The 56,321-nt window shown below is 72.9% G+C and carries 49 protein-coding genes and 1 tRNA gene (2 of these 50 only partly in view); 37 read left to right on the forward strand and 13 right to left on the reverse strand.

Annotation, left to right across the window (positions count from 1 at the left end; translation table 11 throughout):
- On the reverse strand, positions 1-262 hold the 5' end (the start) of the coding sequence (locus ACFY8U_RS16945; protein ID WP_389570671.1) for a SulP family inorganic anion transporter. It extends 2,348 nt beyond the left edge of the window; the window shows 262 of its 2,610 coding nt (coding positions 1-262); its start codon is at positions 260-262; its stop codon lies off the left edge, out of view.
- Between the two features lie 295 nt (positions 263-557).
- Between ACFY8U_RS16945 and ACFY8U_RS16950 the strand changes: the two genes are divergently transcribed.
- Positions 558-1,847, forward strand: a complete 1,290-nt coding sequence (locus ACFY8U_RS16950; protein ID WP_389570674.1) for a hypothetical protein — start codon at positions 558-560, stop codon at positions 1,845-1,847.
- Positions 1,848-2,023: 176 nt separating this feature from the next.
- Here ACFY8U_RS16950 and ACFY8U_RS16955 read toward each other — a convergent pair whose 3' ends face one another.
- Positions 2,024-3,010 (reverse strand): ATP-binding protein, encoded by a 987-nt coding sequence (locus ACFY8U_RS16955; protein WP_389570676.1) that lies wholly within the window; start codon positions 3,008-3,010, stop codon positions 2,024-2,026.
- Between the two features lie 102 nt (positions 3,011-3,112).
- Here ACFY8U_RS16955 and ACFY8U_RS16960 point away from each other — a divergent pair, with 102 nt between their 5' ends.
- Positions 3,113-3,940, forward strand: coding sequence for an oxidoreductase (locus tag ACFY8U_RS16960; protein WP_389570678.1), 828 nt, complete (start codon positions 3,113-3,115; stop codon positions 3,938-3,940).
- Positions 3,941-4,346: 406 nt separating this feature from the next.
- On the opposite strand, the gene ACFY8U_RS16965 is transcribed toward ACFY8U_RS16960, so the two are convergent.
- Entirely contained in the window at positions 4,347-5,213 is an 867-nt protein-coding gene (locus ACFY8U_RS16965; RefSeq protein ID WP_361442113.1) for an HAD-IB family hydrolase, read from the reverse strand.
- Between the two features lie 479 nt (positions 5,214-5,692).
- Between ACFY8U_RS16965 and ssd the strand changes: the two genes are divergently transcribed.
- From ssd to ACFY8U_RS17000, 7 genes are all read left to right on the forward strand, one after another.
- Positions 5,693-6,892, forward strand: coding sequence for a septum site-determining protein Ssd (gene ssd / locus ACFY8U_RS16970; RefSeq protein WP_389570680.1), 1,200 nt, complete (start codon positions 5,693-5,695; stop codon positions 6,890-6,892).
- Positions 6,889-8,061 carry a TadA family conjugal transfer-associated ATPase gene (locus tag ACFY8U_RS16975; protein ID WP_389570683.1) on the forward strand — a complete coding sequence of 391 codons (1,173 nt, stop codon included), beginning with the start codon at positions 6,889-6,891 and terminating at the stop codon, positions 8,059-8,061. The genes ssd and ACFY8U_RS16975 overlap by 4 nt, the downstream gene beginning before the upstream one ends.
- Entirely contained in the window at positions 8,058-8,948 is an 891-nt protein-coding gene (locus ACFY8U_RS16980; protein ID WP_389570686.1) for a type II secretion system F family protein, read from the forward strand. The genes ACFY8U_RS16975 and ACFY8U_RS16980 overlap by 4 nt, the downstream gene beginning before the upstream one ends.
- 8 nt (positions 8,949-8,956) lie before the next feature.
- On the forward strand, positions 8,957-9,730 hold the full coding sequence (locus ACFY8U_RS16985) for a type II secretion system F family protein (RefSeq protein WP_389570954.1): 774 nt from the start codon (positions 8,957-8,959) through the stop codon (positions 9,728-9,730).
- A gap of 129 nt (positions 9,731-9,859) precedes the next feature.
- Complete coding sequence (locus tag ACFY8U_RS16990; protein ID WP_361442128.1) at positions 9,860-10,066, forward strand: DUF4244 domain-containing protein; 207 nt, start codon at positions 9,860-9,862, stop codon at positions 10,064-10,066.
- A complete protein-coding gene (locus ACFY8U_RS16995) occupies positions 10,053-10,412 on the forward strand; it encodes a TadE family type IV pilus minor pilin (protein WP_389570689.1) in 360 nt (119 codons plus the stop codon). Before ACFY8U_RS16990 ends, ACFY8U_RS16995 begins: the two co-directional genes overlap by 14 nt.
- The gene (locus ACFY8U_RS17000; protein ID WP_389570692.1) at positions 10,409-10,804 is read left to right on the forward strand and encodes an Rv3654c family TadE-like protein; all 396 of its coding nucleotides are present in this window, start codon (positions 10,409-10,411) and stop codon (positions 10,802-10,804) included. The genes ACFY8U_RS16995 and ACFY8U_RS17000 overlap by 4 nt, the downstream gene beginning before the upstream one ends.
- On the opposite strand, the gene ACFY8U_RS17005 is transcribed toward ACFY8U_RS17000, so the two are convergent.
- A complete protein-coding gene (locus ACFY8U_RS17005) occupies positions 10,746-13,223 on the reverse strand; it encodes a DEAD/DEAH box helicase (RefSeq protein WP_389570694.1) in 2,478 nt (825 codons plus the stop codon). The two genes, ACFY8U_RS17000 and ACFY8U_RS17005, sit on opposite strands and share 59 nt — an antisense overlap.
- Before the next feature lie 79 nt (positions 13,224-13,302).
- Here ACFY8U_RS17005 and ACFY8U_RS17010 point away from each other — a divergent pair, with 79 nt between their 5' ends.
- The 14 genes from ACFY8U_RS17010 (at position 13,303) to ACFY8U_RS17075 (ending at position 31,933) form a co-directional block, all read left to right on the forward strand.
- Positions 13,303-13,656, forward strand: coding sequence for an STAS domain-containing protein (locus ACFY8U_RS17010; RefSeq protein WP_137988538.1), 354 nt, complete (start codon positions 13,303-13,305; stop codon positions 13,654-13,656).
- A 92-nt stretch (positions 13,657-13,748) separates the two neighbouring features.
- On the forward strand, positions 13,749-14,207 hold the full coding sequence (locus ACFY8U_RS17015) for an ATP-binding protein (protein ID WP_361677057.1): 459 nt from the start codon (positions 13,749-13,751) through the stop codon (positions 14,205-14,207).
- Between the two features lie 277 nt (positions 14,208-14,484).
- Entirely contained in the window at positions 14,485-16,905 is a 2,421-nt protein-coding gene (locus ACFY8U_RS17020; RefSeq protein ID WP_389570698.1) for a sodium-translocating pyrophosphatase, read from the forward strand.
- 188 nt (positions 16,906-17,093) lie between these two features.
- Positions 17,094-17,729, forward strand: coding sequence for a small secreted protein (locus tag ACFY8U_RS17025; protein WP_361442147.1), 636 nt, complete (start codon positions 17,094-17,096; stop codon positions 17,727-17,729).
- A gap of 249 nt (positions 17,730-17,978) precedes the next feature.
- The gene (locus ACFY8U_RS17030) at positions 17,979-19,544 is read left to right on the forward strand and encodes a methyltransferase (RefSeq protein WP_389570701.1); all 1,566 of its coding nucleotides are present in this window, start codon (positions 17,979-17,981) and stop codon (positions 19,542-19,544) included.
- On the forward strand, positions 19,541-19,705 hold the full coding sequence (locus ACFY8U_RS17035; protein WP_389570704.1) for a hypothetical protein: 165 nt from the start codon (positions 19,541-19,543) through the stop codon (positions 19,703-19,705). Before ACFY8U_RS17030 ends, ACFY8U_RS17035 begins: the two co-directional genes overlap by 4 nt.
- Before the next feature lie 185 nt (positions 19,706-19,890).
- Entirely contained in the window at positions 19,891-20,088 is a 198-nt protein-coding gene (locus ACFY8U_RS17040; RefSeq protein ID WP_352187703.1) for a hypothetical protein, read from the forward strand.
- 238 nt (positions 20,089-20,326) lie between these two features.
- Positions 20,327-23,170: a type I DNA topoisomerase gene (gene topA, locus ACFY8U_RS17045; protein ID WP_389570707.1), complete on the forward strand. Its 2,844-nt coding sequence runs from the start codon at positions 20,327-20,329 to the stop codon at positions 23,168-23,170.
- Positions 23,171-23,339: 169 nt separating this feature from the next.
- Positions 23,340-26,627 carry a dTMP kinase gene (tmk, locus tag ACFY8U_RS17050; protein ID WP_389570710.1) on the forward strand — a complete coding sequence of 1,096 codons (3,288 nt, stop codon included), beginning with the start codon at positions 23,340-23,342 and terminating at the stop codon, positions 26,625-26,627.
- Positions 26,628-26,753: 126 nt separating this feature from the next.
- Positions 26,754-27,956: a DNA polymerase III subunit delta' gene (locus tag ACFY8U_RS17055; RefSeq protein ID WP_361604758.1), complete on the forward strand. Its 1,203-nt coding sequence runs from the start codon at positions 26,754-26,756 to the stop codon at positions 27,954-27,956.
- A 38-nt stretch (positions 27,957-27,994) separates the two neighbouring features.
- A complete protein-coding gene (locus tag ACFY8U_RS17060; protein ID WP_389570714.1) occupies positions 27,995-29,545 on the forward strand; it encodes an alpha/beta hydrolase in 1,551 nt (516 codons plus the stop codon).
- A gap of 97 nt (positions 29,546-29,642) precedes the next feature.
- A tRNA-Thr gene (locus tag ACFY8U_RS17065) sits at positions 29,643-29,716 on the forward strand.
- A 156-nt stretch (positions 29,717-29,872) separates the two neighbouring features.
- Entirely contained in the window at positions 29,873-30,577 is a 705-nt protein-coding gene (locus tag ACFY8U_RS17070) for a pyridoxamine 5'-phosphate oxidase family protein (protein WP_389570717.1), read from the forward strand.
- 69 nt (positions 30,578-30,646) lie between these two features.
- Positions 30,647-31,933 carry an MFS transporter gene (locus tag ACFY8U_RS17075; RefSeq protein WP_389570719.1) on the forward strand — a complete coding sequence of 429 codons (1,287 nt, stop codon included), beginning with the start codon at positions 30,647-30,649 and terminating at the stop codon, positions 31,931-31,933.
- A 64-nt stretch (positions 31,934-31,997) separates the two neighbouring features.
- Here ACFY8U_RS17075 and ACFY8U_RS17080 read toward each other — a convergent pair whose 3' ends face one another.
- Together ACFY8U_RS17080 and ACFY8U_RS17085 are read right to left on the reverse strand one after the other, a co-directional pair.
- The gene (locus tag ACFY8U_RS17080; RefSeq protein WP_389570722.1) at positions 31,998-32,786 is read right to left on the reverse strand and encodes a sigma factor-like helix-turn-helix DNA-binding protein; all 789 of its coding nucleotides are present in this window, start codon (positions 32,784-32,786) and stop codon (positions 31,998-32,000) included.
- Between the two features lie 3 nt (positions 32,787-32,789).
- Positions 32,790-33,176: a DUF6479 family protein gene (locus tag ACFY8U_RS17085; protein WP_361442174.1), complete on the reverse strand. Its 387-nt coding sequence runs from the start codon at positions 33,174-33,176 to the stop codon at positions 32,790-32,792.
- A 154-nt stretch (positions 33,177-33,330) separates the two neighbouring features.
- Between ACFY8U_RS17085 and ACFY8U_RS17090 the strand changes: the two genes are divergently transcribed.
- The gene (locus ACFY8U_RS17090; protein ID WP_389570725.1) at positions 33,331-33,840 is read left to right on the forward strand and encodes a SigE family RNA polymerase sigma factor; all 510 of its coding nucleotides are present in this window, start codon (positions 33,331-33,333) and stop codon (positions 33,838-33,840) included.
- Between the two features lie 63 nt (positions 33,841-33,903).
- Positions 33,904-35,181 (forward strand): hypothetical protein, encoded by a 1,278-nt coding sequence (locus tag ACFY8U_RS17095; RefSeq protein ID WP_389570728.1) that lies wholly within the window; start codon positions 33,904-33,906, stop codon positions 35,179-35,181.
- 121 nt (positions 35,182-35,302) lie between these two features.
- On the opposite strand, the gene ACFY8U_RS17100 is transcribed toward ACFY8U_RS17095, so the two are convergent.
- Complete coding sequence (locus tag ACFY8U_RS17100) at positions 35,303-37,000, reverse strand: bifunctional 3'-5' exonuclease/DNA polymerase (protein ID WP_389570731.1); 1,698 nt, start codon at positions 36,998-37,000, stop codon at positions 35,303-35,305.
- 237 nt (positions 37,001-37,237) lie between these two features.
- Positions 37,238-38,482: a LuxR C-terminal-related transcriptional regulator gene (locus tag ACFY8U_RS17105; protein ID WP_389570735.1), complete on the reverse strand. Its 1,245-nt coding sequence runs from the start codon at positions 38,480-38,482 to the stop codon at positions 37,238-37,240.
- 126 nt (positions 38,483-38,608) lie between these two features.
- Here ACFY8U_RS17105 and ACFY8U_RS17110 point away from each other — a divergent pair, with 126 nt between their 5' ends.
- Complete coding sequence (locus tag ACFY8U_RS17110; RefSeq protein ID WP_389570738.1) at positions 38,609-39,526, forward strand: NADP-dependent oxidoreductase; 918 nt, start codon at positions 38,609-38,611, stop codon at positions 39,524-39,526.
- Positions 39,527-39,617: 91 nt separating this feature from the next.
- Here ACFY8U_RS17110 and ACFY8U_RS17115 read toward each other — a convergent pair whose 3' ends face one another.
- From ACFY8U_RS17115 to ACFY8U_RS17125, 3 genes are all read right to left on the reverse strand, one after another.
- A complete protein-coding gene (locus tag ACFY8U_RS17115; protein WP_389570740.1) occupies positions 39,618-41,708 on the reverse strand; it encodes an ABC transporter permease in 2,091 nt (696 codons plus the stop codon).
- Positions 41,702-42,478, reverse strand: a complete 777-nt coding sequence (locus ACFY8U_RS17120; protein ID WP_389570747.1) for an ABC transporter ATP-binding protein — start codon at positions 42,476-42,478, stop codon at positions 41,702-41,704. Before ACFY8U_RS17120 ends, ACFY8U_RS17115 begins: the two co-directional genes overlap by 7 nt.
- Before the next feature lie 143 nt (positions 42,479-42,621).
- Positions 42,622-43,434, reverse strand: a complete 813-nt coding sequence (locus ACFY8U_RS17125) for an NAD(P)H-binding protein (protein ID WP_389570750.1) — start codon at positions 43,432-43,434, stop codon at positions 42,622-42,624.
- A gap of 79 nt (positions 43,435-43,513) precedes the next feature.
- On the opposite strand from ACFY8U_RS17125, the gene ACFY8U_RS17130 reads away from it, so the two are divergent.
- On the forward strand, positions 43,514-43,915 hold the full coding sequence (locus tag ACFY8U_RS17130) for a helix-turn-helix domain-containing protein (protein ID WP_361604243.1): 402 nt from the start codon (positions 43,514-43,516) through the stop codon (positions 43,913-43,915).
- The gene (locus tag ACFY8U_RS17135) at positions 43,894-45,042 is read left to right on the forward strand and encodes a DUF2786 domain-containing protein (protein WP_389570752.1); all 1,149 of its coding nucleotides are present in this window, start codon (positions 43,894-43,896) and stop codon (positions 45,040-45,042) included. The genes ACFY8U_RS17130 and ACFY8U_RS17135 overlap by 22 nt, the downstream gene beginning before the upstream one ends.
- A 125-nt stretch (positions 45,043-45,167) precedes the next feature.
- Here the strand turns inward: ACFY8U_RS17135 and ACFY8U_RS17140 are convergent, their stop codons facing one another.
- Positions 45,168-46,082: an NAD-dependent epimerase/dehydratase family protein gene (locus ACFY8U_RS17140; RefSeq protein WP_389570755.1), complete on the reverse strand. Its 915-nt coding sequence runs from the start codon at positions 46,080-46,082 to the stop codon at positions 45,168-45,170.
- A gap of 108 nt (positions 46,083-46,190) precedes the next feature.
- Between ACFY8U_RS17140 and ACFY8U_RS17145 the strand changes: the two genes are divergently transcribed.
- Positions 46,191-48,254, forward strand: coding sequence for an FUSC family protein (locus ACFY8U_RS17145; RefSeq protein ID WP_389570758.1), 2,064 nt, complete (start codon positions 46,191-46,193; stop codon positions 48,252-48,254).
- 190 nt (positions 48,255-48,444) lie between these two features.
- Positions 48,445-48,657: a DUF397 domain-containing protein gene (locus ACFY8U_RS17150; protein WP_030219358.1), complete on the forward strand. Its 213-nt coding sequence runs from the start codon at positions 48,445-48,447 to the stop codon at positions 48,655-48,657.
- A gap of 74 nt (positions 48,658-48,731) precedes the next feature.
- Here ACFY8U_RS17150 and ACFY8U_RS17155 read toward each other — a convergent pair whose 3' ends face one another.
- Positions 48,732-49,259 (reverse strand): ATP-binding protein, encoded by a 528-nt coding sequence (locus ACFY8U_RS17155; protein WP_361604255.1) that lies wholly within the window; start codon positions 49,257-49,259, stop codon positions 48,732-48,734.
- A 279-nt stretch (positions 49,260-49,538) separates the two neighbouring features.
- On the opposite strand from ACFY8U_RS17155, the gene ACFY8U_RS17160 reads away from it, so the two are divergent.
- The 7 genes from ACFY8U_RS17160 to ACFY8U_RS17190 all read left to right on the forward strand — a co-directional run.
- Positions 49,539-50,411 carry a helix-turn-helix transcriptional regulator gene (locus ACFY8U_RS17160; protein WP_361442209.1) on the forward strand — a complete coding sequence of 291 codons (873 nt, stop codon included), beginning with the start codon at positions 49,539-49,541 and terminating at the stop codon, positions 50,409-50,411.
- An 84-nt stretch (positions 50,412-50,495) separates the two neighbouring features.
- A complete protein-coding gene (locus ACFY8U_RS17165; RefSeq protein WP_361604258.1) occupies positions 50,496-51,953 on the forward strand; it encodes an aldehyde dehydrogenase family protein in 1,458 nt (485 codons plus the stop codon).
- Between the two features lie 130 nt (positions 51,954-52,083).
- Positions 52,084-52,629, forward strand: a complete 546-nt coding sequence (locus ACFY8U_RS17170; RefSeq protein WP_389570761.1) for a DinB family protein — start codon at positions 52,084-52,086, stop codon at positions 52,627-52,629.
- Between the two features lie 25 nt (positions 52,630-52,654).
- Entirely contained in the window at positions 52,655-53,296 is a 642-nt protein-coding gene (locus tag ACFY8U_RS17175) for a PadR family transcriptional regulator (RefSeq protein ID WP_389570763.1), read from the forward strand.
- A gap of 77 nt (positions 53,297-53,373) precedes the next feature.
- Positions 53,374-54,336 (forward strand): ATP-binding cassette domain-containing protein, encoded by a 963-nt coding sequence (locus tag ACFY8U_RS17180; RefSeq protein WP_389570766.1) that lies wholly within the window; start codon positions 53,374-53,376, stop codon positions 54,334-54,336.
- Positions 54,333-55,097: an ABC transporter permease gene (locus ACFY8U_RS17185; RefSeq protein WP_389570768.1), complete on the forward strand. Its 765-nt coding sequence runs from the start codon at positions 54,333-54,335 to the stop codon at positions 55,095-55,097. The genes ACFY8U_RS17180 and ACFY8U_RS17185 overlap by 4 nt, the downstream gene beginning before the upstream one ends.
- Positions 55,098-55,616: 519 nt before the next feature.
- Positions 55,617-56,321: the 5' portion of a WD40/YVTN/BNR-like repeat-containing protein gene (locus ACFY8U_RS17190; protein ID WP_389570771.1), read on the forward strand. 273 nt of this gene lie beyond the right edge of the window; 705 of the gene's 978 nt are visible here — the first part of the coding sequence; its start codon is at positions 55,617-55,619; its stop codon lies off the right edge, out of view.

The raw sequence follows: 56,321 nt of genomic DNA on the forward strand, positions 1-56,321 counted from the left end.
CTGCGGCGGGGCCGCTGACCTGGAGCGGCGACCCGCCGAAGCGGCCGGCGACGATGCCGCCGACGGCGGCGGCCACCAGACCGGCCTGGAGCGGCGCTCCGGTGGCGAGCGCGATTCCGAGGGAGAGCGGCAGCGCGATCAGGAAGACGGCGATCGAGGCGGAGACGTCGGCGCCCGCGATGCGGAAGCGGCGCGCCGGCCCGCCGGGCGGGCTGTGCGGGCGCTGGTCGGGGGTGCGGCGGATGGGTGGGCAGAGAGTCATGTGTTCCCGTCTTCTCCGGGGCGGCGCGGTCGCGGCTCGTGCGGGACGAGCTGGGGGTCGCGACCGTGGGGCACGGCGTGCAGTGGCGGGATGGCCGAGCGAGTATCAACGCTCGGTAAATGGATCGTAATGGAGAGTAAAGTCTCCGGCATTATTTTCGGGGCAAACAGGGCAATGATTCACCGGTTGGGGTGACAGGTGCCGCCCATTCCGCTTGTCGTTTCATCATTCCGGTCTCCGTGGTGCGACGTTGACGCCGCTCGCAGCCGTACGGAATCCGAGGAGAGGTGGGCGGATGTCAGCCGCCGGGAGAAGGACCACTGTCCGCAGAAGGGCACTCGCCGCTGGTGCCCTCGCCGTCGCCCTGATCACCGGGCTCGCCGGGTGCTCCGAGTCCAGGACGCCGGGCAAACCACACGACGCCGCCGGGGCGAAGAAGCCCGTCGCGGCCCCGCCGAACGCGGTGCGCCTGATCGGCGACGGCTCCACCGCGTTCACCGGCGCCCAGCCCCGCCAGCCGGTCTGGCAGAAGCTGAAGCCGGGTGAGAAGCCACCGCAGTTCGTGGTCTTCTCCTGGGACGGTGCGGGGGAGGACAGCCAGAAGCTCTTCTCCCACTTCCGCAAGGTCGGCGAGAAGTACGACGCGACGATGACGTACTTCCTCAGCGGCGTGTACCTGCTGCCCGAGGAGAAGCGAAAGCTCTACGACCCGCCGCAGCACAACGCCGGCAGCTCGGAGATCGGCTTCAACGACACCGAGGGCATCCGTGCCACCGTCCGGGAGCTGCGCGGCGCCTGGCAGGAGGGCAACGAGGTCGGCACGCACTTCAACGGCCACTTCTGCGGGCCGGAGAGCGGCGTCGGCAACTGGTCGGTCGAGGACTGGAAGAGCGAGATCAGCCAGGCCAAGTCCTTCGTGAAGAACTGGAAGACGAACTCCGGTCTCACCGCCGAGCAGCCGCTCCCCTTCGACTACGACAAGGAGCTGGTCGGCGCGCGCACGCCCTGCCTGGAGGGCCGCGAGAACTTCGTGAAGGCCGCGTCCCAGCTGGGCTTCCGCTACGACACCAGCGGCGTCAACGACCAGATCTGGCCCAAGAAGGACCACGGGCTCTGGGATCTGTCGATGCATCTGGTCCCGGTGCCCGGGCGCCAGTTCCAGACGCTTGCCATGGACTACAACTTCATGGTCAACCAGTCGGGCACCAGGACCCAGGGCGACCCGGCCATGCACGAGTACTGGGGCAACCAGATGCGTGACGGCCTGGTGCAGGCCTTCAACCGCTCGTACCACGGCAACCGGGCGCCGGTCATCATCGGCAACCACTTCGAGTCCTGGAACGGCGGCACGTACATGCGCGCCATCGAGGAGACCATCGCCACGGTGTGCGTGCAGAAGGACGTGAAGTGCGTGTCCTTCCGGCAGCTCGCGGACTGGCTGGACGCCCAGGACCCGGCGGTGATCGCGAAGATGCGGACCCTGAAGGTCGGAGAGGCCCCGAAGGGCGGCTGGACGACCTTCCTTTCCGCCCCGCAGCCCCTCACATCGCCCCAGTCGGCCCTGAAGCAGCCGGCGAAGGACTGACGGCGCGGGGCTGACGGCGCGGGGCTGACGGCGCGGGAGCGGCGGCGCGGCCCCTGCGGTTCGCGGTCCCTGCGGCTCGCGGTCCCGGCGGCGCGGGAGCGACGTTTCGGCGGCGGCCGCCCGCCTCGCCGGGAGTGCGGGGGCGGGCGGCCGCCGTGGGGGCCGTGGAGTGGCCGTCAGCTGGGCTGGGGCACGGGGAGTGCCTCGCCGAGGACGAAGCCGGGGTCCACCTGGGCAGCCAGGTCGACCCCGGTCTTGGCATTGCCCCAGCTCTCCGCGTTCCTGAGGTGGAAGTGGACCATCTGGCGCGTGTACCGCTCCCAGTCGCGGTGCGCGTACGAGTCCTCCGCGGCGTTCTGGAGCGCCTGCAGCGCCATCCGGTTGTCCACCTCGAGCAGTTCGAAGCGCGAGGGGCGGCCCTTCTCCATGCCGCGGACCCAGTCCGAGTGGCCCACCGTCACCAGCAGGTCGTCACCCACCTCCTCGCGCAGGAAGTCCAGGTCGTCCGGGCCCTGCACCTTGTTGCCGACGACCTTGAGGGCGACGCCGAAGTCCCGCGCGTACTCCTTGTACTGGCGGTAGACCGACACCCCCTTACGGGTCGGCTCGGCGACCAGGAACGTCATGTCGAAGCGGGTGAACATCCCGGAGGCGAAGGAGTCCGAGCCCGCCGTCATGTCGACGACCACGTACTCGTCCGCCCCGTCGACCAGGTGGTTCAGACACAGCTCCACCGCACCCACCTTGGAGTGGTAGCAGGCCACCCCGAGGTCCGACTCCGTGAACGGGCCCGTCGCCATCAGCCGGACGTCTCCGTCGTCCAGATGGACGGTCCGCGCGCACGCCTCGTACACCGGGTTGTCCTCGCGGACCCGGAGCAGCCGCGAACCCTCCCCGGGCGGAGTCGTCTTGATCATCGAGTCCGCGGAGGCGATCCGCGGGTTCGAGCCGCGCAGGTACTCCTTGATCAGCGGCAGATGCGCGCCCAGCGCGGGCATCCGGGCCGCCTCGATCTCGTCGAGCCCGAGCGCGGTCCCGAGATGCTGGTTGATGTCGGCGTCCACCGCGACGACGGGGGCTTCATTGGCGGCGAGGTGGCGGATGAAGAGCGAGGACAGCGTGGTCTTCCCGCTGCCGCCCTTCCCTACGAAAGCGATCTTCATGTTCACGAAGCGTAGCGCTATGATCGCGCCGAGTGGTCGTGGTCCGTGAAGAAGACCACTCCAACGTGGGGCGGGCGCCCCGGGCGCGTAGCCTCCCTACTTATGAGTACGCACGCCTCTGACCCCCTGGCCGCCCTCGGCTCCCTGCCGGGCGTCGCCGACTCGGTGGACTCCGTACGCAAGGCCGTCGACCGGGTCTACGGCCACCGCGTGATGCGGCGCCGCAGCAACGAGATCACCTCCGAGGCCGCCTTGCGCGGGGCGCGCGGTTCGGCCGCGCTGTCCGGCGCCGACTGGGCCCTGGAGGAGGTCCGCCGGCGTACCGACTTCGGCGGCGACGCCGAGGCGCGGACGGTGGGCGCCGCCCTGCGGCTGGGCGCCGAGGCGGGCCAGCTGCTCTCGATCTGGCGCCAGTCGCCGCTGCGGGTGCTCGCCCGGCTGCATCTGGTCGCGGTCGGCGACGCCGCCGACTTCGGAGACTCGGTCGGCAGGCCCCGGCAGGCCGGCGAAGCGGTCGACGAGCCGCTGATCGAGGCGCCGCTGCCGGACCCGGCGGAGGTCGCGGGACGGCTCGACGGCCTCTCGGAGCTGATCATCGCGGGCGGTACGGCTCCGGCGCTGGTGACGGCGGCCGTGGTGCACGGCGAACTGCTCGCGCTGCGCCCGTTCACTTCGTACAACGGGCTGATCGCCCGGGCCGCCGAGCGGATCGTGCTGATCGGCAGCGGGCTCGATCCCAAGGCGATCTGTCCGGCCGAGGTCGGCCACGCGGAGCAGGGTGGGGCGGCGTACATCGCCGCCTTCGAGGGCTATCTGTCAGGGACGCCGGAGGGCATGGCCGTCTGGATCGCGCACTGCGGGCGTGCCGTGGAGCTGGGTGTGCGGGAGTCGACGGCCGTCTGCGAGGCGCTCCAGCGCGGCGCGGCCTGAGTGAGTCCGGCCTGAGTGAGCCCGGCCGGCGGGGCCGAGTGAGCGGTCCGACCGAGCGGTCCGACCGAGCGGTCCGACTGAGCGGGCTTGCCGAACGGCCTGTGCACGTCGCCCGGACAGGGTTGCGGCGGTACCAGTCCTGGTACCGCCGCTGGCACGTCCGCCGAGTTACCAAGCGTCCTCGATATGTGCCCATCAAGCGGGGAACTTTGCCCATCGCCTGGTGCGGCTGGCCCGTAATCGACGGGTCGACGTCGCGTGGGTGCTCAGTTTCTGTGCGTGGTCCGTGGGGCCTTCTTGCTCAACAGGTGATCCTCTCGGATGTCCTAGGTCTCGCGGGCCTGCTTCCTTTCTACTCCTGTCGGATGGGAAGCGAAAGTGCTGGATCCACTTCTTTACTTTCGTCTCAAATCCGGGCAAAGCGATCGGCAAGAGCGGAGTGGCGCCGACGGTTGGCGTACCAGACCAGTCCGGCGGTCGCGGCGGCGGCGCCCACGGCCGCGACTGCCAGGAGCGCGGGTCGCGGCGGCATCCGGAAGCCCGGCAGCCGCTGCTTGAGGCGCACCGGCTTCTCGAAGAGCAGGATCGGCCAGTCCCGGGCGGTGGCCTCCCGGCGGAGCGCCCGGTCGGGATTGACCGCGTAGGGGTGGCCGACGGATTCCAGCATCGGTACGTCCGTCGCCGAGTCGCTGTACGCGTAACAGCGTGAGAGGTCGTAGCCCTCGGACTCCGCAAGCTCCCGGACCGCCTCCGCCTTGGTGGGCCCATAGGCGTAGTACTCCACCTCTCCGGTGAAGCAGCCGTCGTCGCCGACGACCATCCGCGTGGCGACGACCCGGTCGGCGCCGAGCATCTCGCCGATCGGCTCCACGACCTCTGCGCCCGAGGTCGAGACGATCACGACGTCCCGGCCGGCGGCGTGGTGCTCCTCGATGAGGGAGGCCGCCTCGTCGTAGATGATCGGGTCGATCAGCTCGTGCAGGGTCTCGGCGACCAACTCCTTGACCTGCGAGACGTTCCATCCTTTGCAGAGCGCGGAAAGATATTCGCGCATCCGCTCCATCTGATCGTGGTCGGCGCCGCCCACGAGGAAGACGAACTGGATGTAGGCCGTCCGCAGGACGGCGCGGCGGTTGATCAGTCCGCCTTGGTAGAAGGACTTGCTGAAGGTCAGCGTCGAGGACTTCGCAATGACCGTCTTGTCCAGGTCAAAGAAGGCGGCTGTGCGCGGCATCGAGTGGTTTTCCACGAGCCGAGCATAGGTGCCCGCCATTCGGCGTACGCTGGGGCGTGTGGGTTTGCCTGAGAAGGCTCTCGGGTACACCATGGAAGTCACGGATCGTTCGCGACCGTGCTAACCCGGTCCGGCTCCTCCCCCCCCGAGTCGGCCGGAGAGACGACCCCCGCTCTCCCCCCCGGCGGGGGTCGTCGCATGTCCGGACGCGTTTTCGTCCGTCGGATCCCCATGTCTCCCCCTCTCGTCGGCCATGCGGCCGCGACGGCGTGATGCCCTCGTTTCGTCACTCAGCGTAGCGGTCGGGATGCTCTCCGGGTATCGCTGGTATGGGGCATGGGGATATTCACAGCGGCTGAGTTATCCACAGTTTTTGAGCAAGATCCACACGATTTCCGGGATGGCGCCACGGTGATTCCCACCGCGAACTCCGCGGGTGGAAGGAATCGGCGATCTCGGCCGCGCGACCGGCGTGGGCGGGATCGCACGGACAGGGGGCGTGTGCTGTGGCGGGAACCATGACATTCAGAACGGCGGGGGCTTCCAGGACGGCGCGGTCCGCCCGCTCCTCCCCGGCCGGTGACGGGCGGGCGGTCGGCGGTGCGGGAGGCGGGACCGCCGGGCCGCTGATCGTGACCGAGGACCTCGCGCTGCTCGACGACCTGCTGCGGCTCTGTGCCGCGGCGGGGGCCGAGCCCGAGGTGCACCACACGGTGCCGGAACACCGTGCGAGCTGGACCGAGGCCCCGCTCGTCCTGGTCGGCGACGATGCCGCGGCCCGCTGCCGTGGGGCGACGCGCAGGCCGGGGGTGATCCTCGTCGGCCGGGACCGCGGCGGGCTCGCCGATCCCGCCGCCGGCCCGGGCGGCGGCCCCGCCGGCGGCGACCCGGAGGTGTGGCGGCGAGCCGTCGAGATCGGCGCCGACTGCGTGCTGCGGCTCCCCGACGCCGAGAGCTGGCTCGTCGACCGCATCGCCGACGCCGCCGAGGGCGCGGGACAGCAGGCGCTGACCGTCGGCGTCATCGGCGGACGCGGCGGCGCCGGGGCCTCGACCCTGGCCTGCGCGCTCGCGCTGGCGGGCGCCAGGACCGGGCGGCGCACCCTGCTCGTGGACGGGGACCCGCTCGGCGGCGGGCTCGACGTCCTGCTCGGCGGGGAACGGGCCGAGGGCAGGCGATGGCCCGACTTCGTCGCCTCCAAGGGGCGGGTCGGCGGAGGCGCCCTGGAGGAGTCGCTGCCGTCTGTGCGGGGGCTGCGGGTGCTGAGCTGGGACCGGGGAGACTCGGTCCTCGTGTCGGCCGACGCCATGCGTGCGGTGCTCGCGGCGGCGCGCAGGCGGGGCGGCATCGTCGTCGTGGACCTGCCCCGTCGGATCGACGCTGCCGTGAGCGAGGCCCTGGCCCAGCTGGATCTCGGACTCCTCGTCGTCCCCGGCGAATTGCGCGCCGTCGCCGCCGCCCACCGGGTCGCCACGCACGCGGGCGCCGTGCTGCGCGACCTGCGTGCCGTGGTGCGCGGACCGTACGCGTCGGGGCTCGACGACCAGTGGGTCGCGGACACCCTCGGGCTCCCGCTCGCGGGGGAACTCCCCCACGACCCCGACCTCTTGGCCGTGCTCGACAGCGGAGCACCGCCGGGCGGCGAGGCGAACGGACCGCTCGGCCGGTTCTGCGCGGCCTTCTGGGAGCGCGCCCTGGCCGCGGAGGGCTCCTCATGACCGCCGCCGAGACGTCCGCGGGCGGCGCGGGCCTCCTGGAGGCCGTGCGGCAGCGGCTCGCCGAGAGCGGCGCCGAGCCCACACCGGCGCGGGTCGCGGCGGCACTCCGGGCCCAAGGACGGCTTCTGGGGGACACGGAAGTCCTGGGCGCGGCCGAGGCGTTACGGTCCGAGCTGGTCGGAACCGGCCCGCTGGAGCCGCTGCTGGCCGATCCCGCCGTCACCGATGTGCTGGTCTCGGCTCCCGACCGGGTGTGGGTCGACCGAGGCGCCGGTCTCGAACTCACCGCGGTCCGCTTCGCGGACGCTCCGGCCGTGCGCCGGCTGGCGCAGCGGCTCGCGGCGGTCGCCGGGCGCCGCCTGGACGATGCCCGGCCCTGGGTGGACGCCCGGCTCCCGGACGGGACCCGGATGCACGCCGTCCTGCCGCCGGTGGCGGTCGGGTCGACATGCCTGTCGCTGCGGGTCGTGCGACCGCGGGCCTTCTCCGTGGGGGAGTTGACCGAGGCGGGCACCGTCCCGCCCGGAGGGGAGCGGATCCTGCGCGCCCTGATCGAGGCCCGGGTCTCGTATCTGATCTCCGGTGGCACGGGTTCCGGGAAGACGACGCTCCTGTCGACGTTGCTCGGTCTGGTCGGCGAGCGGGAGCGGATCGTCCTCGCCGAGGACTCGGCCGAGCTGAGGCCCGACCATCCGCATGTGGTGCGCCTGGAGGCGCGGCCGGCCAACCAGGAGGGCGCGGGGCTCGTGACCCTGCGGGACCTGGTCCGCCAGGCCCTGCGGATGCGCCCCGACCGGCTGGTCGTCGGAGAGGTGCGGGGCGGGGAGGCCGTCGACCTCCTGGCGGCCCTCAATACGGGCCACGAAGGAGGCTCGGGCACGGTTCATGCCAACACCGCGGCGGACGTACCGGCCCGTCTCGAAGCCCTCGGTACGGCCGCCGGGCTCGACCGGGCGGCGCTGCACAGCCAGTTGGGGGCCGGGCTCTCGGTCGTACTGCACCTTGCCCGGGACCGGACGGGCCGCAGGCGGATCGCCGAGATCCATGTCCTGGAGCGGAACCGGGAGGGGCTGGTGGTGACCGTGCCCGCGCTGCGCTGGGGCGCCGCAGGGTTCGAGCGCGAGCGAGGCTGGGAACGGCTGCGGGCGCTGATCGGGGGCGCGGCATGACGGGCGAGCCCGGGTCGCTGGCCCAGGGTGCAGCCGTGCTGTGCGCGGGGGCCGCGCTCTGGCGGGTGGCCGAGCGGGAGCGGGGCCTGCGCCGGGCGCGGGTGGTGCTCGCCGGTGTCGGGGCGCTGGGGCCTCCCGGCGATTCGGGGCGGGTGGGTTCGTCGTGGCGGTCGGCCGCCGAGCGCTGGTGGGGCGTCGTGCGGGGGCGGCGTGCCTGGCTCTGCCTGCCGGTGGCGGCTGTGCTCGCGGTCCTGGGGGAGTCGCCGCTGCCCCTGGTGGCCGGGGCGCTGGCGGTGTCGCTGACGGGCCGGCGCCTGCGGGCGAGGGCCCTTCGCAGGGAGCGGGAGGCACGGTCGGACGCGGTCGTCGCCCTGTGTGGCGCGGTCGCGGCCGAGTTGAGAGCCGGCCGGCAGCCCGCGCGGGCGCTGCTCTTCGGGGTCGGGGCGACAGAAGCGCTCGGGCCGCGGGAGGAGGCAGAGGTGGTCGCCGCGGCCCGGTTCGGCGGCGACGTGGCGCAGGCGCTGCGGAGTGCGGCGCGACAGGACGGGGCGGACGGGCTGGCCGGCCTCGCGGCCTGCTGGCAGGTCGCGGTGGACGGTGGCGCGGGGCTGGCCGCGGGCCTCGACCGGCTGGAGGCCGCGTTGCGCGAGCACCGGGACCAACGGGAGCGGCTGCGGGCCCAACTGGCCGGGGCGTGGGCGACGGTGGCCGTGCTCGCGGTGCTCCCGGCCGTGGGGCTCGTGCTCGGTACGGCTCTGGGCGCCCGCCCGCTGTACGTGCTGTTCCACACGCCCGTGGGCCTCGGGTGCCTGGCCGTCGGTACGGCCCTGGAGGCGGCAGGGCTGTGGTGGGCCGCGCGGATCGTCCGAGGAGGGGAGCGGCTGTGACCGGAGCGATGGGTTTCCCGGGGGAATTCGTCCACAGACTGGGGGTGGTGGTCGCGGTGGCCGTCTCCGCCGCCTGGGCGGCCCGGACCGTGGCCGACCGGCGGCGTGAGCGGAGGACCCGGAAACGCCTCGCGGCCCTGGTGGAGGCCGGGGCGGTACGCGACGTACGGCGTGGGTGCGGGCTTCCGCCCTGGCTCCGGACGTGGGCGATGCCCCTTGCGGCGGCCGTCGGCGCCTGGGCGCTGATCGGCGGGCCGGCCGGAAGCCTGGCGGCCATCGCGGCGGGATGGGGTGCGTGGCGGTGGAGCAAGCGCCGTGCTCCGGTGGCCGGGGACGACGAGGAGGCAGCACGTCAGCTTCCGCTCGCGGCCGACTTGTTGGCCGCCTGCGCGTCCGCCGGAGCCGGGCCGGGGGAGGCTGCCGAAGCGGTCGGGCGGTCGCTGGGCGGACCGGTGGGTGAGCGACTCACCCGGACGGCGGCGGAGCTGCGACTGGGCGGCGAACCGGCCGATGTGTGGCGGAGGTTCGGCGCGATACCGGGCGCCGAGAGCCTGGCTCGCTGTCTGGAACGGGCCGGCTCCTCCGGCGCACCCGCTGCCGAGGCCGTCTCCAGACACGCGGCCGACCTGCGGGCGGACCGCGCCCGGAAGGCGGCGGCCCGCGCACAGCGGGCCCAGGTGCTGATCACCGCCCCCGTGGGGCTCTGCTTCCTGCCCGCCTTCCTGGCGGTGGGAGTGGCCCCGGTGGTGATCGGCCTGGCGACCGGACTGCTCCGGGCCTGACCGACGACGAACGGCCGAAGACGAACGGCCGAAGACGAACAGCCAAAACGAACAGCCGAAACCAACAGCCGAAGACGAACAGCAAGCCGGACGCGAACGCGAACGGCGGGACGAACACGACGACGACACATGGGGGTTGGCATGAAGAGGATGAGCGCGTGGTGGCGGGCACGGCGGACGGCCCGGAGCGATGCGGGAATGACCACGTCGGAGTACGCCATGGGCACCATCGCGGCGGCGGGTTTCGCGACCGTGCTGTACAAGATCGTGACCAGCGGTTCGGTCTCCGGCGCTCTGGAGTCCGTGATCGGCAAGGCCCTCGATGCGCCGTTCTGACGACCGCGGCGCCGTGACCGTGGAGGCCGCGATGGCCCTCCCGGCCCTGGTGGTCTTCACCATGGCCCTGGTCTGGGCGCTCGGCGCGGCGGCGGCGCAGATCCAGTGCGTGGACGCGGCGCGGGCCGGCGCACGGGCGGTGGCCAGGTCGGAGCCGGTGTCCGGCGCCGAGGCGGCCGCCCGGGCGGCCGCGCCCGAAGGGGCCAGGGTCTTTGTCACCCGGTCGGGCGAGCTGTGGCGGGTGACCGTGGAGGCACCGGCTCCCGGGCCCGGCGGGATGGGGCTCACGCTGCGGGCCGGGGCGGCGGCGCTCGCCGAGGACACGGTGGGGGTGACGCCGCCATGAGCCGGCCCGCGACGGACAGACCGGCGCCCTCGGCGCGGGACGACCGGGGGATGGCGACCGTGTGGACGGCCTTCGCGGCCTGTGTCCTGTGCGTGGTGTTCGGCGCGGTCCTCGCGCTGGGCCAGGCGGTGGCGGCCCGCCACCGGGCGGGAGGGGCCGCGGACCTGGCGGCGCTCGCCGCCGCCGACCGGGCGCTGTGGGGCGAGGAGGCCGCGTGCGCGGCGGCGGCCCGGGTGGCGGGCGCGCAGGGTGCCTCCCTGGTGCGCTGCTCGGTGCGGGGCGACGTCGCGGACGTGACGGCGGCGGTGCGCCTCGGGCCGTACGCACCGGCGGTCAGGGCGCGGGCGGGGCCTCCTCAGGCTCTGCCGGGGCTTCCCGGAGCAGTTCCGTGAGCAGGCGTACGGCGCCGCGCTTGTGGAGCGGATCGTTGCCGTTGCCGCACTTGGGGGACTGGATGCAGGACGGGCAGCCCGCCTCGCACTCGCAGGAGGCGATCGCCTCGCGGGTGGCCGTCAGCCAGGCGCGGGCGGTGTGGAACGCCCGCTCGGCGAAGCCCGCGCCGCCCGGATGCCCGTCGTAGACGAAGACGGTGGGCAGCAGGGTGTCGGGGTGGAGCGGCACGGACACGCCGCCGATGTCCCAGCGGTCGCAGGTGGCGAAGAGCGGCAGCATGCCGATGGAGGCGTGTTCGGCGGCGTGCAGGGCCCCGCCGAGGATCTCCGGGTTGATCCGGGCGGCGTCCAGCTGGTCCTCGGTGACCGTCCACCACACGGCCCGGGTGCGCAGGGTGCGGGGCGGCAGGTCGAGCTTGGTCTCACCGAGCACCTCGCCGGTGATCAGACGGCGGCGCAGGAAGGAGACGACCTGGTTGGTGACCTCGACGGAGCCGTAGCAGAGACGGCCGGCTCCCCAGGGGATCTCGGTGTCCGTCTCGAGCACGGAGATGGCGGTGGTGTCCCGGGCGGTGGTGGAGTACGGCGGAGCGGCCTCCTCGACGAGGGCCACGGAGTCCTTCAGGTCGAGGCTCTTCACCAGATACGTACGGCCCTGGTGCAGGTGGACGGCGCCCTCGTGGACGGCGGTGTGCGAGGCGGCCTCGTCGACCGTGCCGAGGAGCCGTCCGGTGCCGGCCTCCACGATCTGGACGGGGCTGCCGCCTCCGCCCCGGATGTCGGTCAGGTCGGCGGCCCGCTCGCGCCGGGTCCAGTACCAGCCGCTGGAGCGCTTCCGGAGCAGTCCGGCGGCCTCGAGCTGGGGCAGCAGCTCGGGGACGGCCGGGCCGAACAGGGCCAGGTCGGCGTCGGTCAGCGGCAGCTCCGCGGCGGCGGCGCACAGATGGGGGGCGAGGACGTAGGGGTTGTCGGGGTCCAGGACGGTCGACTCGACCGGCTGCTGGAACAGCGCCTCGGGGTGGTGGACGAGGAACGTGTCCAGCGGGTCGTCGCGGGCGACCAGGATCGCCAGGGCGCCCTCGCCCGAGCGGCCGGCGCGGCCCGCCTGCTGCCACAGGGAGGCCCGGGTGCCCGGATACCCGGCGATCACCACGGCGTCCAGGCCGGAGACGTCGACGCCCAGCTCCAGGGCCGTCGTGGCGGCAAGGCCGAGGAGTTCGCCCGAGTGCAGGGCGCGCTCCAGGGCCCGGCGCTCCTCCGGCAGATAGCCACCCCGGTAGGCGGCGACCCGGCGGGCAAGGGAGCGGTCGACCTCGGCCAGCCGCTCCTGGGCGATGACCGAGATCAGCTCGGCGCCACGCCGGGAGCGGACGAAGGCGACCGAGCGGACGCCCTGGACGGTCAGGTCGGTCAGCAGGTCGGCGGTCTCGGCCGTGGCCGTGCGGCGCACCGGAGCGCCCTGCTCGCCCTGGAGCTCGGTCAGCGGCGGCTCCCAGAGGGCGAAGATCAGCTCGCCGCGCGGGGAGGCGTCGTCGGAGACCTCCGTGACCGGCAGGCCGGTCAGCCGGCCTGCGGCGAGGGCGGGCTCGGCGGAGGTGGCGGAGGCGAGCAGGAAGACGGGGTCCGCGCCGTACCGGGCGCAGACGCGCCGAAGCCGGCGCAGCACCTGGGCGACGTGGGAGCCGAAGACGCCCCGGTAGGTGTGGCACTCGTCGATCACGACGTAGCGCAGGGAGCGCAGGAAGGAGGACCACCTGGGGTGGGAGGGGAGGATCCCGCGGTGCAGCATGTCGGGGTTGGTCAGCACGTAGTTCGCGTACTGGCGGACCCACTCGCGCTCCTCGACGGGCGTGTCGCCGTCGTAGACGGCGGGCCGGATCCGGTTGCCGAGCGGGGCTGCCAGCTCACGGACGGCACGGCGCTGGTCGGCCGCGAGGGCCTTGGTGGGCGCCAGGTACAGCGCGGTGGCCCCGCGGCCGTTGGCGGCCTCGGAGCCGTCCAGGAGGGTGGTCAGGACCGGGGCGAGGTAGGCCAGCGACTTGCCCGAGGCGGTGCCGGTGGCGATCACCACGGATTCGCCGTCCAGGGCGTGCTCCGCGGCCTTCGCCTGGTGGGCCCAGGGGTGCTCGATCCCCGCCGCCTGGATCGCGCTGATCACTTCCGTCCGGATGCGATGCGGCCAGACGGCATGCCGACCCTCCCGGGCGGGCAAGTGCTCCGTATGAGTGATGCGCGCGGCCCGGCTCTCGCCCGACGAGAGTCGGTCGAGGACCATGCCGGGAGAGGGGCGGTTGCCCGTGTCCCCGGCTGGACGACTGGGGCGGTGATTCTTGGCCATCGGCACCGAGTGTGTCACTGGCGTGACGGACAATGCTCCCAAGGCGTCGTGCATGGCTGCTGGTAAGTGATTGAATGCCATCGCGGCTGGCGATCCGTCCCCCGACTCCGCCGGGGAGACTTGAGGGGCGACCGCTCGATAGCAAGGTGCTGGAGGATCCGTGGACCTGTCCCTGTCGACTCGCAATGTGTCCGGCCCGAGTGGCGACCGTACGGTCGTCGAGGTCGGTGGCGAGATTGATGTGTATACCGCGCCCAAGCTGCGCGAGCAGTTGGTCGAGTTGGTGAACGACGGCAGCTACCACCTGGTTGTCGACATGGAGGGCGTGGACTTCCTCGACTCGACCGGCCTCGGCGTGCTGGTGGGCGGCCTGAAGCGCGTGCGCGCGCACGAGGGCTCGTTGCGCCTGGTCTGCAACCAGGAGCGCATTCTCAAGATCTTCCGGATCACTGGTCTGACCAAGGTGTTCCCCATTCACACCACGGTCGACGAGGCCGTCAACGCCACCGACTGACACCCGGCCGGCGTCGGAAGATGCAGTGGAGAACCGGGCCGACACGCCCGGTCCTCCGAGTTTGCCCGCCCAGACGTTCCTAGGGGGACCGTATGGCCACCGTTGAACTCCGCTTCAGCGCCCAGCCCGAGCACGTCCGCACGGCCCGCCTCGTGGCGGCCGCGGTGGCGCGCCGGGCCGGGGTCGACGAGGCGGTTCTCGACGAGGTCAGACTCGCTGTCGGCGAGGCGTGTTCCCGGGCCGTCGGGCTCCACCGGAGCAACGGGGTCACCACCCCCGTCAAGGTCGTGCTGACCGAGGAGGAGAAGACGTTCTCCATCGAGGTCGGCGACGAGGTCCCGGGCGCGGGCGTGGCGGCGGCCGATGCCGTCGGTGTGCCCGGTGCCCGGGGTGAGGCTCCCGTCGAGGAGTTCGACGACGCCGACGGCGAGGACGAGATGGGTCTCGCGGTGATCCGTGGGCTCGTCGACGACGTCGAGGTGAGAGCCGGCGAGGAAGGCGGGGTCATCAGGATGAGCTGGCCGACGACACCGGCGATCGTGCTCCCCTGACCGATTCCGACCGTCCCCGATCGAGTCATCACTCCTCGAACCCCCGAGCGAGCCATGCGCGGCGGGAAAAATCCGAGAGCATGAGAGAGGCCCTGCCGAGCAGGGCCTCTTTTCATTTCTCTAGATCATCGATCATGCGCAAATGCTTTGGGCCCATTACCGCTTTCGGTGGGAAGATCAAGGCAATGGGGAATTCCGATTGCGGCGCCCTGTTTTGATCGTGTTCCGCTCCCTACAATCCGTCCACATCTTGAGCTCGCAACGTCAAGGAGGACGAATGGCGGGGCTCTTCAACCCAGAACTGACCGGACACCCCACTTCTCTCGCCGCAGCGGTACTCACGGACGAGAACCGTACGATCGTGATCGTCATCGCGGCCGTCGCGCTCGCGGCCCTGGTCGTCGCCCAGGTGCTGACCCGCCAGGTCCTCGCCGCCGGTGAGGGCACCGACTCGATGAAGAAGATCGCGGCCGCCGTGCAGGAAGGCGCCAACGCCTATCTCGCACGGCAGCTGCGCACACTCGGGATCTTCGCCGTCGTCGTGTTCTTCCTGCTGATGCTGCTGCCCGCGGACACCTGGTCGCAGCGAGCCGGACGTTCTCTGTTCTTCCTGGTGGGTGCGCTTTTCTCGGCGGCCACCGGATACATCGGCATGCGGCTCGCCGTTCGGGCGAATGTGCGAGTGGCCGCGGCCGCGCGAGAGGCGACCCCGGCGCCGGGCGAACCGGAAAAGGATCTGACGGCCGTCTCGCACAAGGCCATGAAGATCGCTTTCCGTACGGGCGGTGTGGTCGGCATGTTCACCGTGGGCCTCGGCCTGCTCGGTGCCTCGTGCGTCGTCCTCGTCTACGCGGCCGACGCGCCCAAGGTTCTGGAGGGCTTCGGCCTGGGAGCCGCGCTCATCGCCATGTTCATGCGGGTCGGCGGCGGCATCTTCACCAAGGCGGCCGACGTCGGCGCCGACCTCGTCGGCAAGGTCGAGCAGGGCATCCCCGAGGACGACCCGCGCAACGCCGCGACCATCGCCGACAACGTGGGCGACAACGTCGGCGACTGCGCCGGCATGGCCGCCGACCTCTTCGAGTCGTACGCCGTCACGCTCGTCGCCGCGCTCATCCTGGGCAAGGCGGCCTTCGGCGACCTCGGGCTCGCCTTTCCTCTGATCGTCCCGGCGATCGGCGTGGTCACCGCGATGATCGGCATCTTCGCGGTCGCCCCGCGGCGCACCGACCGCAGCGGAATGACCGCCATCAACCGCGGCTTCTTCATCTCCGCGGTGATCTCGCTCGCCCTGGTCGCCATCGCCGTCTTCGTCTACCTGCCGTCCTCCTACGCCGACCTCAAGGGCGTCACCGAGGCCGGGATCCACGACCACCCCGGCGACCCGCGGATCCTCGCCCTGGTCGCCGTCGCCATCGGTATCGTCCTGGCCGCGCTGATCCAGCAGCTCACCGGCTACTTCACCGAGACGACCCGGCGCCCGGTCAAGGACATCGGCAAGTCCTCGCTCACCGGCGCCGCCACCGTGGTCCTCGCCGGCGTCTCCATCGGCCTGGAGTCCGCCGTCTACACCGCGATGCTCATCGGCCTCGGCGTGTACGGCGCGTTCCTGCTCGGCGGTACGTCGATCATGCTGGCGCTGTTCGCGGTCGCCCTCGCCGGCACCGGCCTGCTCACCACCGTCGGTGTGATCGTCGCCATGGACACCTTCGGCCCGGTCTCGGACAACGCCCAGGGCATCGCCGAGATGTCCGGCGACGTCACGGGCGCGGGCGCGCAGGTCCTCACCGACCTCGACGCCGTCGGCAACACCACCAAGGCCATCACCAAGGGCATCGCCATCGCGACCGCCGTCCTGGCGGCGGCGGCGCTCTTCGGTTCGTACCGCGACGCGATCGCCACGGCGGTCGCCGACGTGGGGGCCAAGGCGGGCGAGATGAACCTCTCGTTGGACATCTCACAGCCCAACAACCTCTTCGGGCTGATCCTGGGCGCCGCGGTGGTCTTCCTCTTCTCGGGCCTCGCGATCAACGCGGTGTCGCGCTCGGCCGGCGCGGTGGTCTACGAGGTGCGGCGGCAGTTCCGCGAGCACCCGGGGATCATGAACTACACCGAGAAGCCCGAGTACGGGCGCGTGGTCGACATCTGCACCAAGGACGCGCTGCGCGAACTCGCCACGCCCGGGCTGCTCGCCGTGATGGCGCCGATCGCGGTCGGCTTCACGCTGGGAGTCGGCGCGCTCGGCGCGTACCTCGCCGGAGCGATCGGCACGGGCGCGCTGATGGCGGTCTTCCTCGCCAATTCCGGCGGCGCCTGGGACAACGCCAAGAAGCTCGTCGAGGACGGCCACCACGGTGGCAAGGGCAGCGAGGCGCATGCCGCGACCGTGATCGGCGACACCGTCGGCGACCCGTTCAAGGACACCGCCGGACCGGCCATCAACCCGCTGCTGAAGGTGATGAACCTGGTCGCCCTGCTGATCGCGCCCGCCGTCGTGCAGTTCAGCTACGGCGACGACGCGAGCGGCGGGATGCGGGCGCTGATCGCGATCCTCGCGATCGTCGTCATCATCGGCGCGGTCTACGTCTCCAAGCGGCGCTCCGTGGTGGTCGGCGACGACGCGGACGGCGACGTGGGTGACGAAGGCAACGCCGCGCGGCGGACGGCCGCCTCGCCGGACGCGCCGGTGATTTCGTAACACCAGATCAGAGGGCGGGCGGGCGGCACGTGTTGACGTGCCGCCCGCCCGCTGTTCATGACGGCGTGAGGCGTGTCTCCCTTGGTGCAATCGACTGCAATAGGGGATGAATCCGTCGTACGAAAGGTGGATGTCGCCCGTTCGGCGTGTATGTTCCGGGGCCGAGAGTCTTGGAAGGGACCGATCCGGTGAACAAGAAGCTTGCTGTCGCGCTGTCCGGCGCCGCTGTCCTGGTGCTCACGCTGTCCGGCTGCAGCGACGACGGCGACAAGGTGAACGACTGGGCCAAGACGGTCTGCGACCAGGCGAAGCCCCAGATCCAGAAGCGGGCCAACGCCCAGCAGCTCATCATCTCGACGGCTGCGGACGGCAAGCCGGCCGACATCCAGGCCGCCGACTCGAAGGCCTTCCAGGACATTGCCGATGCGGACCGGGCGCTCGCCAAGTCCATCCAGGAGGCCGGGGCGCCGCCCGTCGACAACGGCGAGACGCTCCAGCAGGACGCGGTCAAGGAGCTCAACGCCACGGCCGTGGCCTACGAGGGGCTGAAGAAGCAGGTCGACGGGCTCGACCCGAGCAACCAGCAGAAGTTCGCCGACGGTCTCCAGGACGTCGCCGACGGCCTGAAGAAGATCGAGAAGATGGACCAGGACGCGCTGGCCAAGCTGCAGTCCGGCGAACTGGGCACGGCGATGGCGAAGCAGCCGGGCTGCCAGCGCGCGACCCCCTCGGCCCCGGCCCCGGCTTCCCCGCCGGCGGGCTCCACGCCGTCGGGCAAGGCGTCGGCCACGCCGTCGAGTTCGCCGAGCAAGAGCGGCGAGTAACGCGCGCCAGGCATGAGCCGTACGTAGGGCCCCGGGCGAGCACGGCCCGCCCGGGGCCCTTCGCGTACCCACGGCCCTTCCCAGGCGCCGCACACGGCCTCCCGCGCCGTCGCACACGGCCCTTCCCGAGCGCCGCGCACGGCCTTCCCGCGCCGTCGCGCCCTTGTGGGGTCAGGGACTTCGGTACTGCGGCTCCGGTACGGGCGGGGCTGACGAGGCAATGTCGGTGGCGGCCGCCACAATGGTGGGGTGAGTACGACCAGCCTGACCTCCCGCCTCCCCGTGCCCGCGCACGCCGCCCGGCTCCGCGAAGCCCTGCTCGCCGCCGACTTCACCGCCGACGGCCTGCTCGAACTGCTCGGCGCCCCCGCCTACGCCGCGCTCGCCCGCAGCGAGACCGTGCCCGCGCTGCGGGCCACCCGGGGCGACTCCCCGCTGGAGACCCTCGTCCGGCTCTTCCTGCTCCAGCGCCCCGTCTCCCGTGCCCGCGCCGCCGCCGCGCTGCCGCTGGAGGAGTGCCTGACGGACGGCTGGCTGGTGCAGGTCGGCGAGAGCGGCGGCCAAGGGGCCGACCAGGAGGCCGACCCGGAGGTCGGAGCCTGCGTCGACATCAGGCCGTACGGCGGGCCCGACGGGCAGGACTGGTTCATCGTCTCCGACCTGGGCTGCGCGGTCGGCGGGGCCGGCGGCATCGGCAACAAGGACGAAGGCGTCGTCCTCGGCGTCGGCGGCGCCTCCACCACGCTGGCCGGCATCACCGTCCGTACGCCGGTGTCCTCCGCGCTCGACCTCGGCACGGGCTCCGGCATCCAGGCCCTCCACGCCGCGCAGCACGCCACGCTCGTCACCGCCACCGACCTGAACCCGCGCGCCCTGGACTTCACCCGGCTCACGCTCGCGCTCTCCGGGGCCCGCGAGGCCGAGCTGCTCCAGGGCTCGCTCTTCGAGCCGGTCGACGGCGATACGTACGACCTGATCGTCTCCAATCCGCCGTTCGTCATCTCCCCCGGCGCCCGCCTCACCTACCGCGACGGCGGGATGGGCGGCGACGACCTGTGCCGCACGCTCGTACGGGAGGCCGGGGAGCGGCTCAACGACGGCGGATACGCCCAGTTCCTCGCCAACTGGCAGCACGTCGAGGGCGAGGAGTGGCAGGACCGGCTGCGCTCGTGGGTGCCGCGCGGCTGCGACGCCTGGATCGTGCAGCGCGAGGTCCAGGACGTCACCCAGTACGCCGAGCTGTGGCTCCGGGACAGCGGCGACCACCGCGCGGACCCGGAGGCGTACGCGCTGCGGTACGAGGCGTGGCTGGACGAGTTCGAGGCCCGTAAGACCAAGGCGGTCGGCTTCGGCTGGATCACCCTGCGCAGGAACGCCGCCGTGGCCTCCGGCGCGGTCGAGCCGTCGATCGTGATCGAGGAGTGGCCGCACCCGGTCGAGCAGCCGCTCGGCGACACCGTGCGCGCCCACTTCGAGCGGCAGGACTATCTGCGGACCCGCGACGACGCGGCCCTGCTCGCCGACCGCTTCACGCTCGCCTCCGAGGTCGTGCAGGAGCAGGTCGGGCTGCCGGGCGCCGAGGACCCGGAGCACGTGGTGCTGCGTCAGAACCGCGGCATGCGGCGCGCGACCAAGGTGGACCACGTCGGGGCCGGCTTCGCGGGCGTCTGCGACGGGACGCTCAGCGCGGGACGGATCCTGGACGCGATCGGTCAGCTGATGGGCGAGGACCCCGTGCTGCTGCGGGACCGCACCCCGCAGGCCATCCGGCTGCTGGTGGAGGAGGGCTTCCTGGTCCCGACGCCCTCGACGTGACCCGGGCCTCTGACGTGACCGGGGCCCTCGGTGCCTCCCACGTCCTCGGCGTCACCGGCACTCTCGGTGCCACCGGCACTCTCGGTGCCACCGGGACCCTCGGCGGCACCGGGACCCTCGGTGGCACCGGCCTCCTCGATGTGACCGATGTCCCCGTGTGACCGACATCCCGGATGTGACGTGGCGAACGTGCCGCGTCACCGGGAGGGCACCTACCGGCCATATTCGTGAACCCGTGCGGGACCGTCCGCGTCGTTCACCGGGAATTCGTACCCGCGACGCCGGAAGGTGCCAGCCTCGGCTTCCAGGGACCACGGGGGCCCCGGGAAGGGAACGGGGTACGGGCATGGAGAGCGGGCCTGCGATCTTCGCCGGAACGGCGTTCGCGCTGTTCGGAGCCGCACTGCTGCTGTGGACGGGGGTGCGCGTGGCCCACGGCGAACCGGTCGCGCAGGGGGTCGGCACCCGGACCGCCGCCACGCTGACGACGATCTTCGGACTGGTCTTCCTGCTGCTCGGCGTGTGGTGCTTCGGACGGGTGTGACGACGAGGTTCCGCTTGCACCCGGCCCACCGGACCGGGAGTCCGGGCGGCAGGAATGCCAGGAGTCGGGTTACCGTTCGAGTGGCCGTTGCGGGCTTTTGCCGTTTGACACGGGGGCGGGTTGTACCGTCACACTCCGCAGCGACGGCAGCGTCACCGAGCGTGCCGCCGCCGTGCGTGCCATGCGGAGTGCCAGCGCCGTACGTGCCACCGAGCGTCGACCGGAGAGAAGAGCGAAGTTGTCCCCGACCAGCGAGACCGCACAGGGCGGCCGCCGACTCGTCATCGTCGAGTCGCCTGCCAAGGCGAAGACGATCAAGGGCTACCTCGGCCCCGGCTACGTCGTCGAGGCGAGCGTCGGGCACATCCGAGACCTCCCCAGCGGCGCCGCCGAGGTGCCGGAGAAGTACACCGGCGAGGTGCGCCGCCTCGGTGTCGACGTCGAGCACGACTTCCAGCCCATCTACGTCGTCAATGCCGACAAGAAGGCGCAGGTCAGGAAGCTCAAGGAGCAGCTGGCCGGGGTCGACGAACTCTTCCTCGCCACCGATGAGGACCGCGAGGGCGAAGCCATCGCGTGGCACCTCCTCGAGGTCCTGAAGCCCAAGGTCCCGGTCCACCGGATGGTCTTCCACGAGATCACCAAGGACGCGATCCAGGAGGCCGTCCGCAACCCGCGCGAGCTGAACAAGCGCATGGTGGACGCCCAGGAGACCCGCCGTATCCTCGACCGGCTCTACGGCTACGAGGTCTCGCCGGTCCTGTGGAAGAAGGTCATGCGCGGCCTGTCCGCGGGCCGCGTCCAGTCGGTCGCCACCCGTCTCGTCGTCGAGCGCGAGCGTGAGCGCATCGCCTTCCGCTCCGCCGAGTACTGGGACCTGACCGGCACCTTCTCCACCGGCCGCGCCGGCGACCCGTCCGACCCGTCGTCGCTGGTCGCCCGACTGAACACGGTCGACGGCAAGCGGGTCGCGCAGGGCCGTGACTTCGGCGCCGACGGGCAGCTGAAGACCGCGAACATCCTCCACCTCGACGAGGAGAAGGCGCGGGCGCTCGCCGCCTCGCTCGCCGACACCTCGTTCAGCGTGCGGTCGGTCGAGTCGAAGCCGTACCGCCGCTCCCCGTACGCCCCGTTCCGTACGACCACCCTCCAGCAGGAGGCGAGCCGGAAGCTGGGCTTCGGCGCGAAGGCGACCATGCAGGTCGCCCAGAAGCTGTACGAGAACGGCTTCATCACGTACATGCGTACGGACTCGACGACCCTGTCCGACACCGCCGTCTCGGCGGCCCGGGCGCAGGTCACGCAGCTGTACGGCGCCGACTACCTGCCGGAGAAGCCGCGCGTCTACGCGGGCAAGGTCAAGAACGCGCAGGAGGCGCACGAGGCGATTCGCCCTTCGGGTGATCGTTTCCGCACCCCGGCGGAGACCGGCCTGACCGGCGACCAGTTCCGGCTGTACGAGCTGATCTGGAAGCGGACCGTCGCCTCCCAGATGAAGGACGCGACCGGAAACTCGGTCACCGTGAAGATCGGCGGCCGCTCCGCGGACGGCCGGGACGCCGAGTTCAGCGCCTCCGGCAAGACGATCACCTTCCACGGCTTCATGAAGGCGTACGTGGAGGGGGCCGACGACCCGAACGCGGAGCTCGACGACCGTGAGCGCCGGCTGCCGCAGGTCGCCGAGGGCGACGCGCTGTCCGCCGAGGAGATCACCGCCGACGGCCACGCGACCAAGCCGCCGGCCCGCTACACCGAGGCCTCGCTGGTCAAGGAGCTGGAAGAGCGCGAGATCGGCCGTCCGTCGACCTACGCGTCGATCATCGGCACGATCCTGGACCGTGGCTACGTCTTCAAGAAGGGGACGGCGCTCGTGCCGTCGTTCCTGAGCTTCGCCGTGGTCAACCTGCTGGAGAAGCACTTCGGCCGGCTCGTCGACTACTCCTTCACCGCCAAGATGGAGGACGACCTCGACCGCATCGCGCGGGGCGAGGCACAGGCCGTGCCGTGGCTGAAGCGTTTCTACTTCGGCGAGGGCGGTGACGCCGGTCAGGGCGCCGCGGCCGACGCCGGCAACGGCGACGGCGACCACCTCGGCGGGCTGAAGGAGCTGGTGACCGACCTGGGCGCGATCGACGCCCGGGAGATCTCCTCCTTCCCGGTCGGCGACGGCATCATGCTGCGCGTCGGGCGCTACGGCCCGTACGTCGAGCGCGGTGAGAAGGACGCCGAGGGGCACCAGCGGGCGGACGTGCCCGAGGACCTCGCGCCCGACGAGCTGACGGTCGCGTACGCCGAGGAGCTGCTCGCCAAGCCGAGCGGCGACTTCGAGCTGGGCGTGGACCCGGTCAGCGGGAACCAGATCGTCGCGAAGGACGGCCGGTACGGCCCGTACGTCACCGAGATCCTGCCCGAGGACACCCCGAAGACCGGCAAGAACGCGGTGAAGCCGCGGACCGCCTCGCTCTTCAAGTCGATGGCGCTGGACACCGTGACGCTGGAGGACGCGCTCAAGCTGATGTCCCTGCCGCGCGTGGTGGGCGCGGACGCCGAGGGCGTCGAGATCACGGCGCAGAACGGCCGCTACGGCCCGTACCTGAAGAAGGGCACGGACTCGCGGTCGCTGACGGACGAGGAGCAGCTCTTCACGATCACGCTGGAGGAGGCGCTCGCGATCTACGCGCAGCCCAAGCAGCGTGGCCGGGCGGCCGCCAAGCCGCCGCTGAAGGAGCTGGGTGTCGACCCGGTCAGCGAGAAGCCGGTCGTCGTGAAGGACGGCCGCTTCGGCCCGTACGTGACCGACGGCGAGACCAACGCGACCCTGCGGACCGGCGACAGCGTCGAGGAGATCACGCCGGAGCGCGGCTTCGAGCTGCTCGCCGAGAAGCGGGCCAAGGGGCCGGCGAAGAAGACGGCCAAGAAGGCGCCCGCGAAGAAGACGGCCGCCAAGAAGGCCACGCCGGCGAAGAAGACGGCGGCCAAGAAGACGGCCGCGAAGAAGACGACGGCGAAGACCACCGCGGCGAAGAAGACGACCGCCGCGAAGACGGCGGCGTCCAAGTCGGCCGCGTCGAAGCCGGAGTAGTCGAGGCCGGAGCAGTCGAGACCGGAGCAGTCGCAGCCGGAGCAGCAGAGCGCCCGTACGTGTAAGGGGCGGGGGCCAGGGGCTCCCGCCCCTTACGTATGCGCGCTCTGCCCGACGTTTGTTCGGGTGCGGGCCACGGGGAGTCAGAGGGTCCGGATAGGGTGGACGGATGACGCGAGCAGAGCAGCCAGACTCCGACGTCGCGCTTGTCGCAGACTCCCGGGAGCGTGCCGTACGGGCGCTTTTGCGCCATCAGCCCTTGCGGAGACTGTGGAGCGCTCAGCTCGTCGGTGGGACCGGTGACGCGCTCGCCGTGCTCGTCCTGGTGCTCCTCGGGCTCCAGGCCGCCGTCTCCGAGGGCGCCTTCGGCGGCGGGTACCGGGGCGCGGCGCTCGCCGTAGCCGCCGTGATCGGTGCCCGGCTGCTGGCCTCGGTGCTGTTCGGCGCCGTTCTGCTCGGGCCGCTCACCACACTGACCGGGCCCTCGGGCGTGCTCGACCGCCGCTGGACGATGATCGGCGCGGACGGTCTGCGCGTCGCGCTGCTCGTGATCGCCCCCCTGTGGATCGACTGGGTGCCGGACAAGGCGCTCGGCTTCCTGCTCGGCACCGTCTTCGTCATGGGTGCCGCCGAGCGGCTGTGGACCGTGGCCCGCGAGGGCGCGGCGCCCGCGCTGCTGCCCGCGCCCCCGCTGGAGGGCGCCGCCGTACGCCCGCTGCCGGACCATCTCGACGCGCTGCGCCGGTTGTCGCTGCGCACCGGCTTCCTGGCCGTGCCGGCCGCGGCCGCCGTGCTCCTCGTCGCCACACTGCTGAGCAACCTGCTCGGTACGGGCATCGAGTGGTTCACGCTGCACCAGGCCGCCCTCGGCTCGTACGTCGCCGCCGGCCTCTTCGCCGCCTCGGTCTCCGTCCTGTACTTCATCGAGCTGCCCGGCGGTCAGACGCCGCGGCCGCGCTCGCCGTTGGAGGGCCTGCGCCGTCCCACGGCCGAGAAGGGCCGCACGGGCGCGGTCGGACTGCTCGTCCTCGCCTGCGCCATGGTCGCCGGAGCCGTCGCCGCCGCGGCGGCGGTCTCCGTCCTGCACGCGTACGACCTCGGGGGCGGCCCGGTCACCTTCGCTCTGCTGATCCTGGCGCTGAGCGGTGCCACGGCCGTCGGCATCCGGACGGCCGGGTCCGTGCTCACCGCGCTCTCCCGCCGCCGGCTCCTCGCCCTCGCGATCGCCCTCACCGGCGTCGCGCTGCTCGCGATGGGCCTCGTGCCGGACACGGCCACGGTGCTGCTCCTCGCCGTACTCGCCGGGTACGCGGCCGGCGTCGCCGCCAACACCGGCCACACCCTCCTCGACCAGGAGACCGAGGACGCCCGGCGTCCCCGGGTCACCGAGCACCTGCAGGCCGTCGCCCGTGTCGCCATGGCCGTCGGCGCGCTCGGCGCGCCGCTGCTCGCCGCCGCCATCGGGCCGCACCGGATCGCCTCCGGCAGCTTCGTCTTCGCCCACGGTGGTGCCGCGTTCACGCTGATGCTCGTCGGCGCGCTGCTGCTGCCCGTCGCGGCCCTCGTCCTGGCCAAGACCGACGACCGGGCCGGCGTACCGCTGCGCCGCGACCTGCGCGACGCGCTCCGCGGCGCCGACCCCGTCCAGGCGCCCGCCCCGACCGGCTTCTTCATCGCCCTGGAGGGCGGCGACGGCGCCGGCAAGTCCACCCAGGCCGAGGCGCTCGCCGAGTGGATCCGCGCCAAGGGCCACGAGGTCGTCGTCACCCGCGAACCGGGCGCCACCCCCATCGGCAAGCGGCTCCGCTCGATCCTGCTCGACGTGTCCAGCGCCGGGCTCTCGAACCGCGCCGAGGCGCTGCTGTACGCCGCCGACCGCGCCGAGCACGTCGACTCGCTGGTCAAGCCCGCCCTGGAGCGGGGTGCGGTGGTGATCTCCGACCGGTACATCGACTCGTCCGTGGCCTACCAGGGCGCCGGGCGCGATCTGTCGCCGACCGAGATCGCCCGGATCAACCGCTGGGCGACCGGCGGACTGGTCCCGCACCTGACCGTGCTGCTCGACGTCTCGCCGGAGACCGCGCGGGAACGGTTCACCGAGGCGCCGGACCGGCTGGAGTCCGAGCCGCCGGAGTTCCACGCGCGCGTGCGGGCCGGCTTCCTCGCGCTGGCCGCCGGTGACCCCGGCCGCTACCTCGTCGTCGACGCCGGCCAGGAGCCGGAGGCCGTCACCACCGTCGTACGTCACCGGCTCGACCGGATGCTGCCGCTGTCCGAGGCCGAGGTGAAGGCCCAGGAGGAGGCGCGGCGGAAGGCCGAGGAGGAGGCCAGGCGCCGGGCCGAGGAAGAGGCCGCGCGCAAGGCGGAGGAGGAGCGTCTGGAGCGCGAGCGCCAGGAGCAGCTCGCCAGGCTCCGTGCCGAGGAGGAGGAGCGCAAGCGCCAGGAGGAGGAAGAGGCGCGGCGCCGCGAGGCGGAGCGTCAGGCCGAGGAGGCGCGCCGGCGCGCCGAGGAGGCCCGGCTGGCCGCCGAGGAGGAGCGCAAGCGGCGCGAGGCCGAGGAGAAGACCCGCCGCGAGGAGGAGGAACACCGCCGCAAGCAGGCCGAGGAAGAGGCCCGGCTGCGCGCGGAGGCGGAGGAGCGCCGCCTGGAGAAGCAGCGCAAGGCCGAGGAGGCCCTGCTGCGCGCGGAAGAGGCCCGGCGCCTGGCCGAGGCGGCGGCGGCGAAGGCCGCGGAGGAGGCCGCGCGGAAGGCTGCGGCGGAGGCCGCGGAGAAGGCCGCCGCGGAGGCCGCCCGTGCGGAAGAGGCGCGGAAGGCCGCGGAGGCCGCCCGTGCGGAGGAGGCGCGGAAGGCCGCCGAGGCGCAGCGGGTCGTGGAGGCCGAGCGGGCCGCCGAGGCCGCCGAGGCCCGGAAGGCTGCCGAGGCCGCTGCCGCCAAGGCCGCCAAGGCCGCGGAGGCCGCCCGCGCGGCGCAGGCGTCGGCCAACGAGGTGACCGTCGAGACCCCCGTGGTGACGCCCGACGACGTGACGCAGGCGGTGCCCAAGGTCTCGCCGAACGAGATCACCGTCCCGACCCCGATCGTGGACCCGGACGCCGTCAGGCCCGAGGCGGAGACCTCGGTCCTGCCGCAGGTGCGCGACACGGACGAGAGGCCGGCGCGGGCGGCCGACGAGACGACGGTTCTGCGTCCCGTACGGCCCGCCGACGAGACGGCCGTGCTGCCTCCCGTCCGGGACACGGACCCGGTCGACCGGGTTCCGCCGGGCATCTTCCGCGACGCGCAGCCCACCGGATCCAACGAGCAGACGCGCGAGCTGCCCCAGGTCGACGACCAGGGCCGTCCGCGCCGCCGCTCCGACTGGGCGGAGGAGACCCCGCTCGACGACCTCCCGACCCTGGCGGACGAACTGCTCGGCCCGCACGACGACGAGGACGACGGCCGCCGCCGACGCCGCTGACGAAGCGGGTACGGACGGGGGCGCGGCTCTGCCGCGCCCCCGTCCGGCGTTTCGGGCCGCCTCCCCGGGCCGTCCGGGGGTGTCAGAGGGGTGCCCCACAATGGAGGGCGTACCGGAGGAGGGCACATGGCCGTATGGGACGACCTGGTCGGACAGGCGCGGGTCGAGGAGCAGCTGGCCGCCGCGGCGCGGGACGCCGACACGCTCGTCACCGCCCATGCCGCCCGGGAGCCCGAGCCCGAGGGCTCCAAGATGACCCATGCCTGGCTCTTCACCGGCCCTCCGGGCTCCGGGCGGGCGACCGCGGCGCGCGCCTTCGCCGCCGCGCTGCAGTGCGTGAGCCCGGACCGGGCGCTGGGCGGCGCGCCGGGGTGCGGGTTCTGCGACGGCTGCCACACCGCGCTCGTCGGGACCCACGCCGACGTGGAGGTCGTCCGCACGGACCTGCTCTCCATCGGCGTGAAGGAGACCCGCGACCTCGTCCGCCGCGCCCAGCTCTCGCCGGCCAACGGCCGCTGGCAGGTGATCGTCCTGGAGGACGCCGACCGGCTCACCGAGGGCGCGGGCAACGTGCTCCTGAAGGCCGTCGAGGAGCCCGCGCCGCGCACGGTCTGGCTCCTCTGCGCGCCCTCCCTGGAGGACGTGCTGCCCACCATCCGCTCCCGCTGCCGCCACCTGACCCTGCGCACGCCCCCCGTCGACGCGGTCGCCGACGTGCTCGTACGGCGGGACGGCATCGACCCCCAGATCGCCGCGGCCGCCGCCCGCGCCACCCAGGGCCACATCGACCGCGCCCGCCGGCTGGCCACCGACGAGCGCGCCCGGGCCCGCCGGGCCGTCGTCCTCAAGCTGCCGCAGCGCGTCGCGGACATCGGCGGCTGCCTCAAGGCGGCGCAGGAGCTGATCGACGCGGCCGGCGAGGACGCCAAGCAGGTCGCCGAGGAGATCGACGTCAAGGAGACCGAGGAGCTGAAGGCCGCCCTCGGCGGAGGCCAGGGCAGCCGGATGCCGCGCGGCACCGCGGGCGCGATGAAGGAGCTGGAGGAGCGGCAGAAGCGGCGCAAGACCCGTACGCAGCGCGACAGCCTGGACCTGGCGCTCACCGACCTCACGGGCTTCTACCGCGACGTGCTCACCCTGCAGCTCCGCACGCGGACACCGATCGCCAACGAGGACGTACGGGACGCGGTGGAGCGGATCGCCCAGGACACCGCACCCGAGCGGACCCTGCGCCGGATCGAGGCCGTGCTCGCCTGCCGGGAGGCGCTGGACCGGAACGTCGCGCCGCTGCTGGCGGTGGAAGCGATGACCATGGCTCTGCGCGACTGATTGGACACGGTCCGTACGTGTGCGGATACCCTCCGGAGATGGACTCCAGGCGTTTGCTCCGTACGTCCGCCACGGCCCTCGCGGCCGCCGGGCCGATCCTCTCCGGCTGCGCGGGCGGAAGCGACGCCGCGCCTTCGGGCCCGTCGGCGGCCGCGCCGCCGGCCGTGCCCAGCACACCGGATCCGGCTCTCGCGAGCTTCTACGGGCAGAAGCTCGCCTGGCGCGACTGCGGTGTGCCGAAGTTCCAGTGCGCGACGCTCCGTGCGCCGCTCGACTACGCGAAGCCCAGCTCCGGCGAGGTCAAGCTGGCCGTCTCCCGGGTCGCGGCGAGCGGCCCCGGGAAGCGGCTCGGCTCGCTCCTGGTCAACCCCGGCGGCCCCGGCGGCTCCGCCGTCGGCTACCTCCAGGGGTACGCGGGCATCGGCTACCCCGCCCCCGTCCGCGCGCGGTACGACATGGTCGCCGTCGACCCCCGCGGAGTGGCCCGCAGCGAGCCCGTCGAATGTCTGACGGGACCGCAGATGGACACGTACACGCAGATCGACCAGACCCCGGACGAGGCCGCCGAGACCACGGCCCTGACCACGTCGTTCAAGGGCTTCGCGGCCGGCTGCGGGAAGCGGGCGGGCGCGGTCCTGCCGCATGTCTCCACGGTCGAGACGGCCCGGGACATGGACATCCTGCGGGCGGTGCTCGGCGACGAGAAGCTGACGTACGTCGGCGCCTCGTACGGCACGTTCCTCGGCGCCACCTATGCCGAACTGTTCCCTGGCCGCGTGGGCCGCCTGGTCCTGGACGGGGCGATGGACCCCTCACTGCCCGCGATCGACCTCAACCGCGACCAGACCGCCGGCTTCGAGACCGCCTTCCGGGCCTTCGCGGCCGACTGCGTCCAGCGGCCGGAGTGCCCCCTCGGCACGGACTCCGTCGACGGGGCCTCGGGCAACCTGAAGGGCTTCTTCCGCGCCCTCGACACCAGCCCGGTGCCGACCGGCGAGAGCCGGCAGCTCGGCGAATCGCTGGCCACGACCGGGGTGATCGCGGCGATGTACGACGAGGGGGCCTGGCCGCAGCTGCGCGAGGCGCTGACGAGCGCGATGGGCGGCGAGGGCGCGAGCCTGCTCGCCCTGGCCGACAGCTACTACGAGCGCGAGCCGGACGGTACGTACGCGAACCTGATGTACGCCAACGCCGCCGTGAACTGCCTCGACCTCCCGGCGGCCTTCGCCGGCCCCGCGGACGTCGAGAAGGCGGTCCCGTCCTTCGAGAAGGCGTCCCCCGTCTTCGGCAAGGGCCTCGCCTGGGCCGCCCTGAACTGCGCCTACTGGCCCGTGCCCCCGACCGGCCGCCCCCACCGCATCACCGCCGACGGCGCGGCCCCGATCGTCGTCGTCGGCACCACCCGCGACCCGGCGACCCCGTACAAGTGGGCCCAGTCCCTCGCCGGCCAGCTCTCCTCCGGCACGCTCCTGACGTACGAGGGCGACGGCCACACGGCGTACGGCCGCGGCAGCGACTGCATCGACTCGGCGATCAACACCTACCTGCTGGAGGGCACGGCCCCGAAGGACGGCAAGCGCTGCACGTGAGGGGTGTCGTGGACCACTCCAAGGGTGGTCAGGAGCACCCCGGGAAACTGTGTAGACTTGGCGTCGCTGCTGCACCCACCATGGGAACGCACGGCATGCCGCCTTAGCTCAGTTGGCCAGAGCAACGCACTCGTAATGCGTAGGTCTCGGGTTCGAATCCCGAAGGCGGCTCGGATCAGCCCCAGGACTCACTCGCCGTGACCTGGGGCTTTTTCATGTCCTGATTCCGACAGGCGGGCAGGGGTGGCGGTGCGCGGGTGGAGCCCGTAGAACACCCCGGGAGCATCCCCGCGCATGATCCGCGCGATCCCTACGAAGAGGACACGCATGAGCACCGCCGTCGAACAGGTACCCGCACCGGACGAGTTCGTTCCTACCGAGCGCACACGGTTGCGGCGGATGCGGCACAAGGGGAGTCATCGGCGCGCCGATCTGGACGCGGTGCTCGCCGCCGGGTTCCTCTGTCACCTCGGCGTCGTCGTCGACGGCACCCCGATGGTCGTGCCCACCGCGTACGGCACCGAGGGTGACCGCCTGTACCTGCACGGCTCCGTGGCCAGCCGCAGCCTCGTCCAGGCGCCCGAGGCGACCGTCTGCGTCACCGTGACGCACGTCGACGGCCTTGTGCTCGCCCGCTCCGTCTTCGAACACGGCGTCAACTACCGGTGCGCGATGGTCTACGGCATCCCGCGGGAGGTGACCGACCCCGAGGAGAAGCTCGTCGGGCTACGGGCGCTCACGGAGCAATGCGCCCCGGGGCAGTGGGAGTACGCCCGGCAGCCCAGCCGGAAGGAGCTGGCGGCGACCTCGCTGCTCGCCCTCGACCTCACCGAGGCGTCGGTCAAGATCGCTTCCGGCCCGCCGGACGACGGGGAGAGCCCCGACGCCGAACTGGGGCTCTGGGCCGGGGTTCTGCCCGTCGTCACCGCCTTCGGCACCCCGATCGCCGACCCGGTCCTCCCGGCCGGTGTCGAACCGCCCGCGCACATCGCCGACCGGGCGGGCCAGTCGGCGGCTCCCCTCTCGGTTTAGGGTCTCTTAAGCGTCGGGCCAGAACAATTTGATTGTGCTCACGCGTCGGGGTGCGGCAGGTTCGATGACATGCGATCCGACTCACCCTGGCGCGTCCCCGACTTCCGTACGCTCTTCTCCGCGGCCGTCCTCAGCCAACTCGGCACCAACGTCGGATACGTCGCCGTCCCGCTGATCGCCGTCGAGGCGCTGGACGCGAGCCCCGGAGAGGTCGGGGCGCTCGCGACGCTCTCCACCCTCGCCTTCCTCCTCATCGGCCTGCCCGCGGGAGCGTGGGTCGACCGGCTGCCGCAGCGCCGGATGCTGATCGTGGCGGACGCGGTCCGGGGGCTGCTCCTCGCCTCCGTGCCCGTCGCCTGGTGGTGCGACGCCCTGACCCTCGCTCAGCTGTACGCCGTCGTGCTGCTCAGCGGCTGCGCGACCGTCTTCTACGACGTCACGGGCCAGAGCATCCTGCCCCGTTTCGTCGGCCGCGACGGACTCGTGCCGGCCAACGCCGCCATGGTCAGCCTGATGGCCGTCACCAACGTGGCCGGACGCGGCGCGGGCGGCGGCCTGGTCCAGTTGCTCACCGCGCCCCTCGCGGTGGCGGTCACCGCGGTGAGCCATCTGGCCTCCGCCGTACGGCTCCTGTGGCTCAAGGAGGCGGCGGCGCCCGCCGCGCCGGCCGACCGTGTGCGGGAGCCGCTGCGTACCCAGATCGCCACGGGCGTACGGCACGTCCTCGGGAACAAGGAGCTTCGGGCGCTCGCCCTGTCCGCCTCGCTCACCAACCTCGGCTCACAGATCCTCAACACGATGATGCCGGTTCTCTTCGTCCGCGAACTCGGCCTCTCCGCCGGTGTCCTCGGCCTCTACTGGGCGGCCGGCGGCGTCGGCCTGCTCCTCGGCGCCCGCTGCGCCCGCGCGGTGGCCGCCCGTCTCGGCTTCGGCCGTACGCTCGGCCTCGCCGGGCTGGTCCTCGCCCCCGCCGGCCTCCTCGTCCCGCTCGTCGGGCACGGGCCCTGGCTCTGGATCGCGGGCGCGGGGTGGCTGTGCGCCATGTTCAAGACCGGGATGGACAACGTCCTCGGCGTGAGTCTGCGCCAGCGGATGACCCCGGACGCACTGCTCGGCCGCATGAACGCGACCTTCCGCTTCCTGCTCACCGGCGCCATCGCGATCGGCGCCGCCGTCTCGGGTCTCCTGGGCGAACTCGGGGGCCTGCACGCCACCTTGTGGGTGGGCGGCTCCCTGCTCGCCTGCGCCTTCCTCCCCGTCTTCCTCTCGCCCGTCCGCACGCGCCGCGCCCTCCCGGCGGAGGCCGACCCGGCCACGGTCCGTCCGGCCCCGCTTCCGCGCGTACGGGAGGGGTGACCGCGCGGGAGGGGTGACCGCGCCCAGCCTCGGGGCCGCGGTCACCCCTCCCGTCCGCCGCCGGTCACTCCGGCAGGATCTGCACGTCCAGGCTGTCGAGGTGGTTCCGGTCCATCAGGATGTCGGCCGCCGTGACGCGGCCTTCGATGACCGTGAAGGCGATCACCGCGCTCGGCCCGCCGTCCGGGGCGGTCATCACCAGGCCCGCCGCGCCGTCCACCAGGGCCAGGCGGGCCGCCCCGGCCCGTTCGGCGAGGTGGACCGCCACGGCCGTGGGGCCGTGGGCGGTCGCCGCACCGGACCGTACCGCCTCGGCGTCCGCCCGCAGCAGGACGTCGGGGTCGAGCAGCTCGCGCAGCCCGGCCGGGTCGCCGTCGCGTACGGCGGCGAGCAGCGCGGCCACCACCTCCCGGTGGCGCGCGAGGTCGGGCTCCGGCATCTCCTCCGTACCGCGTACGCGCGTTCTCGCCCGGCTCACCAGTTGCCGTGTGGCAGCGGGCGTGCGCTCCAGGACCGGGGCGATGTCGTCGACGGGCACCGCGAACATGTCGTGCAGCACGAACGCCACCCGTTCGGCGGGCGCCAGCGTCTCCAGGGCCGCCTCCTCGGACCGGTGCGGCGGCCGGCCGGCGGGCTCACCGTTGGACCACGGATCCCAGGGGTCCTCGCGCCGCGCCGCGCGCGACCGCAGCCTGGTCAGGCAGATCCGCGCGACGGCCGCGGTGGCGTCGGCGGTGGTGTCACCCAGCCGCCGCGCCTCGCGCACCGCTTCGTCCGCCTCGTCGGACGAGCCCAGCAGCCGGTACGCCACCGCCTGCTCGTGACTCACCGCACCCACCGCGTGATCGACCACCGTTCAGTCTCCGTGCCCCGTTCCGCCGCTGCCGAAGCCGCCGCTGGAGATCCCGCCCCACTTGCGCTTCTCCTCGCTCGGCGGGTCGGACGAGGTCTCGGTGCCACTCTTCAGCTCGTACGGCATGAGCCGGTGCTCGCCGTCGGTCTGGGGCATCTCCGTCGGCTTGCGGTACTCGGACGTCTCTCCGGGAAGCCCGCCCTCCGGCCGGTGCGGCTGCTCCTCCGGCTTGGGCGTGGGGGACTCCTTGTCCCTGACCCTCATCCCCAGCCAGAACGCGCCGATCAGTACGGCGACCACGACCAGGCCGCCGAGTACCTGGGCCATCCCGGACTGCCAGACGCCGGCCGCGGTCGTGACCCCTGCGGAATCCACAAGAAATCCGTTCATACTCCAGAGTTACCCAATTCTGGACAATCTGAGCAATCCGGGGCGTTCGAGGGGCGCTCGAACTCGTAGAACCTCGTACGAACCTCGTGTGAAACATTTCCCCGGGCCCGTCGCGTCAATGAGATGTAGGGCGACCGCGACGGAGGGGAGGGACATGAGACAGTCCCGCGCGGACGAGTTTCTGGAGTTCGCCACCGCCAGGACTGGTCATCTGTTCCGGTCGGCATGCCTGCTGACCAGCGGCGACACCCATCTCGCCGAGGATCTCGTCCAGGAGACCCTGGGCCGGATGTACAGCCTGTGGGGACGCGTCCAGCGGATCGGCAACCCGGCCGGGTACGCGCAGACCGTCCTGGTCCGCACGTTCCTCAGCCATCGGCGGCGACGCTCCGCGACCGAGCGCCCCGTGGGCGAGCTGCCGGACCGGGCTCCGGAGAACGGTGACGATCCGGCGCTCCGGATCGCCCTGCTCGACGCGCTCGCGGCCCTCGCGCCCAAGGACCGGGCGGTGGTGGTGCTGCGGTACTGGGAGGACCGCAGCGTCGAGGAGACCGCCCAGGCGCTCCATGTGAGCTCCGCGGCGGTCCGCACCCGCTCGACGAGGGCGCTCGCCAAGCTCAGGGAGCGGCTCGGCGGCAGCATCGTCGAGTTCGCGTCCCGCTGACGCGGCGCCGCGCACCCTTCCACACTCTTTCTTTCACTCATGGACCGGAGACGGTGATTCGGCATGCCTCTGAACGAGGGACACGACGGTTTCGCGGAGGAGCTCGGTGAAGCCCTGCGCCGCACGGGCGACGGCTTCGCCACGGAGGACGCCCGCGAGCTGGTGGCCGGCGGCCTGACCCGCGGCCGGCGCCGGCTGCGGCGCCGCCGTGCGGCCACGGTGACCGGCGGTGTGCTGGCCTTCGCCGTGGTGGGCGTCGGCGGGATCTACGGCGGAAACCTGCTCGCTGGGGACGAGGGGGCCATGGGGGCCAAGGGGGGCAAGGACTCCTCGGTCGCCGCGCCGAAGGAGACGACCCCCCCGCCGCCCACCAAGGGGCCCGCGCCCACACTTGAGGTCAAGGACCTGGCGGCCGTTCTCAAGGCGAACACGCCCGCCGGAACCTGGACCATCCCCGACGAAGGCGCCCAGGGCGAGTACGTCTCGGGCGTCTACCAGGACGGCAGGGGCGAGGCGGCCGTCTCCGTCAGCCTCTCCCGGGCCGACGAGACCGTGGAGGGCGGCGCGGGGCAGGTGGAGTGCCCGGACGAGACCTTCGTCCCGCACGACGGATGCACCAGCGAGAAGCTGCCGAACGGCGACCGGCTGATGGTCCTCCAGGGGTACGAGTACCCGGACAAGCGGGTGGAGACCAAGAACTGGCGGGCGGTGCTGCTCACCCGGGACGGATTCCTGGTCGACGCGAGCGAGTACAACGCCCCGACCGAGAAGGGGTCCGCCATCAGCCGCGCGAACCCGCCCTTCAGCCCCGCCCAGCTGAAGGCCCTGGTCACCGCCGAGGGGTGGCGGCCGCTGTTCAAGCGGCTGATTGTGCCCCAGAAGAAGCCCGTCCTGCCGGGCATGGACACCGCGCCGCCGGAGGTGGACGGCGAGGCCGTGCGGGCGACCCTGCGCTCGCTGCTCCCCAAGGGGCTGACGGTGACCTCCCAGGGCGGCGAGGGCGAGTTCGCGTACGTGGTCGTGGACGACGGCAAGGGCAAGAGCCTCGTCCAGATCAATGTGCAGAGGGACATGAGCGATGTCGCGGGAGAGCTCTTCGCCGGCGCCACGAAGCTGCCCGACGGGCGACTGGTGAAGGTGACCGAGCAGCCCGGTGAGAAGGGCGGCGCCGGTGTCGTCTGGTGGACGGCCGACACGATCCTGCCGTCCGGCTTCCGGGTCGTGGTCTCCGCGTTCAACACGGGTGCACAGCACCAGGACGCGACGCGCGCGGAGCCGGCGCTGACGACGGACCAGCTCAAGGCGATCGCCCTCGACGACAAGTGGCTGAAGTTCTCGTGAGGTAGCGCCCCCGCGGTGCCGTCACGGGGCATACGGGCCGGCCCCCGGCGGGGCCCCGGCCCGTATGCCCGTATGCCCGTACGCGCCCCCGGGTCCGAACACACCTCCGCGCGTACGCCCGTCATTTGGCGTCCGCGTACCGCTCGACCGTGGCCGTCGTGAACGGAAAACGCACCGGCGTCGCGCCGAAGGCGATCCGTCCCGCCTCGTCCCCGGCCGCGCGGATCGCCTCGGTGACCGCCTCCGCCTCCTCCGCCGGGCAGTGCACGATCACCTCGTCGTGCTGGAAGAAGACCAGCTCGGCCCGCATCCCCGCGAGGGCGCGGCGCAGCGCGGCGAGCATCAGCAGCGCCCAGTCGGCGGCGCTGCCCTGGACGACGAAGTTACGGGTGAACCTGCCGCGCGCCCGCGCGTTGCCGGAGGCGTACCCGGGGGTGAACTCACCCTCCCCGGTGGCCGGTTCGTCCCCGCCACCCTGGGGGATGCCCGCCTCCTCGGCCTCGCCCGCGCCGGCCGCCCGTGGGCTGGTCCGGCCGAGCCAGGTCCGTACGAGCCGGCCCTCCTCGCCCGCCTTCGCCGCGTCGTCCACGTAGGCCACGGCGCGGGGGAAGCGGCGGCGCAGCGCGGCCAGGTTCTTCAGGCCGTCGCCGCTGGTCTGTCCGTAGATCGCGCCGAGCAGGGCGATCTTCGCGTGGTCGCGGTCGCCGGAGAACGCCCGGTCCGACAGCCGGGTGTAGAGGTCGTCGGGGTGGCCGGCGACCTCCATCAGACCGGGGTCGCGGGAGATCGCGGCCAGGACCCGGGGCTCCATCTGGTCGGCGTCGGCGACGACGAGCCGCCAGCCGTCGTCGGCCACGACGGCCCGCCTGATGACCTTGGGGATCTGAAGGGCGCCGCCGCCGTTGGTCGTCCAGCGACCGCTGACCGTGCCGCCGGGCAGGTACTCGGGGCGGAATCGGCCGTCGCGCACCCAGTCCTGGAGCCAGGACCAGCCGTGGGCGGTCCAGATCCGATACAGCTTCTTGTACGCCACGAGCGGGGCCACCGCCGGGTGGTCGAGCTCCTCCAGCTCCCAGCGGCGCGTGGACCGCACCCGGATCCCGGCCTGGGCGAACGCCTTGACGACGTCGGCGGGCAGATCGCGCCGGACACGGCGGCCGAAGGCGGCGGAGACCTCGTCGGCGAGCTCGGCGAGGCGCCGGGGCTCCCCGCCGCCCGCGTACCGTTCGCCCAGCAGCTCGTGCAGCAGCTCCCGGTGCACGTCGGCGCGCCAGGGCAGCCCGGCCCGGTTCATCTCGACGGCGACGAGCATGCCCGCGGACTCGGCGGCGGTGAGCAGCCGCATCCGGCCCGGGTGCTCGGTCCCCTCGTGGCGGCGCTGCTGCTCCGCGTAGACGGCGAGGAGGTCCTCGAAGGAGACGGCGGTGGCGCTGGGTCTCGCCTCGAAGAGGGAGTCCTGCGAGCCGGGCTCGGCGGCTCGCTGGGGCGGATCGGGCGGTACGGGAGCGTTCCTCAGCCGCGCGAGGGCGGCGGCCGCGGACCTGGGCTCCCCGAGCCGCCCCTCGTGGCCGAGGAGGAGCCCTTCGGCGACCTCGATGTCGTAACACCGCTCGACGCGCACCCCGGCGGCGAGGAGCCGCGGATGGACCGCCGCCGTGGACCGCCACACCCACCGGGCGACGCCCGGCCGGGACCGGACGGCCTCGACGAGGTCCGGCTCGTGGAGGACGGGTCCGGCGGGCAGCGCGTCGGGGCCGAGGGGGACGAGCCGCGCCCCGTCCCCCTCCGCCTCGGCGTCCACCGCCCACCTCTCGCTCACGGGTGCGAGTCTGACACCCCCCACTGACAGCGCCCTCGCCGACAGCGCCGGGCACGCGCCACGCGGTGACGCACCGCCGGTCCGGCGTACCGCCTGGTACCGCCTGGTCCGGCGTACCGCCTGGTACCGCCTGGTCCGGCGGCCCGCCCCGTCCGGGCGGCCAGACGGTCCGGGCGGCCAGACGGTCCGGGCGGCCCCGCCCGGTCCAGCAGCCGTCCCGTCCGGCAGCCCGTCCGGCTACGCCGCCCTGTGGAAGAGGGCCGCGGCCTCACCTCGGCTGTCGACGCCGAGTTTCGTCAGGATGTTGGCGACGTGGAACTTCACCGTCGATTCGCTGATGTGGAGTTCCTGGGCGATCTGGCGGTTGCGGTGGCCCAGCGCCAGACGGGTCAGGACCTCCAGTTCGCGGCCGCCGAGGCCGGTGAGCGGGTTCACGGCCGCGATCGGGGCGTCGGGGGTGGCCAGGGGGAGGGTCGCAGTGATCGTGATGCCCCAGCCCGGGACGGCGTCCATCTCCAGCCGCCCGCCCAGCACCTCCATCCGGTCGGTGACGCTGCCCGCGCCCAGGTCGCAGGCGGCGAGCGCGCCGTCCCCGTCGTCGCGCAGCGTCGCCCGCAGCTCGTGCTCCGTGATCTGCCAGCCGACGCGGACCCGGCTCACCGAGTCCTGCTCCAGGATCACGAGCAGCAGGGCCCGGACGACGGCCCGCGCTCCGTGCGCCACGTCCGCCGCCAAGGAGCGTGAGCTGTCCGGAGGGACGAGTTCGAGCCGTACCGTGCTGTGCCGCAGCATCGTCTTCAGCCCTTCCGCCAGCCGGTCGAACGCCTCGCGGGCCGGCTCCTCGGCGACCGAGCGGTCCCGCTTCGACTCGGCCCGCATCTCGATCAGCGCGTTGACGGCGAGGTCGGTCGCGGTGGTCCGGGCCGCCCCGTCGTCCAGGGCCCGGCTGCGGAGCACCCCGAGGATTCCGGAGAGGGCCGCCGAGTGCGCCGTCGTCAGCTCCGCGATCACCCGAGCCCGGGTGTCCGCCGCCGCCCGCGAACGGGCGAGCGCGCCCGGCATCGCCTCCACCGCGAACCGGTCGAAGTGACTGGTCACCAGGTCCCACAGCGCCTGCGCGACGGCCAGGGCGCCGTCCGGCACGGGCTCGGCGCCGTCCTCCCGTACGAGGACCAGGACGGAACGGCGCGCGGTCGCGTCGCTGGTGACGGCGACGACCTCGTGCTCCCGCCCGCCGACGGCGGTCCGGCCCTGCCAGGGGCTGCCGGGCGTGCCGGAGGCCAGCAGCGGGGTGAGTTCGGCGGCGGTCGGGATACCGGACTCCCCGACCGTCTTGTACGGCGAGTGGGCGCAGTGCGTGGCGAGTTCGGCGGCGGCCCGGTGCGGGATCAGCGGTGCGAGGACGGCCGAGAGCCGGGGCAGGATCTGGCCGAGCGGCTGCCGGATGATCTCGTACGCGGAGTTCAGCGTGTGCGCGTCCATGCGAGGCAGCGTAGTCAGCGGGCCGGCCGCACCGGCTGTCCTTTCGGCCAGGTGGGACTGGCCGTTGGGCGGGCCGGACGGAGGAGGTCCGTGATCGAAGCTGGAGGCCGACCCGAGGAGGACGCGATGGAAGCGATCACGTACGAGCAGTTCGGCGGCCCGGAAGTGCTGCGCCACGAGACCGGTGTCCCGGTGCCCGAGCCGATCGGCGGCGCGGTCCGGGTGAAGGTGGCCGCGGTCGGCGTCAACCCCGTTGACTACAAGCGACGTTACGGATGGGTGGAGGCGTTCTACCCGACGACGTTCCCCGCCGTGCCGGGTTTGGAGTTCGCCGGAACCGTCGACGCGCTGGGTCCGGACGCCACGGGGGTCGCGGTCGGCGACGAGGTGTTCGGCTGGACGACCACCGGCGCATACGCCGAGTACGCCCTGGCCGAGGTCTACGCCCCCAAGCCGGCCGGCCTGACCTGGGCGCAGGCGGCGAGCATCCCGGTCGCGGGGGAGACCGCGCAGCGGGTCCTGGACCTGCTCGGCCTGCGGGAGGGCGAGACCCTCCTCCTGCACGGCGCGGCGGGCGTGGTCGGCTCGGTGGCCGTCCAGCTCGCGGTGGCCGCCGGGGCGACGGTGATCGGCACCGCCTCGGAAGCCAACCACGCGTACCTGCGCTCCCTGGGCGCGATCCCGGTGGCGTACGGCGACGGCCTCGCCGGCCGGGTCGGGGCGGCGGCGCCCCAGGGCGTCGACGCGGTCTTCGACGCGGCCGGCCACGACACGCTTCCGGTCTCGATCGAGCTGACGGGCGGTGCGAAGGAACGCATCGTGACGATCGCGGCGCCGGACGCGGAGGAGCACGGCATCGTCTTCAGCGGCGTCACGGTCGACCCGCCCCTCGCCCGCACCTGGCTGACCACCCACGGCCGGATGGCGGCGGAGGGCCGGCTGCGCCTGGGCATCGCCGAGACCTTCCCCCTGAAGGAGGCGGCGAGGGCCCAGGAACTGAGCGAGTCCGGGCACGTGCGGGGCAAGTTGGTGCTGCTGCCTTAGGCGTGGCCAGGCCGTCGCCCGGGGCGGCCGAGGGCGGGGCGGTGGCCCGGCTCCGACCCTGGTCACCGCCCCGTCCACCCACCTTCGCCGCTCAGCGCGTAAGGCGCCACGCGGGGAGCGCCGCCGACGCGACCGCGATCACGCCGCACACCCCCGCCGCCGCACCCACGGCACCCCACGGCATGGACACCGCCACCGGCGCCGACAGCGCCGCGAGCCCCGCCCCCAGCGCCCCCAGGCCGACCGCCGTCACCGCGAGGCCCAGGACCGCCCCGATGGCCACGGCCAGCACCGCCTCGCCCGTCACCACCCGCAGGATCTGGCTCCGCGTGGCGCCCGCGAGCCGGAGCGAGGCCAGCTCCCCGCCCCGTACCGAGGTCGCCATCAGGAGCGTGTTGGCGAGCGCGATCACCGTGTAGACGAGCGCCATGCCGAGGACCAGGAGCAGCCCCATCCGGACCTGCGGGCTGGTCGACGGGTGCGTGGCGGCGGCCCACTGCTCCGCCGTGCGTACCGTCCCGCCCGCCGCCGCGAGGGCCTCCGGCGCCACGCCGGGCCCCGCCTCGATCCGGTCGACCGTCGCGCCCGGCGCGTTCGCAGGCGTCACGTACGGGCCGTTGTCACCCGTCCCGAGGGCCAGCACCGCCACCACCCGCAGCGTCACCGGTCCGCTGCCGTCCGCGCGCCACACCTCGACCCGCTCGCCGACCGTCCGCCGCTCCCACTCCTCGTTGACCACGATCGACCGGTCGTCGAGGTCCGCCACGTCCCCCGCCACCACCGGCAGCCGCGCCAGGTCCGCGAAGGCCGCCGGGTCGGAGACCGCCCGGGCCCCGTACTTCACGAGCGCCTCGGCCCCGTCCCGTACGAAGACGGACGTCGTCGCGGTCGCCGAGGCACCGGGCACCGGCCGCAGTTCCTCGCCCGTCACCACCCACTCCGCGCGGGTCTGCTCCCGCGCCTCCGCGGCCTTCGCGCTCGTGACCGAGGCCGCCGAACCGAGCAGCGAGCCGGCCAGCGCGACCGTCACCAGGACCGGCGCGGCGACGGCGGCGGTACGGCGGACAGCGGCCGCGCTGTTCTCCCGCACGAGCATCCCCGTCGCGCCCGGCAGCCGCAGCGCCCGCGCCACCGGCCGGACCAGCACCGGGGCGAGCAGCGCGACGCCGGTGATCAGAAGCATCGGCAGGGTCGTGTACGTCTTGCGCTTGAGCAGTTCGGACGGCTCCGTGACCGTGGTCCAGACGAGCAGGGCGGCGCCCGTCAGGAGCAGGCCCGTGCCGAGCAGCGCGCGGCCGAGCGGCAGGACGTCCGTGTCGACGTCCGCCTCGCGCAGCGCGGCCGTCGGGCCGACCTTCCCGGCCCGCCGCGAGGCGGCGAAGGCGCCCGCGAGGGCGACGGTCACCCCCGTCCAGAAGCCCAGGTGGTACGGCCAGGTGGCGTCGCCGATCCCGAACCACTCGGGGGCGAGGTCCCCGTCCACGAGCACCCGGGCGAGCCTCGGCGCACCCCACGCGCCCAGCGCGCACCCGGCGGCCGCGGAGAGGATCCCGACGCCCGTCGCCTCCGCGAGCAGCATCCGCCGCACCTGGCCGGGCGTCGCGCCCGCCGTCCGCAGCAGCCCGAACTCGCGGCGCCGCAGAGCGACGGCGAAGGCGAAGGTGGACGCGACGACGAAGACGGAGACGAAGGTGGTGACGCCGCCGGCCGTGCCGAGGAGGGAGTTGAGGGCGACGAGCGCCTCGGCGTCCCGCTCGGGCTCGGCGTCGGCGCGCAGCCGGTCGTTCCCTGTGAGCACCTGGGCCCGGTCGCCGACGAGGGTACGGACCTCGGTGGCGGGACCATGGACGCCGACGGCGTCGGGGCCGCCCGAGGTGGTGACGGTCCAGCGCGCCTTCAGCTCGGCAAGGAGTTCGATATCCACAGGCTGTGGACGGTCGAGCTTCTGCGAGGCGGAGGCCGTGTCAGGACCCCGCCGTACGTCGACGGTGACCGCGTCCCGCCCCTTCACGACCACCGGAGCGGACGCGAACCGCCGCGGCTCGCGCTCCGGGGCGTCGATCGTCGAGGCGAGGCCGAGGCCCATGGTGGTGAGGAGCCCGACGCCGAGGGCGAGCGCGACGGAACTGCCGAGGAAGGCGGCCCAGCGGGCGCGAAGGCCGGAGAGGACGACGGTCAGCATGCGACGGCCTCCGCCCCGGTCGTCGTCTCCAGGCCGGCCATGCGGGCCGCGACCCGCTCGGCCGTCGGGGCGTACAGCTCGCCCTCCACCCGCCCGTCGACCAGGAACACCACCCGGTCCGCCCGCGCCGCCGCCTGCGGATCGTGCGTGACCATGACGATCGTCTGGCCGTCCCGGTCCACCAGCTCCCGCAGCATCGACAGCACCTCGCGGCTGGTGGCGGAGTCCAGGGCGCCGGTCGGCTCGTCCGCGAAGAGCACCGCCGGCCGGGTGATCAACGCCCGGGCGATCGCGACCCGTTGCTGCTGCCCGCCGGACAGCTCCCCTGGCCGGTGCACCTCCCGCCCGCCGAGCCCCACGCGCTCAAGCGCCGCACGCACCTCGCCCCGGGGCACCCGCCGCCCGGCCAGCCGCAGCGGCAGCGCCACGTTCTGGGCGGCCGTCAGCGAGGGCAGCAGATTGAACGACTGGAAGACGAACCCGATCCGGTCCCGCCGCAGCAGCGTCAGCCGCCGCTCGCTCAGCCCCTCCAGGGCGACGCCGCCCACCTCGACCGTCCCGCTCGTCGGCCGGTCCAGGCCCGCCGCGCACTGGAGCAGCGTGGACTTGCCGGAGCCCGAGGGGCCCATGACGGCGGTGAAGGTGCCGGCACGGAAGTCGAGGTCGACGCCGTCCAGGGCGCGGACGTCGCGGTGACGGCGTCGGAGGGCGGTGAGCCGGACGGCGGTGCCGGAGACCGGCGTCGAGGATGGAGAGGGCGTTGAGGTCATGGCTCAAGCGAACCGCCGACGGCGCCGCCGATCACGACCACTGGAGGGCGTCCGAGAGGTAGCCCTGGCCCCACCCCCGCCGTACGCCCTGCCCCCGTCGTACGCCGTGCCCTACCCCCGCCGCACGCCCCCCGTCGTACGCCCTACCCCTTGCGTACCGCCGCCACGAAGACGTCGAGCGCGTCCAGCGGCTCCCGCCCGAGCAGCTCGCGCAGGCTGCTCTTCACCCCCGTGCCGTCCATGAAGCCGTGCGCGATCGCCGAGTACGTCCCGGTGAGCATCGGGACCTGGAACGGCTCCGCTCCCGAGGCGGCGATGGCGGCCCGCACCTCGGCGAGCGTGCAGGGGGCGTACTCGGCACCCAGCGCCCGCGCCAGGTCAGCCCCGCCCAGCGGGCGCTCGCCGACGAGCTCGTACGTGCGCCCGGCGTGCGCGGCCGGGGCGGTCGCGACGGTGACCGCGATCTCGGCGAGGTCCTCGCGGGCCACGGCGGCGAGCCGGCCCTCGCCGAGGGGGCCCGTGATGCGGTTCTCGGCGTCCGGGGCCGCGATCCAGGTGAGGAACTCGGCGTACAGCCCGTTGCGCAGGACCGTCCACGCCACTCCCGACCGCCGGAGCCGCCGCTCGGTCCAGCGGTGCGCGAGGGAGTACGGGAGGTGGTCGCCGTCGCCGGAGAGGCTCGTGTAGACGATGTGGCCGACCCCGGCCGCCTCGGCGGCGGCGATCGCGGCCTCGTGCCGGGCGATCACGGTGTCGTCCTCGCCGTACCCCGCCGAGATCAGCAGCAGGGTGTCCACCCCGGCGAAGGCCCCCGGCAGGGTGGCGGGCTCGTCGAAGTCGACGAGGCGGGTGCCGGACAGCCCGGCGCGCGTGCCGAGGACGACGTCGTCACGGCCGGCCAGACGCTCCGCGACGAGCGAGCCGAGGCCGCCGGAGACACCGGTGACGAGCAGCATGATTCCCCCTGATTTCGTGATCGTGTTCGGTCAGGATCATCCTGGTGGGGCGGGCTGGATCGCGTAAGGAGGCACATTGATGTCAGCGGGGCACACCGAGGTAACCACCGAGGCGACCACCGACCTGATCGTGAGCTGCGCGGAGGAGTGCGGCGTCCGGGATGTGCAGGACCGGCTCGGCGACAAGTGGACCGTGCACGTGGTCGTCGAACTGGCGCCGGGACCACGGCGGTTCAGGGAGTTGCAGCGGCTGGTCACCGGCATCTCGCAGCGGATGCTGACGCTCACGCTGCGCCGCCTGGAGCGGGACGGCCTGGTGACGCGGACGGTGCATCCGACGACCCCGCCGCAGGTGGAGTACGCGCTGACGGAGACGGGGCACAGCATGACGCACCTGATCAAGCAGCTGATCGACTGGTCGCTCGACCACCGCGCGGTGATCGGGCGGGCACGCGAGGAATGGGACGCGAAGCAGGCGTGAGTACGACGAGGAGCACGGTCGAGAAGGCCTTCGAGGCCCTGTACACGGACGACGACACGGCCCTGGACTCGGCGGCGTCCCTGCTCGCGGCGGACCGGGCGGCGGACGCGGAACTGACGCGCCGTGGCGAGGAGTTCGTACGGCGGGCATGGGAGCGCGGCTGGCAGCCGGCGGATCTCGTACGGCTGGTACGGCGGGAGCTGGCGGAGGAGCACGTCCGGCTGGCCGGCGCCCTGATCGCGGCGGAGACCGGGCGCTACGAGCGTCTGCCGCACCGGTGGGCCGCGCAGCTGGCCGATCTGGACACCGCCCCCGCCCGCGCGGACCGCTTCTCGTCGGCGACGACGACCTTGGAGCTGTACCGCCTCCTGGTGAGACTGCCGTCCCTGGAGCCGGTGGGTCCGGTTCCAGGGGACACGCTCCCGGCCGCCGTGGCGGGGGAGCCGCGGATGCTGACGCGCGTACGGGCCCTGCTCGCGAAGGCCGAGGCGACGGGCTACCCCGAGGAGGCGGAGGCGCTGACCGCCAAGGCCCAGGAGCTGATGGCCCGCCACAGCCTGGACGAGGCGGCGCTGGAGTCCCGTAGGCCCTCGGGGGACGTGCCGGGGGCGATCCGGATCGGGGTGGAGCCGCCGTACGAGCAGGCCAAGGCGATCCTCCTGGACGCGGTGGCGACGGCGAACCACTGCCGCGCGGTGTGGAACGAGCCGTACGGCTTCTCCACGGTCGTCGGCTTCGAGGCGGACCTGGACCCGGTGGAGCTGCTGTACACCTCGCTCCTGGTCCAGGGCACGGCGGCGATGACACGTGCGGAGGCGGAGCAGCGGGCGGGCGGCCGGAAGCGTACGAAGTCCTTCCGGCAGTCGTTCCTGCTCGCGTACGCGAACCGCCTGGGCGCCCGCCTCGCGACCACGACCCGCCGCGTCGCCTCCGAGGCCCCGACCCTGCTCCCGGCCCTCGCCTCCCGGGAGGTCGCGGTGACGAACCGCGCGGACGAGATGTTCCCGGAGACCCGGACGACCCGGGTCCGCGCGATGTGGGACGAGGCGGGCTGGACCCACGGCACGACGGCCGCGAACGCGGCGGGGCTGGGGCGGGGCCGGAGGGAGATCCGGGACTCACCCTGACGGGTGCCGACCGGGCCGACCGCCACCGGTTCCACAGACCGCCCCCGGTCGCCCGGGGCCGCACGGGCGGGGCTGGCCGCCGCCGGTCGCGCAGGCCGCCCCCGGGCGCCCGGGGCCGTACGGGCTCACCACTCTGTCAGCGCCGCGAGGCCGGACGCGCAGTCGTGGTAGCGCGGCCGCCAGCCCAGCTCGGCCCCTGCCTTGGCGTTGGAGACGGTCAGGTTGGTGGTGCACACCCGGTGTGCGTACGGCATCGGCCGCGTCAGCCAGGCCGGCACCGTCAGCGGTCTCGGCGTGCCGAACACCTTGGCGACCGCCCGCACATGGGCGCCGAAGCCCATCGGGCCGTCGTCCACGATGTTGTAGGCCTCTCCCGGCCGCCCGCCCCGGACCGCCAGTGCGACCGCGCGCGCCGCGTCCTGCAGGTGGATCCAGGGCAGCACCCGGCCCCGGTCCGCGACCGCCGGCAGCTTCCGCTTCCGCAGCAGATCCACCACGGCCTCGGTGCCGCCGGGCCCGTAGAAGACACCGAACCGCAGCGTGACGCCCTCGATCCCCTCGGTCCCGAGCATCAGCTCCTCCTTGGTCCGCATGGCGTCCACATGACGCTGGGACGCCGCGTCGAGGCCGGTCGGTCCGAAGGTGTCGTCCTCCGTGACCACGCGGTTCCCGAAGTCGCCGTACCCGTACCCGAACACCATCGACTCGGCGATCATGCGCCGCGCCCCCACCGCGCGCGCCGCCTCGACCAGATGCGCGGTCCCCGTGGTCCGCAGCGCGTCGGTCGCGTCCATGTCCCGGTGCCTCATCGGAGGCTCGCGCAGGGCGGTCGCCGCGTGCACGACGGTGTCGATCTCCAGCCCCTCCACCGCCCGGAGCAGCCCGTCGCGGTCCATGAGGTCCGCGACGACGTCGTTCTCCGCCCCGCGGCCGAGGCCGAGCACGGTGTGACCGGCCGCGGTGAGTTCCTCGGCGACGTGGCGTCCGAAGACCCCGCTCGCCCCTGCCAGCAGCACGTTGTCGGTGTCAGTCATGCTCATGGGACGAGCATGGGCTCCCGGATGTGACATCGCCGGAAGCGACCCGGGCGCACAGGGCCTGTGGAGGAAATGTCCTGTTCGCCCTGATGCGGCGTTAGGCTCGGCGCCATGAGCTGGCTCCGGGCCCTGAAGGAGACCGCCCGTTCCGGACTCACCGTCGAGCGGCGGCGCCTCGAACCGCTGGTGGCCGCCCGCGCCGCCCTCGGTCTGGCCCTCGTCGTCGGCGTCTCCCTCGCGCTCTTCGGGCCCGGTGTCGCGGTCTCCTCCGCGTTCGGCGCGTTCCAGGCCGCCATCGCCACCTTCCAGCGTTCCTGGCGGCCCCGCCCCACCCTCGCCCTCGCCTCCGGCGCCAGCCTCGCCGTCTCCACCTTCCTCGGCTACGTCACGGACGCCGGCGACCACCCCGCCCTCTTCCTCGCCCTGCTCGCCCTGTGGACCTTCCTGTCCGGCCTCGCCTGGGCCGGCGGCCCCACCATCGGCATCATCGCCTCCTCCAACGTCGCGATGATGCTGGTCACCGTCACCCTCCCCACCTCCGTCGCCGAAGCCGCCGGGCACGCCGCCATGATCGCCGTCGGCGGCCTCGTCCAGGCGGCCCTCGTCGTCGTCCTCCCGGTCCGCCGCTGGGGCGCCCAGCGCGACGCCCTCGCCGACGCGCTCGCCGCCGAGGCGGACTACGCCCGGCGCCTCCGCGAGGACCCCGTCGCGGCCTTCGACCCCGTCCCGCTCATGACCGCCCGCAGCGCCGCCGCCGTCACACCCCGCCAGGCCCGCCGCCGCCCCGCCGAACTGCACGGCGCCCGTGGCCTCGCCGAGCGCATCCGCCCGGTGCTCGCCTCCCTCGCCGACCCGGCCGTCGGCGCCTCCGCCGAGGGCCCCGAACGCGACCGGGTCCGCGAGCTGCTTGCCGCCGCCGGAGCCGTACTGGACGCCGCCGCCCGCGCGATCCGGCACGGCGAGCCCGTCGACCTCCCGCCCGGCGCCGTCGCCGCCCTCCGCACCCCCGACACCGGCGCGATCCTCCACGGGCGTGCCCGCCGCGCCGCCGTCCGTCTCGCCGCCCTCCTCGACGATGTCGTGGAGACCGCCGAACCCCGCACCGAGACCGCGTCCGACGCCCGCTCCCGCCCCACCCTCCTGCGCCTGGTCCCCGTCGTCGTCGCCCGGATGCGCGCCGAGCTGCGCCCCGACTCGCCGATCCTGCGCCACGCCGTCCGCGTCACGGCCGTCACCACCGCCGGCTACGTCCTCGGCTCCGCGCTCCCTCTGGGCCACGGCTACTGGGCGCCGATGGCCTCCGTGATGATCATGCGCCCCGACTTCTCGCAGACGTACGCCCGTTCCGTCGCCCGCTTCGGCGGCACGCTCGTCGGTGTCGGCCTCGCCACCGCCCTCGTGCAGACCGCCGACCCGGGCATGTACCTCTCCGCGGCGCTCGCCGTGCTGTGCGCCTTCGGGATGTACCTGCTGCTGCGCACGGGGTACGCCGTCACCCAGGTGTGCGTCGCCGCGTACGTCGTCTTCCTGCTCGGCGTGGGCGGTTCGGCCTGGACGCAGACCGTCTTCGAGCGCGTGGTCCTGACCCTGATCGGCGGGATCCTCGCGATGCTCGCGTACGCCGTCTACCCGGCCTGGGAGACGCCCCGGCTGCGCGGCCGGCTCGCCGACTGGCTGGTGGCCGACGGCCGGTACGCCGCCACCGTCGTCGCCCACTACGCCAACCCGGCGGGTACGGCCTGTCCCGACGTGCGCGAGGCGCTGCTCGACACCCGGGCGGCCCGGGTCGCCCGGCAGGAGGCGCTGGACCGGGCGACCCACGAACCGGTGCGCCACCGCGGTCTGTCACGGTCGGCGGCGGACGACGCGGGCCACGCGCTCGCCCAGTTCGGCCGGGTCGCGATGCTGATGGAGGCTCATCTGCCGGAGCGGGGCGCGTCACCCGTCCCGGCCGCCGCGACGCTCGCCGAGGCGTTGCGGCGGGCGACCGAGCGGGGCGCGAAGGCGGTACGGGAGCGCCGGGCGCCGGACTGGGGCGAGGTCCGCGAGGCGGTCGCGGCCTGGAAGCCGACCGACGAGTTCCTGCTGAGCAGGGGCTCGGCCCTGCTCCTCACCGCCCTGGACGACCTGGCCGAAGCGCTCGCCGAGGACACCACCGGGAAGCGCACGCCGTAGGGTGAGGCGAGCGGACGCGGCTTACTCGCCGGTAGCACGCTGAGTCGCGTAGTCGCTACGCCACCCCTCGTGCACGTGCATCTGCTCATGCATTGGCATATGAACACAGCTATGATCCGAGGAAGTTGACACCTGCATCAAGTATCTCGGGGAGCTACCAGTGCATCATGCGCATCACGCGTACAACGGCATGGCGGCCACGGAGCTCCGGGGTGTCGTGTGGCAGAAGAGCCGGCACAGCAACTCCCAGGGATCCTGCGTGGAGTTCGCCAAGTTGCCCGGTGGCAACGTTGCCGTGCGCAACTCGCGCCACCCGGACGGCCCCGCGCTCGTCTACACGCCCGCCGAGATAGAGGCGCTGCTGCTGGGCGTCAAGGACGGGGAGTTCGACCACCTGGTGTGAGTACAGGGACGTGAGCGAGCAAAGGGAAAGGGCCCCGGCATCCCGCCGGGGCCCTTTCCGTAGGGCTACGCGCGTCACTCCGGTCCGAGCCGGAAGAGCGCCCAGACGACCTTCCCCTGGAGCGTCCCGGCGAGCGGGTGCCAGCCCCAGCTGTCGCTGAAGGAGTCGACCAGGAACAGCCCGCGCCCCGACTCCGCCGCGAAGTCCTCTTCCCCTGCGCGCGTCTCCGGGCTCCGGTGGCTGGGGTCCCGCACCGCGCACACGAGTCGGCTCGTCCATCGCATCAGATGAAGTCGCACGGGGGGAACGTTCCGGCCGTCTTCGTGAAGGCCCCGGGAGTCCCTCGCGTCGTGCGCCGCCTCCGACGGCAGCGCGTGCCTCAGGGCGTTGGTGACGAGTTCGGAGACGACCAGGGCCACGTCGTCGAAGCGTTCGGTGAGGTCCCATTGCGCGAGGGTTGCCCGGGTGAACTTCCGTGCGCCGCCCACTGCTTCGTACGCGGGTGGCAGGGCGCAGGAGGCCGAGCTGGAGACGGCGGCGGGATCGATCGGCGGAAGCCCCTGCCGTAACGGCTCGAGCATGGTCGATCCATTCGTCCCCATGCGAGGCACTCCCGGGAATCGCGGCGAATCGCGGATGTGGTGCGGTTGCGCGGGGTCCATCGTTCCGAATGCGACCACTGGATGCAAGGGCAGATGCACGTGCACGCGCCGGACCTGTCCGTCCCCGCGCCGATTCTGTGCATATCTTCTGGTGACCGGTTTCGCCTTGATCATGAAGTCGCCCTGAAGTTGCCGTCTTTCCGTAATCGAATGTGTACGGGCTGAAGCGTTTAGTGGCACAATCCGGGGGCCCGAGACCGCGAAGGAGAGGCTGGAGCCGTGACCGCAGTCGAGTCGAGCGGAGCGAGCGGGAGCGTCGTGCGGCGCATCCTGCTGGGTTCGCAGCTGAGGCGGCTGCGCGAGTCGCGCGGCATCACCCGCGAGGCGGCCGGCTACTCGATCAGGGCGTCCGAATCCAAGATCAGCCGTATGGAGTTGGGCAGGGTGAGCTTCAAGGCCAGGGATGTCGAGGACCTGCTCACGCTCTACGGCGTCAGCGACGAGGCGGAGCGGGGCTCGCTCCTCGGGCTCGCCCGCGAGGCCAACGTGGCCGGCTGGTGGCACAGTTTCGGCGACGTCCTGCCCGGATGGTTCCAGACGTACATCGGCCTCGAGGGCGCCGCCTCCCTCATCCGTGTCTACGAAGTCCAGTTCGTGCACGGCCTGTTGCAGACCGAGGCGTACGCACACGCCGTCGTCACCCGCGGCATGCCCGGAGCCCCGCGCGCCGAGATCGAGCGCCGCGTCGCGCTGCGCCTGGAGCGCCAGAAGGTCCTCGTCTCCGAGCGCGCCCCGCACTTCCACGCCGTCCTCGACGAGGCGTCGCTGCGCCGCCCGTACGGCGACCGGGCGGTGATGCAGGGCCAGTTGAGGCATCTCATCGAGATCTCCGAGCACCCCCACGTGACGCTCCAGGTCATGCCCTTCAGCTATGGAGGGCACGCCGGCGAGAGCGGGGCGTTCACCATGCTGAGCTTCCCCGAGTCCGACCTCTCCGACGTCGTCTACCTGGAGCAGCTGACGAGCGCGCTGTACCTCGACAAGCGCGAGGAGGTCGCCCAGTACGCGCGGGTGATGGAGCGGCTGGCCGAGGACAGCCCCGATCCGGCCGAAAGCCGGGATCTTCTCCGAGGACTGCTTCAACTCACGTAGGACGTAAGTACGATGACGTGACATCAGAGTGTCCTGTTGTCACAGTCGCCACGTCCGCCACCGCGGGTTAAGGGGTCTCGTCACATGTCCTACTTCTCCGACCTGGCCCACCAGTACATAGACGGCGAGTGGAAGCCCGGCAGCGGCTCGTGGGACATCATCGACTTCAACCCGTACACGGGGGAGAAGCTCGCCTCGATCACCGTCGCCACCGCCGACGAGGTCGACCGCGCCTACCGCGCCGCCGAGCGCGCCCAGCGCGAGTGGGCCGAGACCAACCCGTACACCCGCCGGCTCGTCTTCGAGCGCGCCCTGCGGATCGTCGAGGACCGCGAGCAGGAGATCAGCGACACCATCGTCGCCGAGCTCGGCGGTACGCGCCTGAAGGCCGCCTTCGAGCTGCACCTCGCCAAGGAGTTCCTGCGCGAGGCGATCCAGCTGGCGCTGCGGCCCGAGGGCCGGATCCTGCCCTCGCCGGTCGACGGCAAGGAGAACCGCGTCTACCGGCTCCCGGTCGGTGTCGTCGGTGTCATCTCCCCCTTCAACTTCCCCTTCCTCCTCTCCCTCAAGTCGGTCGCGCCCGCGCTCGCGCTCGGCAACGCGGTCGTCCTCAAGCCGCACCAGAACACGCCGATCTGCGGTGGCACGCTCGTCGCGAAGGTCCTGGAGGACGCCGGTCTGCCGGCCGGTCTGCTGAACGTCGTCGTCACCGACATCGCCGAGATCGGCGACGCGCTGCTGACCCACCCGGTCCCGAAGGTCATCTCCTTCACCGGCTCCGACAAGGTCGGCCGCCACGTCGCCACCGTCTGCGCGCAGAACTTCAAGCACGCCGTCCTCGAACTCGGCGGCAACAGCGCCCTGATCGTCCTCGAGGACGCCGATGTCGACTACGCCGTGGACGCGGCCGTCTTCAGCCGCTTCGTGCACCAGGGCCAGGTCTGCATGGCCGCCAACCGGATCCTGGTGGACCGGACGGTGGAGGAGGAGTTCACCGAGAAGTTCGTCGCGAAGGTGAAGACCCTGCGCGTCGGCGACCCGGCTGACCCCGCCACCCACATCGGCCCGCTCATCAACTCCCAGCAGGCGGAGTCGGTCTCGGCCGTCGTCGAGCAGGCGGTGGAGGCCGGCGCGACGGCCCTGCTGCACGGCTCGGCCGACGGCAACGTCGTCTCCCCGTCGGTCCTGTCCGGCCTCCCGGCGGACGCGCCCGTCCTGAGCCAGGAGATCTTCGGCCCGGTGGCCCTCGTCATCCCCTTCGACGGCGAGGAGGAGGCGGTACGGATCGCCAACGACACGCCGTACGGGCTGAGCGGCGCCGTCCACACGGGGGACATCGAGCGGGGTGTACGGGTCGCCAAGCGCATCCACACCGGCATGATCCACATCAACGACGGCACCGTGGCCGACGAGCCGATCGTGCCGTTCGGCGGCGAGAAGCACTCGGGCGTGGGCCGGCTAAACGGTGACGCGATGATCGAGGCCTTCACCACCCAGAAGTGGATCTCGATCCAGCACGGCCGGAGCCGCTTCCCCTTCTAGCGGATTCCGCGAGAGGCCGGGCCCCTTTCAGGACCGTAGCTGTCCTCAAGGGTTCGTAGCGTGGTGGGTGTCGGGGAGAGGAGAACACCCCGGCACCCACCACCTCTTTCACGTCAGGAAGGCGGACGTCATGGTTGCTCTTGTTCCCGCGGAGGCCCAGGGTGACGAGCGCGGAGCGTTCCTCAACTTCGTCGAGGCCCAGCGGGCCGCGATCCGCCGCGCCGCCCTCGGCCTCACCGAGGAGCAGGCGGCGAGCACCCCGAGCGCCAGCACGCTCAGCCTCTCCGGCCTGATCAAGCACGTCGCGGAGGTCGAACTCAACTGGCTGCGGCTGGCCCAGCAGCGCGTGAACGAGAAGCAGCGCTCCCAGGAGACCTGGGGCGAGGCCTTCCGGCTCGTGGAGGACGAGAGCGTCCCCGAGACGCTGGCCTTCTGGGAGATCGTGGCCAAGGAGACCGAGGAGTTCGTCCGGTCGGTGCCGAGCCTGGACGACACCTTCCCGCTGCCGCCCGCGCCCTGGTTCCCCGAGAACGGCCGGGTCTCGATCCGCTGGATGCTGCTCCACCTGGTCCAGGAGATGGGGCGGCACGCCGGCCACGCGGACATCATCAGGGAGTCCCTGGACGGCAAGGACTCCTTCACGCTCATCGCGGAGGAAGAAGGGCGCGTACCCTAGTCAAAATTGACTAGGAGGTACGAGGGTGTCAGCGATCCGGCTTCTTGTCCTCGGCGCGGTGCGCCAGCACGGGCGCGCCCACGGCTATCAGGTCCGCAACGACCTGGAGTTCTGGGGCGCGCACGAGTGGTCCAACGCCAAGCCCGGCTCGATCTACCACGCGCTGAAGCAGATGGCGAAGCAAGGTCTGCTGCGGGCGTACGAGATCGCGCCGAGCACGGCCGGTGGCCCGCCGCGCACCGAGTACGAGGTGACGGAGAAGGGCACCGAGGAGTACTTCGCGCTGCTGCGCGAGGCGCTGACCACGTACGACCAGAAGATGGACGTCCTGTCCGCGGGGATCGGGTTCATCGTGGACCTCCCCCGGGAGGAGGTCGTGGAGCTGCTGCGGCGGCGGGTGCGGGCGCTCGACGAGTGGCGCACCGCCGTCACCGAGTACTACACGCCGGAGGGCGGCCCGCAGCAGCTCGGACACATCGGCGAGATCATGCACCTCTGGGTCCACTCCGCCGACGCCGGCAAGGAGTGGACGCTCGGGCTGATCGAGCGGATCGAGGCGGGCGCGTACTCGTTCGCCGGGGAGGGCGGGGAGCCCTTCGTCGGGGTGCTCGCCGAGGGCGAGGAGAACCCGTTCGCGACGGGCGAGCCCGACCCGGAACACGACTAATCAAGTTTGACCAATGAGTCGGGTGAGGTTACCTTCGAACCAGTGGTCAAGTTTGACTACTGGCTTGGAGGCTGGAAATGACTGACGCGATCGTCGTCGAAGGCGCGCGGAAACGGTACGGCGACAAGCGGGCGCTCGACGGCCTGGACCTGCGCGTGGGGCGCGGCACGGTGCACGGGCTGCTCGGACCCAACGGCGCCGGCAAGACCACGACGGTACGGATCCTGGCCACGCTGCTGCGGCACGACGAAGGCCTGGTGCGGGTGGCGGGCTTCGACGCCCGGACCCAGGCGGCCGACGTACGGCGCAGGATCGGGCTGCTCGGGCAGCACGCGGCCGTCGACGAGGAGCTGGGCGGCCGGCAGAACCTGGAGATGTTCGGGCGGCTGTACCACCTGGGGGCCCGGCGGGCCGGTGCGCGGGCCGACGAGCTCCTGGAGCGGTTCGGGCTCGCGGACACCGGGCGCAAGCCCGTCAAGCAGTTCAGCGGCGGTATGCGCCGGCGCCTGGACCTCGCGGCCTCGCTGATCACCGAGCCGGAGGTGCTCTTCCTGGACGAGCCCACGACCGGGCTCGACCCGCGCGGCCGCGGCGAGGTGTGGGAGTCGGTGCGCTCCCTGGTGGGCGGCGGGACGACCGTCCTGCTCACCACGCAGTACCTGGAGGAGGCCGACCAGCTGGCCGACCGGATCTCGGTCGTCGACCACGGCCGGGTCGTCGCCGACGGCACGGCCGACGAGCTGAAGGCGAAGGTCGGCGGCGACCGCATCGACGTCGTCCTGCGGGACGCACGACGGCTCGGCGAGGCGGCGCGGCTCCTGCCCGCCGGTGGATCCGAGGCGACGGTGGACGCCGACCGGCGGCGGATCAGCGTGCCCGTCATTGACCGGATGGCGGCGCTGGCCGAGACCGTACGGGCTCTGGAGGCGGCCGGGATCGAGGCGGAGGACATCGCCCTGCGGCGGCCGACCCTCGACGAGGTCTTCCTCCATCTGACCGGCGGCGTGACGAAGGACCAGGAAGCGGAGGTGGCGGCATGAGCGCGGCGTATGTGATGAGCGACTGCTGGACCATGACCCGGCGGGAACTGGCCCACTGGGCGCGGCAGCCGGTCGTGGTGGTGGTCGGCCTCGCCTTCCCGGTCATGATGATGCTGATGTTCGGCTATCTCGTCGGCGGTGGCCGGGAGATCCAGGGCGACTACGTCGACTACCTCGTGCCGGGCATGCTCACGCTGACGATGGTCTTCGGTCTCGAAGCCACGATGACCGCCGTCACGCAGGACCTCAACAAGGGTGTGATCGACCGCTTCCGCTCGATGCCGATGGCCGACGGGGCGGTCCTGGTGGGGCGTTCGGTCGCCGACATGCTCCAGTCCGCGGCCGGACTGCTGGTGATGGCCGGCGTCGGATACGCGATCGGCTGGCGCGCGCACGGCGGCCCCGTCGCCTTCCTGGGCGCCATCGGACTGCTGCTCCTGCTCCGCTTCGCGATGCTCTGGATCGGCATCTACCTCGCGATGGTGGCGGGGCGGCCGGAGCTGGTGATGGCCGTGCAGATCCTGGTCTGGCCGGTCGGCTTCCTCTCCAACGCCTTCGCCTCGCCCGAGTCGATGCCTGGGTGGCTGGGCACGGTCGTGGAGTGGAACCCGATGTCGGCGACGGCGACGGCGGTACGGGATCTGTTCGGCAACCCGGGCGGTGAGCCGGGGCACGTCATGGCGGCGGTGGTGTGGCCGCTGCTGCTCCTCGCGGTCTTCCTCCCGCTCGCGGTACGGAGGTTCAGGCGGCTGAGCGTGTAGGGGGAGCCGGCTTGCAGCGGGAGCCGGCGGCGCGCGTGGGAGTCGGCGCGCAGCGGGAGCCGGCAGCGCGCGCGGGACCCAGCGGGTGGGGGAGCCGGCGGCGCGCGTGGGAACCAGCGGGTGGGGAAGCCGGCGCGTGGTGGGAACCCGAACCGGTCGAGCGGTGTACCTAAGGCAGACGGTTCACCGCGGACCGGGCGAGGGACAGGGGGACGGGCGATGCGCAGGCTCAGGCTGGGTGGTGTGGCCGGCGCCGTCGTGGCGCTGGTGTTGACGGCCTGTACGGGGGAGGGGAGCGCGGGGGATCCGGGTGCTTCGGGCGCTTCGGGTGCTTCGGGCTCGCGGGGTGCTTCGGGACCTTCGGGTGCGGGGGCCTCTTCGGCCTCGGGGACTACGGGCGGGGCGGGCGCCCCGGCCGTACCTCCGCCGCGGATTCCGTCCGGGCGGGAGCTGCCCGGGTGGTCCCACTCCCTGGGATTCGCCTCCGACGGCAGCGGGTTCTCCCTGCTGGCCGACTGCGTGGGCGACGAGGCGGCCCCGGAGAACGGCTTCTGCAGGCAGCACGTGGCCGTGCTCGACCGCGGCGCGAAGAGCTGGAAGCTGCGGAGGTCCCCGCTGCCCGAGACGCGGGGCACGGCCGGTGTCTCGTCGAACCTGCTGGTCCTGGGGCCGGGGCGGGCCCTGGTCGAGGAGGGCGGCGCCGAGCCGGAGGCGCAGCGGAGCTGGTTCACCCGGGACGGCGGGCGGACCTGGCGCGAGGCCGACACGCGCACGAGCGGTACGGCCCCGGTGATACCGGCCGGGGCCGTTCTCGCCACCGACTGCGCGCAGCCCGCCGGTGCCCGGGTGGACGACTGCGCCCGGGAGCGGCTGGTCGTGGTCTCCCCCGAGGACGGGCGGCGGCGGGCCCTGGCCCAGGGGCCGCCGCTCGGGGCACATCCGAGGCCGGCCCAGGCGGCGGAGCCCGACGGCTCCTGGTGGGTCTCCGGCACCGACCCCCTCTCGGGCCGGGCGGCGGTCGCCGTCTCCCGGGACCAGGGGCGCAGTTGGGCGATGAGCAGGCTGCCGAGCCCGACAACCGAGCCCGGCTGGTTCACGGCGGTCGCAGTGGGCCCGGGTGTCGTCTACGCGGCGGAGATGGGGGAGTTGAAGGGCGGTGACCCGGTCAAGAACCCCATGCGGGCGCTGCACCGATCCAGGGACGGCGGCCGCACCTGGGAGCGG

The organism is Streptomyces sp. NPDC012508 (assembly GCF_042902595.1).
GTDB lineage: Bacteria > Actinomycetota > Actinomycetes > Streptomycetales > Streptomycetaceae > Streptomyces.

Bases quoted from the DNA above. Each gene is read 5' to 3' on its own strand.
- ACFY8U_RS17120 (WP_389570747.1), bottom strand. From the start codon at position 42,478: ATGACCTCAACGCCCTCTCCATCCTCGACGCCGGTCTCCGGCACCGCC.
- ACFY8U_RS17125 (WP_389570750.1), bottom strand. From the start codon at position 43,434: ATGCTGCTCGTCACCGGTGTCTCCGGCGGCCTCGGCTCGCTCGTCGCG.
- ACFY8U_RS17075 (WP_389570719.1), top strand. From the start codon at position 30,647: ATGCGATCCGACTCACCCTGGCGCGTCCCCGACTTCCGTACGCTCTTC.
- ACFY8U_RS17165 (WP_361604258.1), top strand. From the start codon at position 50,496: ATGTCCTACTTCTCCGACCTGGCCCACCAGTACATAGACGGCGAGTGG.
- ACFY8U_RS17095 (WP_389570728.1), top strand. From the start codon at position 33,904: ATGCCTCTGAACGAGGGACACGACGGTTTCGCGGAGGAGCTCGGTGAA.
- ACFY8U_RS17015 (WP_361677057.1), top strand. From the start codon at position 13,749: ATGGCCACCGTTGAACTCCGCTTCAGCGCCCAGCCCGAGCACGTCCGC.
- ACFY8U_RS17180 (WP_389570766.1), top strand. From the start codon at position 53,374: ATGACTGACGCGATCGTCGTCGAAGGCGCGCGGAAACGGTACGGCGAC.
- ACFY8U_RS16950 (WP_389570674.1), top strand. From the start codon at position 558: ATGTCAGCCGCCGGGAGAAGGACCACTGTCCGCAGAAGGGCACTCGCC.
- ACFY8U_RS16990 (WP_361442128.1), top strand. From the start codon at position 9,860: ATGGGGGTTGGCATGAAGAGGATGAGCGCGTGGTGGCGGGCACGGCGG.
- ACFY8U_RS16975 (WP_389570683.1), top strand. From the start codon at position 6,889: ATGACCGCCGCCGAGACGTCCGCGGGCGGCGCGGGCCTCCTGGAGGCC.
- ACFY8U_RS16980 (WP_389570686.1), top strand. From the start codon at position 8,058: ATGACGGGCGAGCCCGGGTCGCTGGCCCAGGGTGCAGCCGTGCTGTGC.
- ACFY8U_RS17105 (WP_389570735.1), bottom strand. From the start codon at position 38,482: ATGGACGCGCACACGCTGAACTCCGCGTACGAGATCATCCGGCAGCCG.
- ACFY8U_RS16960 (WP_389570678.1), top strand. From the start codon at position 3,113: ATGAGTACGCACGCCTCTGACCCCCTGGCCGCCCTCGGCTCCCTGCCG.
- ACFY8U_RS16995 (WP_389570689.1), top strand. From the start codon at position 10,053: ATGCGCCGTTCTGACGACCGCGGCGCCGTGACCGTGGAGGCCGCGATG.
- ACFY8U_RS16965 (WP_361442113.1), bottom strand. From the start codon at position 5,213: ATGGCGGGCACCTATGCTCGGCTCGTGGAAAACCACTCGATGCCGCGC.
- ACFY8U_RS17090 (WP_389570725.1), top strand. From the start codon at position 33,331: ATGAGACAGTCCCGCGCGGACGAGTTTCTGGAGTTCGCCACCGCCAGG.
- ACFY8U_RS17070 (WP_389570717.1), top strand. From the start codon at position 29,873: ATGAGCACCGCCGTCGAACAGGTACCCGCACCGGACGAGTTCGTTCCT.
- ACFY8U_RS17140 (WP_389570755.1), bottom strand. From the start codon at position 46,082: ATGAGCATGACTGACACCGACAACGTGCTGCTGGCAGGGGCGAGCGGG.
- ACFY8U_RS17020 (WP_389570698.1), top strand. From the start codon at position 14,485: ATGGCGGGGCTCTTCAACCCAGAACTGACCGGACACCCCACTTCTCTC.
- ACFY8U_RS17150 (WP_030219358.1), top strand. From the start codon at position 48,445: ATGGCGGCCACGGAGCTCCGGGGTGTCGTGTGGCAGAAGAGCCGGCAC.
- ACFY8U_RS17055 (WP_361604758.1), top strand. From the start codon at position 26,754: ATGGCCGTATGGGACGACCTGGTCGGACAGGCGCGGGTCGAGGAGCAG.
- ACFY8U_RS16955 (WP_389570676.1), bottom strand. From the start codon at position 3,010: ATGAAGATCGCTTTCGTAGGGAAGGGCGGCAGCGGGAAGACCACGCTG.
- ACFY8U_RS17005 (WP_389570694.1), bottom strand. From the start codon at position 13,223: ATGGCATTCAATCACTTACCAGCAGCCATGCACGACGCCTTGGGAGCA.
- ACFY8U_RS17060 (WP_389570714.1), top strand. From the start codon at position 27,995: ATGGACTCCAGGCGTTTGCTCCGTACGTCCGCCACGGCCCTCGCGGCC.
- ACFY8U_RS17170 (WP_389570761.1), top strand. From the start codon at position 52,084: ATGGTTGCTCTTGTTCCCGCGGAGGCCCAGGGTGACGAGCGCGGAGCG.
- ACFY8U_RS17115 (WP_389570740.1), bottom strand. From the start codon at position 41,708: ATGCTGACCGTCGTCCTCTCCGGCCTTCGCGCCCGCTGGGCCGCCTTC.
- ACFY8U_RS17135 (WP_389570752.1), top strand. From the start codon at position 43,894: ATGGGACGCGAAGCAGGCGTGAGTACGACGAGGAGCACGGTCGAGAAG.
- ACFY8U_RS17130 (WP_361604243.1), top strand. From the start codon at position 43,514: ATGTCAGCGGGGCACACCGAGGTAACCACCGAGGCGACCACCGACCTG.
- ACFY8U_RS17040 (WP_352187703.1), top strand. From the start codon at position 19,891: ATGGAGAGCGGGCCTGCGATCTTCGCCGGAACGGCGTTCGCGCTGTTC.
- tmk (WP_389570710.1), top strand. From the start codon at position 23,340: ATGACGCGAGCAGAGCAGCCAGACTCCGACGTCGCGCTTGTCGCAGAC.
- ACFY8U_RS17155 (WP_361604255.1), bottom strand. From the start codon at position 49,259: ATGGGGACGAATGGATCGACCATGCTCGAGCCGTTACGGCAGGGGCTT.
- ACFY8U_RS17145 (WP_389570758.1), top strand. From the start codon at position 46,191: ATGAGCTGGCTCCGGGCCCTGAAGGAGACCGCCCGTTCCGGACTCACC.
- ssd (WP_389570680.1), top strand. From the start codon at position 5,693: ATGACATTCAGAACGGCGGGGGCTTCCAGGACGGCGCGGTCCGCCCGC.
- ACFY8U_RS17000 (WP_389570692.1), top strand. From the start codon at position 10,409: ATGAGCCGGCCCGCGACGGACAGACCGGCGCCCTCGGCGCGGGACGAC.
- ACFY8U_RS17085 (WP_361442174.1), bottom strand. From the start codon at position 33,176: ATGAACGGATTTCTTGTGGATTCCGCAGGGGTCACGACCGCGGCCGGC.
- ACFY8U_RS17110 (WP_389570738.1), top strand. From the start codon at position 38,609: ATGGAAGCGATCACGTACGAGCAGTTCGGCGGCCCGGAAGTGCTGCGC.
- ACFY8U_RS16985 (WP_389570954.1), top strand. From the start codon at position 8,957: ATGGGTTTCCCGGGGGAATTCGTCCACAGACTGGGGGTGGTGGTCGCG.
- ACFY8U_RS17185 (WP_389570768.1), top strand. From the start codon at position 54,333: ATGAGCGCGGCGTATGTGATGAGCGACTGCTGGACCATGACCCGGCGG.